This is a genomic window from Arminella tubonensis (genome assembly GCF_003240585.1).
GTDB lineage: Bacteria > Pseudomonadota > Alphaproteobacteria > Rhizobiales > Rhizobiaceae > Rhizobium > Rhizobium tubonense.
This window is the reverse complement of sequence record NZ_PCDP01000038.1, coordinates 114,035-171,207: the sequence shown is the minus strand read 5'-3', so window position 1 is coordinate 171,207 and position 57,173 is coordinate 114,035. Positions and strand designations below refer to the sequence as shown.

Below are 57,173 nucleotides of genomic sequence, written 5' to 3'. Positions count from 1 at the left end.
AGGAACAGCAGATATGCCCAGATGAGGAAGCCGGAGCTCAGGCCGAGGATGGCACCTCGCGCATTGGCCCGCCGCCAGATCAGCCCACCGAACAAAGCCGGCGCCATCTGCGCCACGGCTGCGAACGACAGAAGGCCGATCGAAGCAAGCCCGGTGGTGCTGTCGGTCGAGCGATAATAGCCGTAGCCGAGAAGCAGCACGCCGAAGATCGCCGTTCGCCTGATGTGCAGCAGCCGGTGGGCGAAGTCCTCGCGCTGGCCGCCATTGGCCATCAGCTTGCGCCGGAGGAAGATCGGCATGACGATATCGTTGGAAATCATGATGGAGAGAGCCACCGAGGCAACGATGACCATGGCGGTTGCGGCCGAAAAGCCGCCGATGAAACTGACCAGCGAAACCACCGGCATCTGGCCGGCAAGCGGCAGCGACAAGACGTAGAGGTCGGCATTGCCGCTGCCGCCGAAGGTCAATACCCCGCCGATCGCGACCGGGATGACGAAGATGTTGATCGCAATGAGATAAAGCGGAAACAGGATGCCGGCGAGCCTGAGTTCCTTGGCGCTGTGGTTCTCGACGACGGTGACATGAAACTGCCGCGGCAGCATGATGATTGCGAATGCGGAGAGCAGCGTCAGCGTGATCCACCGGCTGAGCGGCGTTTTATATTCGAGCGCCGACATGGCCATGCTGTTCTGCAGGGTCTTTGCCCAGAGATCGGCCGGCCCGTCGAACATGAACCAGATGACGCAGATGCCGACCGTCAGCAAAGCCAGCAGCTTGACGACGGACTCCATCGCGATCGCCAGGATCAGGCCGTCCTGATGCTCCGTCGCATCGGTGTGCCGCGTGCCGAACATGGTGGCAAAACAGGCAAGCACCACGGTGACGATCAGCGGCAGGTCGAGGAAATAGAGATTGCCCCTGCCGATGCCATAGTCGGAAGGATTGACCATTGCCGAGACGCTTGATGAAACCGCCTTCAGCTGCAGGGCGATATAGGGAATTGCGCCCACCAGCGAGATCAATGCTACAATCGTCGCGACGGTCGAGTTCTTGCCGTATCGGGCAGCGATGAAGTCGGCGACCGACGTCAGCTTCTCGGCTTTGGCAAGTTCGATGATCCGCCGCATGATCGGCATGCCGAGGGTAAAGACGAGGATCGGGCCGATGTAGATGCCGGTAAATTCCAGTCCTTTTTGCGAGGCCAGGCCGACGCCGCCGAAATAGGTCCAGGAGGTGCAGTAGATCGCAAGGCTCAGCGCATAGACGACGGGACGACCGAGTTCCGGCAATGTCCGGGCACGGCTCATGCGGTCGCCATAGCTTGCCACGGCGAAAAGCAGCAGCAGATAGCCGAAAGCCGAGGCGAATATGACCCATCCCGGAAGCATGCGTCCTCCCCGGGCGCTTCGCAGTTGTGATGCAAGCTTAGGTCAAATCGCAAGCGTTGAAAATGCAGGCGGGCCTTAGTCTTAAGTCACATCTTCTGGGGGAAGTGGCATAAACTGCACCGCAATGGGGCAATTGTCTATTGAACAACCGAGCTAAAGATGTAGCTAATGATTTCAAAGGCATGTTCAACCGTAGCGCAGGGAAGGGGACTAATCGATGCTCAATGAGTTCAAAGCGTTTATCGCTCGTGGCAACGTCATGGATCTGGCAGTCGGTGTGATCATCGGCGGCGCGTTCGGCGGCATTGTCAAATCTCTCGTCGACGATATCATCATGCCGGTCGTCGGAGCCGTCTTCGGCGGGTTCGATTTCTCCAACTATTTCATTCCGCTTTCGCACAACGTCAATGCGCCGTCGCTGGCTGCCGCCCGTGCACAGGGTGCGGTCTTCGCCTATGGCAGCTTCCTGACGGTCCTGATCAACTTCCTGATCCTTGCCTGGATCATTTTCCTGATGGTCAAGGGCGTGAATGTCCTGCGTGCCCAGGTCGAACGGCGTGAGGATGCAGCCGCCGAAGCAGCGCCTCCAGCGGAGGATGTAGCCCTGCTGACCGAAATCCGCGACCTGCTCGCCAGGCGGCCGCTGGCTTGATCCTCGCTCCCGGCGCGCCGGTCTCATAGGGAACGGAGCGCCATTCATCACTGAAATCGATCTGTTGCTCAGGCAAAGTCATGGGATTTGGCCCCAAAACTGCGGTATGCCCGACTGCAGTATGAAAGCTCGAACTGGAGACTTTGCGTGTCGATATTGAATAGCTTGAGCCCGCGCGCTTTGGCAGCACCTGAAAGCGGGATCGTCGAAGTCGTGAACTATGCCCGTGGCCGCGATGGGCTCCTGCCGCTTTGGGCCGGCGAAGGCGATTTGCCGACCCCCGATTTCATCAACCGGGCGGCGATGGCATCTCTTTCCGCCGGCGAGACGTTCTACACCTGGCAGCGCGGCATCCCGGAGCTTCGGCAAGCCCTCTCCAATTACTACGCCAGGCATTTCGGCGTATCGCTGCCGCTTGAGCATTTCTATGTCACGGGCTCCGGCATGCAGGCGATCCAGCTGGCTGTGCAGGCGATCACCTCGCCCGGCGACGAGATGATCTACCTGACGCCCGCCTGGCCCAATATATCAGCCGCTCTCGAAATATCGGGCGCCCGTTCCGTCGGCGTGCCATTGCGGTTCGAAAACAGCAAATGGGCTGTTGACCTTGAAAAACTGGAAGCGGCAATCACGCCGAAGACCAAGGGCATATTCGTCAACACGCCGTCGAACCCGACCGGGTGGACTGCTACACACAAGGACCTGACGGATATCCTCGCCGTCGCCCGCAAGCATGGCCTCTGGATCATGGCGGACGAGATATATGCGCTCTACTACTACGGCGGCAGCCGGGCGCCGTCCTTCCTCGATGTCAAGGAAGCCGATGACCGGATCATGTTCGTCAATTCCTTCTCCAAAAACTGGTCGATGACCGGCTGGCGCGTTGGCTGGATCGTCGCCCCGCCTGAAATCGGCCAGGTCATGGAAAACCTCGTCCAGTATTCCACGTCAGGCGTCGCGCAGTTCCTGCAGAAAGGCGCGGTTGCCGCCCTCGACGAAGGCGATGATTTCGTCCGGTCGAATATCGAGAAGGCAACGCTCTCCCGCGACATCCTCTGCGATGCGTTGATCGCCACCAACCGCGTCGAGACGCTGAAGCCGGACGGCGCCATCTACGCTTTCCTGAAGATCGACGGCATAACCGACAGCCGCCAGGCGGCGCTCGATATCGTCGACAAGACGGGGGTCGGCCTCGCGCCGGGCACGGCATTCGGTCCAGGCGGCGAGCTTTTCCTGCGCGCCTGCTTCCTGCGCAATCCGGTCCATGTCGCCGACGCCGCAGAGCGTCTCTGCGACTATATCCTCAAGCGCTGATTGCACTCCCCAGCTCCTGCGATACCCGAGCCCGGTTTTCCCCGCCGGGCTTTTTCATGCCTATAATCCAAAGTCGATAAACTTTGAACGAAAGGCGGAAGCCGCCCGTAACCATAGGATCAATCTTCCGCTTCTCAACGGCGCAAAAGGTGGGTTCATAATCAAATCTGAAAGAAAGCGAGCTCCATATGCTTCCCGCAGGACAACTCAGGGACGCGAACAAATGGCGGTATTGGTAACAGGCGGCGCCGGTTATATCGGTAGCCACATGGTCTGGACCTTGCTGGATGCCGGCGAGGATGTGGTTGTGGTCGACCGGCTTTCCAGCGGTTTCCGCTGGGCCGTGGCGCCCGCCGCTCGCTTCTATCTGGGCGATGCCGCCGATGAGGCGCTGCTTCAAAAGATTTTCACCGAGAACGACATCGAGGCCATCATCCATTTCGCCGGTTCGGCCGTGGTTCCCGTCTCGATAACCGATCCGCTTGCCTATTATGAAAACAACACGGGCAAGACCCGTTCGTTGATGAGCGCGGCGGTCAAGGCGCGCGTCCGTCACTTCGTCTTTTCATCGACCGCAGCGGTTTATGGCCCGCAAGCCTCTTCGGAACCCGTGTCGGAGACGGCACCGCTTCATCCCGAAACGCCCTATGGATATTCGAAGCTTATGTCGGAGCTCATGCTGCGCGATGCAGCTGCCGCCTACGACTTCCGTTATGTGGCGCTTCGTTATTTCAACGTTGCCGGCGCCGACGCGAAAGGCCGGACAGGCCAATCGACCGATGGCGCCACCCATCTGGTCAAGGTCGCCTGCGAGGCAGCGCTTGGCAAACGTCCCCAGGTGGATATCTACGGCACGGATTACCCGACACACGATGGTACGGGCGTGCGCGACTACATCCATGTCACCGACCTGACCGACGCTCATCTGAAAGCGCTGCATCGCCTGCGCGGCGGCGGCTCGTCGCTGGTCGCCAATTGCGGCTATGGCATGGGCTATTCCGTGCTCGATGTCCTGAACATGGTCACGCGCGTCCATGGCCATGCGTTCAAGATCCGCATGGCGCCGCGCCGTCCCGGGGATGCCGCAAGCGTCGTTGCAGATTCGAGCCTGGCGCGCAGGGAGCTGTCCTGGACGCCGAAATATAATTGCATGGAAACCATCGTGCGTTCGTCGCTCGACTGGGAAAACTATCTGGGCCAACGTTCTAACCTCGATCTCGAGAGCACGCGCAAGGCATTGGCGGCGAGCTTCTAGGTCGAAGCTACGTTCTCCATCGTATAAGTGAGGGCTCGGAGAGTAGAGAGTACCATTTATGAGATAATTCTAATTGGTCATATTAGAGATAACTGAAAATCAAGACTTCTGTGGTTTTTTCTTTGCAAACGGAAGGACGCCATGAAGAACTTACTTTCAGGAATGCGCCTGCAAAGAGACAACCCGAAATTCCTCGTGGCTCAGTACGATGCCCTGTCATCGCAAATCCCAATTCTCTACATCCTGCTGATAATCAATGCTCTGGCCGTTGCCATAACGCATATCCATGCAGCCCCGCTTTGGCTGGCGCTGTACATCCCCGTCTCACTCAGTGTCGTTTGCATCTTCCGAATTGCCTGGTGGCAGTTGAACGGCAAAGGGAAACTGAACGCCGATCAGGCATATCGGGTGATGTATCGAACGGTTTATGCGGCCGGCATATTGACCTTCTGCTTCGCGGGCTGGGCAACCGCCCTCTACCAGTACGGCAATGCCTACCAGCAAGGCCAGATCGCATATTTTCTCGTGGTCACCGGCATTTCCTGCATCTTTTGCCTGATGCACCTGCCGGCGGCTGCGATCGTGACGACGGCGACGACCTTTTCGACGATGGTGATCGTCTTCATGTTCTCCGGCAATCCGGTCTTCCAGGCGACAGCGACGAGCGTCATCTTCCTTGCCTACCCGTTCCTGAAGGTTATCCAGAGCTATTTCGAGAATTTCGCTGGCCTGGTCCGCTTGACGGAGGAACTCGGCGAACAGCGCGCCGAAGCCGAGCAGTTCAATCTCGTCAATAGCCGCAATGCGCTTCAGGACCAATTGACCGGCCTCGCCAACCGCCGCAGCTTCTTTCGCGAGCTGCAGCGCCAGGTGAGGGAGCGTCCGAACGAGCCGCCTGTTGTCGGTCTGGTCGATCTCGACGGCTTCAAGCCGGTCAACGACGTCTTCGGCCATTCCGCCGGTGATATGGTCTTGAAGGAGAGCGCCATCCGCTTCGTGGCGCTGATGGGGGGCGAAGGCATGGTGTCGCGCCTTGGCGGCGACGAGTTCGGCATCATCTTTCCCCACGGCATGAGCCCCAGCCGGATCAGCGACCTCGGCCAGGAGTTCTGCACTACCTTGCGGGAGCCCTACGAAATCCCCGGCGGTTCCATCCGCATCTCCGGCTCCTGCGGCATCGTTTGCCCGGAGGGCACCGGCCATTCCGCCGAGGAGCTCTATGAAAAGGCCGACTTCGCGCTCTACCAGGTCAAGAGCAAGCGCAATGGCAGCGTCGAGTTCTTCTCGCAGGACCACGAGGCCATCCTCAAGCAGCGCCATCTCATCGAGCTTGAATTGCAGGGCGACGACTTTGCCAACGAGCTATCGCTCGAATACCAGCCGGTGATCGATCTGGCGACCGGGCGTGTCGTCGGTTTCGAGGCGCTGGCCCGCTGGAACAGTGCCCGCTTCGGCCGCATCAGCCCTGATGCCTTCGTCCCGGCAGCCGAGCGCACGGCGATGATCGGCAAGATGACCCGAATTCTCTTTGCGCAGGCCCTTGAAGGGCTTGCCGCCATTCCGAAGCCGCTGCGGCTTTCGTTCAACCTCTCGGCCCGCGACATCTGCGACCACGAGACCTCGATGGCGCTGCTGTCGATGATCAATACATCCGGCATCGACCCGCGCCGCATCGAGTTCGAGATCACCGAAACGGCGCTGCTCTCGGATTTCGATACCGCTTACGAGGTGATCGGCCTGCTTCGCAATGCCGGTATCACCATCGCCCTCGACGATTTCGGGACAGGCTTTTCAAGCCTCAGCCACATCCACCGGCTGGAGTTCGACAAGATCAAGATCGATAAGAGCTTTGTCCTGCAGTTCGAAAAGGACATCCGTTGCATGAACATCACCCGGTCGGTCGCGAGCCTCTGCCACAACCTCGGGATCGATTCCGTCGCCGAAGGTGTCGAAACCGCCGAGATAGCCCATGCGCTTTATGCGTCCGGCGTCCGACTGGCGCAGGGATATCATTTCTCCCGGCCGCTCCCCCTGCGTCAGGCGATCAATTTCGCGCTCAAGAGCATGGGTGCCGAGAATGAGCGTGACGTCCTGCGGGCCTGAAAACGCCGATCATCGTCACCGTTTCGATCCTTCTGACCGCGCTCGCAATCTTATTGCTGTCGAGCGCTGGACAGACAGGCGAAAGGTGCCCATGTCCTTGATGTCGATGGATGTGGAGGGACCGAATGCAGACCGAAATCACGGACGAGGTCGTTGTCGGCCGCAGCGGATCGGCGGGCACCATTCGCCTCAATCGTGCGAAAGCGCTGAACAGCCTCACCTTGCCCATGGTCCGCGCAATCGCCAAGGCGCTGGAAGACTTCGCCGCTGATGCCGAAATCGCCAGCGTCGTCATCATGGGCGAGGGGGAACGGGGCTTCTGCGCCGGCGGCGATATTCGCGCCTTGTACCAGAGCGGCCGAAATGAAGGCGGCGACGCCACCGCATTCTGGCGCGAGGAGTTCCAGCTGAACCACGCGATCGCCCATTATTCGAAACCCTATGTCGCGCTGATGGACGGCATAACCATGGGCGGCGGCGTCGGGCTTTCGGCACATGGCAGCCACAGGGTCGTCACCGAGCGCACCCGGCTCGCCATGCCTGAAACCGGGATCGGCTATTTTCCAGATGTCGGTGCCACCTGGCTTCTGCCGCGCGCACCCGGCGAAACGGGAACCTGGATGGCCCTGACCGGTCTCGATGTCGGTGCGGCCGACGCGATCCATGCCAATCTGGCTGACCATTGCGTGTCGTCGGCAGAGCTTCCTGAACTAGTCGACGCGATAGGCAGGCTTCCACGCAGGGCCTCCGCCGCCGAGGTGAATGCGGTGATCGCCGCCATGGGACGGGAACCCGGGGAGGCACGTCTGGCCGCCCACGGCGAACTGATAGACCGCCTGTTCGCCCACGATAGCGTTGAGGAAATAGTAGACGCGCTCGCATCCGAGCAAGGGGATTTCCCTCAGACAACGCGAAGTCTCATCGCCACCCGCTCGCCGACCAGCCTCAAGCTGACGCTGAGGCTGCTGCGCGCCGGCCGCGATAGCGCCAGCCTTGCAGAATGCCTCGAACGGGAGCTTGGCGCCTGCCTGCAGATCCTCCACAATCCGGATTTCTACGAGGGTATTCGCGCCGCGGTGATCGACAAGGATCGCAATCCCGCGTGGTCGCCACCAAGCCTTGCAGGCGTCGATGATGCGATGATCGATCGCTTCTTCATTTCGGCGAAGCCGCCGCTCTTCGAAAAACACGATGAGAAGGAACAGCAACCATGACACGGATCGCATTCATCGGCCTTGGAAATATGGGTGGCCCCATGGCGGCCAACCTGGCGAAGGCCGGGCATACCGTCACCGGCTTCGACCTGTCGCACGACATGCTGAAGGCAGCCGAAGCGACCGGCGTCAAGCCGGCCAACGTGATGACGGAGGCGCTGGCCGACGCCGAGGTGGTGATCACCATGCTGCGCAAGGGCTCGCAGGTGCTGACCGTCTGGAACGACATCATCCGCTCCCCTGCCAAGGACACCTTGCTGATCGATTGCTCGACAATCGATGTCGACAGCGCCCGCAAGGCGCATGCCATGGCCAAGCAGGCAGGCTGTCTGTCGCTGGATGCACCTGTCTCAGGCGGCACCAAAGGCGCGGCGGCAGCAACGCTGACCTTCATGGTTGGCGGATCGGAAGAGGGGTTCGCCAGGGCCAAACCGCTGCTGGAAGCGATGGGAAAGACGATCGTCCATTGCGGCGACGGCGGCACCGGTCAGGCCGCGAAGATCTGCAACAACATGATCCTCGGTATCTCGATGATCGGCGTCTGCGAAGCTTTCGTGCTGGCGGAAAAACTGGGTCTTTCGCACCAGGCGCTCTTCGACGTGGCCTCGACGTCTTCGGGCCAGTGCTGGTCGATCAACAGCTATTGCCCGGTTCCCGGCCCCGTTCCGAGTTCGCCGGCCAATAATTCCTTCAAGCCCGGCTTTGCAGCCGACCTGATGCTGAAGGATCTCAACTTGTCGCAGGAGGCAAGCCTTTTGGTCGGCGCAACGACGCCGCTCGGCGCGGCGGCGGCCCAACTCTTCGGCATGTTCGAGAAGCAGGGCAATGGCGGCAGGGATTTCTCCGCCATCATCGAGATGTTCCGCCAGCGCACCTGAGAAACCGTCAGCGCCACATTCCGCGCATGCGGGCACCTACATCGACACGGACCTGCCGTGCCTGAGCCATTGCGGCGCTATCGGCGCGAACCTGCGGCCAGCCGCAGACTTCGAAGAACTGCAGCAGCGTTGCCGGGATAAAGCGGCTGCGCGATGCATAGACATGCCGGTCGCCCTGCGCGTTTTGTCCGTGCGTGAAGAAGCGCTGCGGCAGAACGAGGTCGAGGCTATCCTTGGCACGCGTCATCGCGACATAAAGCAGCCGCCGCTCCTCCTCGATCTCCGCGCTGGTGCCGACGCCGAGATCGGACGGGATGCATCCGTCGACGACGTTGAGCATGAACACCTTCGTCCATTCCTGGCCCTTGGCGGAATGGATGGTCGACAGAATGAGGTAGTCCTCGTCAAGCAGCGGCACGCCCGCCTGGTCGCTGGTAGCATCCGGTGGATCGAGCGTCAGTTCGGTCAGGAAGCGTTCGCGCGAGGGGTAGCCGCCGGCAATCTGCTCAAGCTGGATGAGATCGGCCTGCCGCATAGACGCGTCCTCATGCAGGCGGTCGAGATGCGGCTCGTACCAGCGGCGGACCAGGCCGATTTCCGCTGGCCAGCCGGCCTTGCCGGTCTGCAGCTCCTGCAGCGTCGCGACGAACGACGTCCAATCGTCGCCGGTGCGGGCAGGGGTCGGAATGTCGGTGAGAGCCCCGATAGGATTTGCCGTCTCGCTCATCTGGTCGAGAACGCGCTGCGCAGTCGAAGGGCCGACGCCCGGGAGCAACTGCATCAGCCGGAAGCCTGCAACGCGGTCGCGCGGGTTCTGGGCAAAGCGAAGGGCTGCGAGCATGTCCTTGACATGGGCGCTGTCGAGGAACTTCAGGCCGCCGAACTTGACGAACGGAATATTGCGCCGCGTCAGTTCGATCTCCAGCGGCCCGCTATGGCCCGAAGCGCGAAAGAGCACGGCCTGCTGTTTCAGCCGCGTACCGCCCTCGCGGTTTTCCAGCACCATGTCAGCGACATAGCGTGCCTGATCCGCCTCGTCCCGCACGGTCACCAGCCGCGGCCGCTCGGCCGATTGGCGTTCGGTGCGGAGGTTCTTGGTGAACCGCTCGGAGGCGAGGTCGATCACGGCGTTGGCCGCCGCCAGAATGGGTTGCGTCGAACGATAGTTGCGGTCGAGAGTGACGACATTGGCGGCGGGGCTGAACGATCCCGGAAAATCAAGGATGTTGCGCACAGTCGCCGCCCGGAACGAATAGATCGACTGCGCATCGTCGCCAACGACGGTCAGCCCGTGTCCGCCCGGCTTCAAAGCCATCAGGATCGACGATTGCAGCCTGTTGGTATCCTGATACTCGTCCACAAGCACATGGTCGAACCGCCCGCCGATATCGTCAGCGATCAGCGGTTCATGGACCATATGGGCCCAGTAGAGCAGCAGATCGTCGTAATCGAGCACGTTCTGAACCTGCTTGGCTTCGACATATGCAGCGAAAAGCTCCCGCAGCTGCTTCTCCCAGGCCGCACACCAGGGAAATGCGTCACGCAGGATTTGCTCCAGCGCCGTTTCCGAATTGACGACGCGGGAATAGATCGCAAGGCAGGTGCCCTTCGTCGGAAAGCGACTTTCGGTTTTCGAAAAACCAAGCTCATGGCGAACGAGGTTCATGAGGTCGGCGCTGTCCTCCCGGTCATGGATGGTGAAGGCGGGATCAAGGCCGATCTGTTCGGCATAGTCGCGCAACAGCCTCGCGCCGATACCGTGGAAGGTGCCGGTCCAGGCGAGCGCGTCGGTGATGATCCCGGCATTGGCGCCAAGCACCTGGGTGCAGATCCGCTCGACGCGACGCGCCATCTCGGAGGCCGCCCGGCGGGAAAAGGTCATGAGGAGAATGCGGCGCGGGTCGGCGCCCTTGACGATGAGGTGGGCGACGCGATGGGCAAGCGTATTGGTCTTGCCGGACCCTGCGCCGGCGATCACCAGCAGCGGCCCGGAAATATGGCTGCCCTCGATCTCGGTGCCATGCTCGACCGCCAGGCGCTGCTCCGGGTTGAGTTTCTCCAGATAACCGGCGTTCATCAGGTCTCCTGCATTGCCCCGGATACGGCCCCTGACATGTCGACGATACCCTCGATAAGGAATCAAAGCCTATTAGGCAGTGGGAATGTTCTGTAGATGTTCCGACTCGCCTCCGGGTGTCAAGTCGATCAAGCTGCTTTGACGCGCGCCCAAATGAGGCATGAGGGTTGCTGACGTCCGTTTACATAAAGCGTTGAACAAGTTAGCCTTGTCATGCGTTTTAACGTCTGCTTCGGAGGACGCATGAACGAGACGATCGCAACCGGACTACATCTGCCTGACGGGCCGGTAGGGATGGCTGACGGACGTATTGCGCTTACCGAAATGGAAGATGATCGCGGCTGCCTGACGATCATCGACGCCGGTATAAAACACCGTGAAATCTGCCGGCCCGGCGGCCGCCCTTCGGGGCTGGCGGTCGACGGCGACGGTTGTTTCTGGGTGGCCGGCGGACCCGAGAACTGCCTGGTAAGACTGTCGCCCAAGGGCCGGACGCTCCAGCTGATCGAGGGTACGGAAGACGGCCCGTTCGTCTTTCCGAACGATCTGGCCTTTGGCCCCGACGGCCTGCTCTACATGACGGATTCAGGCGTGGAGATTTCCAATCTCGTCGAAGGCGTCGGGATCCGTCCTGATTTTCTGAGCGCGCCGTATAACGGCCGCGTCTACCAGATCGACCCTCGGGAAGGCCGTGTGCTGCGTACGCTTGCAACAGGCTTGTTGCTGGCCAACGGTATCGCCTTCGACGCCGAGGGCCTGCTGTACTACAGCGAGACCCTGACGGGAAATGTCTATCGCCAGATCGTCGGCGGTCGGCAGGAAATCTTTGCGCACGTTCTTAAAACGCCGATGAAGGAGCAGCTGAAAGGTCCGGCGGGCATGGCCTTCGATCGCGACGGCACGCTCTATTGCACCGTCTACGGGCAGGGAGACGTCTGCCTGATCGATCGGAACGGTGCCAAGTCCGGGCACATTCCCACGAACGGGCTGTTGCCCGGGAACATTGCCTTCACGCTGGATGGAAAATACGCGCTCATCACCGAGCAGGAGCGGGGCGTGGTCGAGCGCATTCCGGCGCCGAAACCGGGCATGCCGCTACACATGCCGTCGATCTGAACCACCTGCGAGCGTGCCCGAATTGCCGGGCACGCTCCTTTTGCTTGACCATTATTCCGCGGCCGGAAGCTGCTTCTGCGCCGCAGCCTTGTCGGCCTCGGCCTGCTTCACTTCGTTCGTATGGCGGTGGCGGGTGCGCCAGTCGCCGAGGAACAGCAGGATAGGCGCCGCAATGAAGATCGACGAGGCGCCGGCGACAAGAATGCCGAAAACCATCGGGATCGCGAAGCTGGACACTGCGCTGCCGCCCCAGATCGCCATTGGCACCAGAGCGAGAAAGGCGGTGGCGTTGGTGTAGAGGCTTCGCGCCAGGGTTTCGTTGATCGACTTGTCGATGATCTCGCGCAGCGGCATCGACTTGTAGAGCCGCATGTTTTCACGCATGCGGTCGTAGACCACGACCTTGTCGTTGACCGAGTAGCCGACCAGCGTCAGGATGGCGGCGATAGCCGTCAGGTTGAAATCGAGGCCGGTGATCGCGAAAAATCCGATCGCCTTGGTGACGTCGAGTACCAGCGTGACGATGGCACCCACCGCAAACGGCCATTCGAACCGTGCCCAGATGTAGAACAGCATCGCCAGGCTGGCGATCACGACCGACAGAATACCAGCCCAGGCAAGCTCGCCGCTGACCTTCGGACCGATGACATCTGTACCTTCGATCGTGGCCGACGGATCGATCTTCCCGACTTCGGTCTTCAGCTTTTCGACAGCCGCGGTCTGTGCCGCTTCTCCGCCATCCTGCCGTTGAGCCCGGACGAGGATGGTGTTGTTGTCGCCGAACGACTGCAGACTGATTTCACCGAGGCCAAGCGTGTTCAGGCCCTCGCGGAATGTCGAAAGATTGGCCGGGTCCTTGGTCTTTACAGACATCTGGATGCCGCCACGGAAGTCGACGCCATAGTTCAGGCCGGGATAGATAAACAGTGCGATGGAGGCGATCGAAAGGAATGCCGAGACACTCACGCCGAAGAAGCGTGCCTTCATGAACTGGATGTGCCGGTCATAAGGGCTGAACCGGAACAGCGACTGAATGTTGATCACCTTCAGCTTGCGGCGGCGGGCGATGGCAATCATCACGACACGTACGAAAGCGACCGACGTGAACATCGAGATGATCAGGCCGAGGCCCATGGTCACGGCGAAGCCGCGAATAGGACCCGAGCCGAAATAGAACAGAATGGCTGCAGCGATCAGGGCCGTCATATTGCCGTCGATGATGGTCGAATATGCGCGGCGGAAGCCGTTATCGATAGCGGCGAAGGCACTCCTTCCCTTGCGGGTTTCCTCGCGAATACGCTCGTTGATGAGGACGTTCGCGTCGACAGCAAGACCGATGCCAAGAACGACACCGGCAATACCGGGCAGCGTCAGCGTTGCGCCAACGAGCGTCAGCGCCGAGAAGGTCAGAACCGTATGGATCAGCAGCGCCACATTCGCCAGGATGCCCCAGGCACCATAGAGAACGAAGATGAAGGCTGCGACGAGCGCAAAGCCGACAATGCCGGAATAGATGCCCATCCTGATGGCGTCGCTACCGAGATCGGCGCCGACGGTGCGTTCTTCGATGATGGTAAGCTTGGCAGGCAGGGCGCCGGCGCGCAGCAGGGCTGAAAGCGTGGTCGCGCTCTCCGCCGTGAAGTTGCCGGAAATCTGGCCGGAACCGCCGGTGATGGGTTCGCGGATGACAGGCGCGCTCAGCACCTTGTTGTCGAGGACGATGGCAAACGGCTTGCCGACGTTTTCGCGGGTGATCTCGGCAAAGCGATTGGCACCGGCGCTGTCGAAGCGGAAGGTAACCAGCGGCTCATGCGTGTTCGGATCGAAGCTGACGCGCGCGTCGGAAAGACGGTCGCCGGACAGTTCGACACGATCCTGGATCGGATAGCTGTTGCCCTTTTCGTCCTTCATGACGGTGACGCCCGGGCCGGGATTGGTGATATCGCCGCCCTCGGCGAGCATGTGAAACGACATCTTGGCTGTCGAACCGAGCAACTCGCGCAGTCGCGACGGATCCTGCGTACCCGGAAGCTGAACGAGAACACGGTTGCTGCCGATGCGCTGGATGGTCGGTTCGGCGACGCCCACCTGGTCGACGCGCTGGCGAATGACCTCGAGGCTCTGCTGGACCGCATTGTCGACGTTGGCCGCGATACCGGCTGGCGAGAAGGCGAGCGTGATCGTGCCGTTGTTCTGGTTGATCGCCAGGTCCGACTGCCCGGCGGTAATACCGGTGTTGATCGTGTTGGCGAGCGTCTTGAGCTCGGTGACCGCAGCGTCGGTCTGCGTCGGATCGGTCACGACAACGACGATCTGGTCCTTGTTCTGGACGATCGACTTGGTCAGGATGTTCTTGGCGCGCAGAACGCGACGGGCGTCCCCGACCAAGGATTGCAGCCGTTCGTGGGTAAGGTCGCCTTCGTCGACTTCCAGCACCAGGTGCGAGCCGCCGCGAAGGTCAAGGCCGAGAGAAACCTGGGAATGGGGAAGCCACGCCGGAATCCGTGCCAAGGTAGCCTGTGGCAGCATGTTCGGGAGGGCGACGAGGAAGCCAAGCACGATGATCACCGCATAGGTGAACACCAGCCATGGTGAGGTGCGCATATGTTTAATCCTTGAATATGCTTGTGCCAGCGGAAAAATCGCTGGCTTGCATGTCTGTCGTCATTTTGGAGATGCGCCGCTTGGCGCGTGATCGGGTCAGGCCGCGACGAGTGGTGGTCCACGAGCCAGATAGGGCCTGAACGAAACTGCCGTGGCAGGGGCTGCACCGGCAAGATCGCGCGGCTGCGATATCGGATTGAAGATCGAGAGCGACGGCGGCACTGGAGCCAGCGCTGCGTTGCCGTCATGCCAGCTGCCTTTTGCATCTGCATTTCGCTCGACCACAACGATGCCGCGCGCAGTATCGCGCAGGGATTGATAGAGCGGCTGGTTGCTCTTGCCGGCTGAAAAGCTGCTGGTCTCGGTATTGGCTATCGCGCCGAACCCGCCGCCCAGCGCAAGTCCGATATAGGCAAAGAAAGCGACGACCAGCGAGGCGATCATGCGCGGCATGGCGCGATGCGTCCTGTAGTCGGTTTCTTCGCTATCGGCAACGCCGGTTTCGAACGGATTCAAGGGTTGAAACGACCTTCATTCTTTCGCTGGTGCGGAGATTTTCGCCTCTCCTATCATACCAGCGGCCTCCTCGTCTTCATAGTCCGGCCTGTCATGATGCAGTTGCGCCAGCCGGTCAACCATCCCCAATGCAATTTCCCGCTCTCCCATGATCACGGTATCCGCGCCGTAGCGCAGTATTTCGTCGACTTCCGCATCGCTATGTGCCCGCGCCACGATCAGGATCGAGGGGTTGAGCTTGCGCGCCTGCTCGGCGACGGTGCAGGTCTCGAATGCGTTCGGAATTGCGATGACGAGGCTCTCCGCACCCCCGAGATTGGCAAAGGCCAACACCTCGGCCGAAGCCGCATTTCCGGAAATCGCCTCGACACCGAGAGTGCGAAGCTCCGCGATGCGCTTGTCCGAATCCTCGATGACAAGGAACGGCGTCCCAGCCTGCTTGAGACCTTCGACGACGATACTGCCGACACGACCGTAACCCACGATGACGGCATGACCGCTGAGCGACGTCGGCGCCGGCTCGTCCTTTCCAGCATCCGTCGCGACTGGGTTGGCACTCTCAGCCGCCTCCGGACCGTCCGCGTCTATTGCGGTCTCCTCCGCTTGAGGCACCCGGCTTTCCAGCACCCGCTTCAATCGGTCGCAGATGAAGAACACCAGCGGATTGAGGATGATAGAGATGATCGCGCCGGCAAGGATCAGGTCGCGCCCCTGTTCGGGCAGCAGCCCCAGCTCTACCCCGAGCGCTGCAAGAATGAAGGAGAATTCGCCGATCTGCGAAAGGCTGGCTGAAATGGTCAGCGCCGTGCCGATCGGCCTTCGGAAGGCGATGACGATGAGGAATGCTGCGGCCGACTTGCCGACGATGATGATGAACACGGTCGCCAGCACCAGCAGAGGCTGTTCGACGAGGATGGTCGGATTGAAAAGCATGCCGACCGAAACGAAGAACAACACGGCAAAGGCATCGCGCAGCGGCAGGCTTTCCTCGGCCGCCCGATGGCTGAGTTCACTTTCCGCGAGAACCATGCCGGCGAAGAACGCGCCAAGCGCTAGCGAAACGCCAAAGAGCTTTGCCGCGCCGAAAGCGACACCGAGCGCGATCGCCAGTACGCCGAGCCGGAACAGCTCGCGGGAACCCGTATGCGCCGTCCTGTGCAGGATCCACGGAATGACGCGCCGTCCAAAGACGAGCATCAGGCCGACGAAGAGCACGACCTTCAGCAGTGTCATCCCGATGATGCCACCGATGCCGAGGTTCAACCCAAGCAGACTGTTCAGCGCAGCAGACAGCGGCTCGACGGCGCCGTGTCCATCGCCCGTGACGCTTGCCGCAGCTGGAATGAGCACCAGTGCAAGGACCATCGCCAGATCCTCGACGATCAGCCAGCCGACCGCGATCCTGCCCCGTTCCGTTTCAACCAGCCGCCGCTCCTGGAGCGCCTTCAGGAGGACGACCGTCGAGGCCACCGATAGCGCCAGCCCGAAGACGAGGCTTCCGCCGAGCGGCCAGCCCAGCAGGGTGCCCATGCCCCAGCCGAGCAGGGTCGCAAAGCCGATCTGGACGATGGCGCCGGGAACGGCGATGCCGCGCACCGACAGCAGGTCTTTCAGCGAAAAATGCAGGCCGACGCCAAACATCAACAGGATGACGCCGATCTCGGCAAGTTCCGGCGCGAGGCTCTGGTCGGCGACGAAGCCGGGCGTATATGGGCCAGAAAGGATGCCGGCGATGAGATATCCGACCAGTGGCGGCATGCGCAGCCGATGGGCGATCGCCCCGAAGATGAATGCCAGCACGAGGCCCATGACGATGGTCGAGATCAGGGGCGTTTCATGCGGCATTGTTGTCTCCCGATGCTGGAAATCCTGCGAAGTTTATGACATATTTGACGTATATTGACCAATATGGGTGATATTTTCAGATGATTCAAGGCGAAAGAGCAATGATTTTAACGCCGGCACATTGCCGCGCGGCACGTGGTTTCCTCGACTGGACGCAATCGGATCTGGCCGATCGCGCCGGCGTTTCCCGCAGCACGATTCGCGACTACGAGGGTAGTAGGCATGATATCCATCGTGCGACGGAGGCACAATTGCGCCTTGCCTTCGAGGAAGGCGGCGTTGCATTCGTCGAGATTGCCGGGCTCGGGTGGGCAATTGCCCTGCGCGCAACGGCACAAGGCTGACCTGGCTGAATCTCAGGGCGTCGGCGCCAGGCAGCTCGGAGAAACGCGGTAGGCGTAAAGCGCCTTGTCCCTCATGTAGCCGAAATCCGGTTTCCACGTGCTGACAAGTTCCGCGGTGCCGCTTGCACAGTCGAACGGCGATGTCGCCACATAAAGCACGTCGGCCGTCGTCTCTGGGGGCAGCGAGAACATCTGCTCGTAATAGCTCTTGGGGAAGCCGCCGAAATTGCGGGCATAGACGTGGTAGGGCTTGCCCTTCAGCGTGTAGAACAGGTCCGCCAGGATATCCCTGTTGTCGGCAACGATGAGATCGGTATGCGCCTTGCTGGCCATATCGGCGATCTGGAGGCTGATCGCGCTCCGCCCGACATAGCGCTTCATCAGCAGATCGCCGTTCGGCAGCTTCAAATCGCCGGCAAAGACGGTGAGGATCGGCAGCAGGATCGCCGGAATGCCATTGATGATCAGCGAGGTGGTAAGCCCGCGCCTGGTATCCTTGAGCAGCCAGACAGCAAGAATTGTGCCGGCGGCAAACGCGGTGACCGCCCAGTTGGCATAGGCTTTTGCAAACAGCGCCTGCAGCGTGATCAAAAGCACGACTGGGATGGAGAGCCAGACAAGCAACTTTTCCTGCGGGCCGCTTTCCCCGCGGATCACGCGCCACGCCCCCCAGAGCATTGCGAAAAATACGATCGGGCCGACGACGCCGAACTGCGCGGCGACGAACTCCAGCCCGCCGAGCAGATGGAGAAGCACCCCATTGCCTTTGCCGGTTCCATCCCAGTGGGCGATGCTCTCGGTGTGGCGCACCGTCGCGATGTCGTGCGACAGGTTCCATAAGAGATTGGGCGCAACGACGATCGCGCCTGCAACGGCAGCGATGATCACGTCGCGCCACGCCACCCGTGCCGAGGGCAGGGTGATCATTGCGATCGCGACGCCGGGCAGCATGAAGAGCACGGAATATTTCGTCAGGAACGCCAGACCGAGGCTGACACCGAGAATGAGGGCCTCGACGACGGACGTCCGCTTGTTGAGGCCAAGGAAAGCCCATATCCCGATCGAGACGAACAGGATCTGGATGGTGTCGGTCGAGACCAGCACGGACGACAGCGAGACCGCCGGCAGCGTGACGAAGGTGACGCCGACCCAGGGCTCGATCTCGGGTCCAAGAAGGCGGCGCGACGCCCGCATCAGAACGAGAGCGGTTGCCATGTGAAAGAGAGGCGCCGAAAGCCGGATCCAGAATGTCTTGTCGGAGCCGGAAAGCGCGTTGAACAGCCGGATCACCCAGGCGATCATCGGCGGCTTGGAATAATATCCGAAATCGAGATTCTGCCCCCAGAACCAATACTGGGATTCATCGACGAAGAGATCCGTCGTGTTGAAATAAAGCATGACGACCCGCCAGAGCGTCACCGCAAGGATGATCAGCAGGGCAAGTCGAAGCGATAGAATTCTGTTGCTTGTTTCGATGGGGGCAAGGCTGGACATTGCTGCTCGATCTTGAGGCCGGTCGACGAATGGCCGCCTTCATATGGCACTATCGGGCCCAACGCCAGCCGCCGCCATCGCAGCGCACAACGATATGTGCGAGCAACCAGCCGGCTGCGGCCATAAGGCTTGTCACATGAGAATTTTGTGTCTGGCTGATTGCCGGAGACTAGAACACGCGCAGTGCGATCCGGTCCCGTGAAAATTCGATCCGGCTCAACAGTGCGATTGCAAACAGCGTCATGCTGGCAATGAGCGAAGCGCTCAAACCAAGAACAATCATTGCTCTTCCCTTATCGATATCGAAGTCGTGGTGGTTCTTCGACTACAACGCGAAACTTGCTCCTGACTTGCGTCTATTCGATTTGGCTAATTGTCTGCAAGCTAAATTTCATTTTAGTTCAAAAGCGAGGGGCAGCGGGCGCTTATTAACCTTCAAGCAACGAATTAACCATAAACATTGGGTTAGACGTCGGAATGGGAGAATGTCTTCCTCTTCCACCAGGCATGAAGCCGCCCCGCCGTACCCGGTTCCAATCCCGGATTTCATCTCAGTAAGCAGTTCCAGCACTGACTTCGGTGAATGAGCAGGCTTTTGCCTTCCGGTATTTGAAACCGGCGGCCAAGTGCAGCGTCTCGCTATCTCATTGTTAATGCTGGATTATCAGAATTTCGTCGGGCCGTTGCGCCTGGCACATTTCGGTGGGGACGGCTTTGGCGCAAGACCAGCCATCAGATCAGGCACAACGGGCGCAGGCAGGCAGCCTTCGCGACCGCTTGCGCTTTGCCGGTCTCGATGCCGAGCAGTGCGAGGCCGTGCGTCGCCATCGCCCGATGCTGCAGGCGCATCTGAAGGCCGGCCTCCGCGATCTTTTCCAGCGCTACCAGTCATTTCCCGATGCTTCCCGCAATTTTTCGACCGAACGCCAGGTAGAGCGTCTCCACGACCTGCAGTCTTCCCATTGGGACGTCCTGACTGACGCCCGCTTCGACAGCCTTTATGCCGAACGCGTCAAGGTTCTCTCCGATTCCGAAAGCAAGATGGGGCTCGATCCCCGCTGGCATATTGCCGGCCACGGCGTCATTCTCGAGCACCTGCTTTCGGGAATTGCCGAGGACATGGGCGTGCGTGCGCTGTTGCCGGGTTCGAAACGCCGTGCACGCGAACTGTCCGAACTGATGTCCGCGATCGTCCGGCTTGTCATGGTGGACGTCGAGATCGCCGTGTCGCTGCGCTTCAACGAGACCCGCATCAGCCATCAACGAGCGCTGGCGGATCAGCGCGCCGCCGATCAGGCCGAGGTCGTCGATATCTTCGGCGACGTCGTCCGCGCCCTTGGCGAGCGTGATCTGACTGTCCGCGTCAGCCCGGATGTACCTGCAGCCTATGCGGATCTGGCACAAACGCTGAATGCGGCGCTGGATGAGGTGCAAGGCGATTTCGTCTCGCTTTCCGGCCGGCTACAGGCCGCCGAAGCAACCACAGGCGCCATCGCCCGCGATAGCCGCACGCTGACCCAATCCTCCGCGAGTCACTCCCAGGAACTTCTCGGTGCGGCAAAGCTTCTGGCCAACCTTGCCGACCAGGTACGCGACAATGCGTCGAGCACGCGCTCTACGGAGCGAGCCGTATCTTCGACGCGCGTGGCTGCCGAGGCGAGCGGCCTTGTCGTCGGCCAGGCAATTGCCGCGATGTCCGACATCGAAACCTCGGCCGAGAAGATCGGCGAGATCATCGGCGTCATCGACGAGATTGCTTTCCAGACCAACCTTTTGGCGCTGAACGCCGGGATCGAAGCCGCTCGTGCCGGCGATAGCGGTCGCGGCTTTGCCGTCGTCGCGCAGGAAGTACGCGCACTTGCGCAGCGCTCCGCCGATGCCGCCCGCGAGATAAAGACATTGGTGTCGGGCACCAAGGCGCAGGTCGATGCCGGCGTCCAGATGGTCGGCCGGACGCAGGAGGCCATCGGCAACATCGTCCGGCAGGTCGGCGACATCAACGACGCAATATCAGGCATCGCAAATGCGACGGACGATCAGGCGGCTGGTCTCAATGCCGTCACATCGGAGGTCGGAAGTCTGGGCGAACGCGTAGCCGGCACGGGCGCACTTGCCCGCAGCACCGGCGAAGGCGCCGACACGCTGCAGACGGTCATCCTTGAACTGGGCCAGACGATCCGTGAATTCCGCATCGCCCGCGAGAAGCAATATGCCGATGCCGGCCGCGCGCCGCGCAGCACTGTTGCCGCCGCGCCTGAGCTTCGTGGAGATAGCTTCTCCCTGGTGTCATATGCCGAGGCGGAGGCCGACGATGCCTTCGACTTTCCGCGGCGTGCAGCAGGACTGGGAGGCCATCGGAATGTTTTTTGACAGCTTTGATTTGATGCGTATGCAGGCGGTGTGGCCTGAATTCAACCGACAGGAAACGATCTGATGGCAGGCAAGAAGGGCGAAAAGACAATCAGTCTGGCCGCAGTGCTGGACCTCAACGAAGCTTCGACGCTTCGCGGCAAATTGATGGGACTACGCGGCAGCAACGTCGTGGTCGACGCCTCGGGCGTCGAAAGGGTCGGGGCTCTATGCGTCCAGGTAATCATGGCCGCTGCCAAGACTTGGGATGAAGACAAGCTGTCCTTCACCTTTTCCAAGGTGTCGGATGCATTTCAGAAAACGATGCAGCTGATCGGTGTCAACATCGATCACCTGCTTGCCAAGGGGACCCGGCAATGAAGAAAAAAGTGCTCACCGTGGATGACTCCCGGACGATCAGGAACATGCTGCTCGTCACGCTCAACAATGCAGGCTTTGAGACCATCCAGGCCGAAGACGGCATCGAGGGTCTCGAGGTTCTCGAGGAAGCCAATCCCGACGTCATCGTCACCGACATCAACATGCCTCGTCTTGACGGCTTCGGCTTCATCGAGGGTGTTCGTCGCAACGACAAGTATCGTGCGATCCCGATCCTGGTGCTGACCACGGAAAGCGATGCCGAAAAGAAGAACCGTGCCCGCCAGGCCGGTGCCACGGGCTGGATCGTCAAGCCTTTCGACCCTGCAAAACTGATCGATGCCATCGAGCGCGTAACCGCTTAAACAGGATTTCTTCCTATGGATATGAACGAAATCAAAGAGATCTTTTTCCAGGAATGCGAGGAGCAACTCGCCGAACTGGAATCCGGTCTTCTGAAATTGAATGATGGCGACCGAGATTCGGAAACCGTCAATGCCGTCTTTCGTGCCGTTCATTCCATTAAGGGAGGAGCAGGGGCATTCGGTCTCGATGACCTGGTCGCCTTTGCCCATGTTTTCGAAACAACGCTCGACTGTGTTCGCTCCAACAAGCTGGAGCCGAACCAGGACGTGCTCAAGGTCATGCTGAAGGCGGCCGACGTGCTTGCCGATCTGACCAATGTCGCCCGCGACGGCGGCAGCGTCGACGATGCCAGGAGCCGAGGTCTCGTCAAGGAACTCGAGGCGCTCGCCAACGGTGTGCCCATCGCCTCGGCACCAGCGGAAGCAGTTGCTGCAAAGGTTGCTGCACCGGCGCCTGCGCCAGCCAAGGCAGTAGCGCCAGTAGCGGCGACCGACGACACCGGTTTCCAGCCCATCCCCTTCACCTTCGACGATTTCGACGGTCCGGACGATGTGGTCGCGCAGCTCCCGCAATTCGAAATCAGCTTCAAGCCGCGCGCCGATCTTTATTCCAAGGGCAACGATACCACCCTTCTGCTGCGCGACCTGTCGCGTCTTGGCGAGATGAGCATCCATTGCAATATGGACGCCCTGCCGTTGCTGCCCGAGATCGATGCCGAAGCCGCCTATTTCGAATGGACGATCTCCATCAAGACCGACAAGGGCGAAGATGCCATCCGCGCGGTCTTCGAATTTGCCGAATGGGATTGTGATCTCGAGATCAGGGCGGCCAGCGAGATTGCCGGCGTCGCAAATGTCGACGAAGAGCTGCCGATGGTTCCAGTCCCATTCGATCTCTCGGCTCTCGACGACGATATGGGTCTGGCGGAAGTCGAGGCAGAAGCGTCGCAGACCGATGCCGCAGCCGCCGTTGCCGCTGCCGAGACCGCAAGCAATGTCACGCAGCTGGCGTCAGCCGCTGCGCGCGCCGAGAAGAAGGAACCGGCAGGCGCTGCAGCTGCAGCCGCCAACGCCGCGGCCCAGAACAACGCCGCAGCCGGCCAGACTATTCGCGTCGATCTTGACCGCGTCGATCGCCTGATCAACCTCGTCGGCGAACTCGTCATCAACCAGGCGATGTTGTCGCAGAGCGTCATCGAGAACGACAACAACGGCACATCGTCGATCAACATGGGTCTCGAGGAGCTCCAGCAGCTCACCCGCGAGATCCAGGATAGCGTGATGGCGATCCGTGCGCAGCCGGTCAAGCCGGTCTTCCAGCGCATGTCGCGTATCGTCCGCGAAATCGCCGATATGACCGGCAAGTCGATCCGCCTCGTCACCGAGGGTGAAAATACCGAAGTCGACAAGACCGTCATCGACAAACTGGCGGAACCGCTGACCCATATGATCCGCAACGCCGTCGACCACGGCGTCGAGACCCCGGAAAAACGCGTCTCCCTCGGAAAGAACCCTGAAGGCACGGTCCGATTGACCGCGAAGCATCGCTCCGGACGCATCCTGATCGAGCTTGCCGACGACGGCGCCGGTATCAACCGCGAAAAGGTTCGCCAGAAGGCGATCGACAATGACCTGATCGCCGCCGATGCCAACCTGTCTGACGAGGAGATCGACAACCTCATCTTCCTGCCGGGCTTCTCGACGGCCGACAAGATCTCCGACATTTCCGGCCGGGGCGTCGGCATGGACGTCGTCAAGCGCTCCATCCAGGCGCTCGGCGGACGCATCAACATCACCTCGAAGCCGGGCCATGGCTCCGTCTTCACCATGAGCCTGCCGCTGACGCTCGCCGTCCTCGATGGCATGGTCGTGACAGTCGCCGGCCAGACCCTCGTCGTGCCGTTGACCGCGATCGTCGAAACGCTACAGCCCGAAGCCGCGGCGATCCACTCCTTCGGCGCCGACCATCGCCTGATCTCGATCCGCAATTCGTTCTGCCCGCTCGTCGATGTCGGTCGCATCTTGAATTTCCGCGCTACCCAGGCAAATCCGGTCGACGGCGTCGCACTTCTGGTGGAATCGGAAGGCGGCGGCCAGCGCGCCCTCATGGTCGATGCGATCCAGGGCCAGCGCCAGGTCGTCATCAAGAGCCTGGAAGCGAACTACACGCACGTCCCCGGCATCGCCGCAGCGACCATCCTCGGCGATGGCCGCGTCGCCCTTATTCTCGACGTCGACGCCGTCGTGGCTGCCTCCCGTGGGCAGTCGCTGAGGGCCGAAATGTCTTACGCAGCAGCGGGTTGAAGCCATGTCCTTTGCCGCCAAGAGCATGAACCAGGGTGATCGCGAACTGATCGCATTTCGGATCGGCGACCAGGAATTCTGCGTCGACGTCATGTCGGTTCGCGAAATTCGCGGCTGGACGCCGGCGACGCCGATGCCGCATGCGCCGTCCTATGTCCTGGGCGTCATCAATCTGCGCGGTGCCGTATTGTCGATCATGGATCTGTCGGCAAGGCTCGGAATGAAGCCTGCGGTGCCGACCGAGCGTCACGTCATCATCGTCACGCAGGTGAAGCGCAAGACGATCGGCCTTCTGGTCGATGCCGTGTCGGACATCCTGACGATCAACGACGACAATATTCAGCCACCACCGGAGGTTTCGTCGGATCTCGTCAAGCGCTATGCGCGCGGCATCCTCGCGATCGACCGTCGCATGGTGTGCCTGATCGAACTGGAAGCCTTGTTTCCCGACACCGAAAGTGAAGCCGCATGAGCTCGATGGGCGCTACAGAACTGCGGCAGTCCCCGGACGAGGTGCTCGCCAGCGGCGAATATCCGCTGCGCCGCCGCGACCTGACCGACATCGCTGCGATGATCTATTCCGATGCCGGCATTTCGCTCAATGAGACAAAGGCTTCGCTGGTCTATTCCCGGCTGTCGAAGCACATCCGAAATCTCGGCCTCTCGGGGTTCCACGAATATTGCTCGCTTGTCTCGTCGCCTGCAGGCGGCGCCGCACGGCGCGAGATGCTGTCGCACCTGACGACCAATTTCACGCGTTTCTTTCGCGAAAACCACCATTTCGAGCACCTGAAGACCGAAGTGTTGCCAGCCCTCCTTGCCCGCGCCAAGAGTGGCGGACGCGTTCGCATCTGGTCGGCCGCGTGCTCTGACGGCCAGGAACCCTATTCGATCGCGCTCACCGTGCTGTCGCTCATGCCGAACGCCGCGGACTACGATTTCCGGATCCTCGCGACCGACATCGACCCGAAGATCCTGACCCTGGCCCGGGCCGGCGCCTATGACGAGGCGGCTCTTGAGACCGTTTCTCCCGCCATGCGCAAGCAATGGTTCCAGGAGGTCGAGATCCAGGGCCGTCGCAAATTCCAGGTGGACGATCGGGTTAAGCGATTGATCACATTCAACGAATTGAACCTGATGGCGCAATGGCCTTTCAAGGGCACGTTCGACGTCATCTTCTGCCGGAATGTCGTGATCTATTTCGACGAACCGACGCAGGTGAAAATCTGGTCGCGATTTGCGGACTTGCTGCCGGAGGGCGGGCATCTCTATATCGGCCATTCCGAGCGGGTTTCGGGCGATGCCAAGAGCGTTCTCGACAACATCGGCATCACCACCTATCGCTACCTCGGTAAACACGCCGGGAGGAAAGCATGACCGCGCCGGCCCGTGTCCTTGTCGTCGACGACAGCCCCACCATGCGTAGCCTCATCACCGCGATCCTGAGTGCGGATCCCGATGTCAACGTCGTCGGCCAGGCCGGCGATGCGATGCAGGCACGCGCCGCGATCAAGGAACTCAATCCCGACGTCGTGACCCTCGATATCGAGATGCCGAATATGAACGGCCTCGAATTCCTCGAGAAGATCATGACGCTTCGGCCGATGCCGGTAATCATGGTGTCGACCTTGACGCATCGCGGCGCCGAAGCGACGCTGGCTGCTCTGGAAATCGGCGCCTTCGATTGCGTCGGAAAGCCGACGCCGGGCGAACCACGCCCCTTCGGCGATCTGGTTGAAAAGGTAAAGGCCGCCGCCCGTAGCCAGCGCCAGTACCAGCGCAAGCCTTCCGCCCCTGCTGCGTCACCGCCCTCGACGTCCGAATTCCGCGTCGGCCGCAAGATCGTCGCCATCGGTTCCTCGACAGGTGGCGTCGAAGCTCTGATCACTGTTCTGCAGAAATTTCCCGCCAACTGTCCGCCGACTGTCATCACCCAGCACATGCCACCGAGCTTCACCAAGAGCTTCGCCGAGCGCCTCAACCGGCTCTGCGCTCCGGTGGTCGAGGAAGCGACGGATGGGGCTCGGCTGGAGATCGGCAAGATATATCTCGCGCCGGGCGGGGAGCGTCATCTGCAGGTCGCCAATGCCGCAGCTCCTCACTGCCGTCTCCTCGATCGCGATCCGGTCAATGGACATCGTCCCTCCGTCGACGTGCTCTTTGATTCCGTCGCCGAACTCGCCGGCCGCAATGCCGTTGGCGCGATCTTGACCGGCATGGGTCGCGATGGAGCTGCCGGCCTGTTGAAAATGCGACACGCCGGTGCACGAACCATCGGACAGAACGAAAAAACCTGCGTCGTTTACGGAATGCCAAGGGTTGCATACGAACTTGGCGCAGTTGAGCAGCAGCTTCCGCTGACTGCTATCGGTGAAGAAATATTGAAAATGACAGCCGCGCGAAAGGAGAGTGAATAATGTCTCTAGCGGAGAAAATCAAAGTCTTGATCGTTGATGACCAGGTCACCAGTCGTCTGCTCTTGAGCGATGCTCTCACACAGCTCGGTTTCAAGCAGATCACCTCGGCCGGTGACGGGGAGCAGGGGATGAAGATCATGGAGCAGCAGCCCCATCATCTGGTGATCTCAGATTTCAACATGCCGAAGATGGACGGTATCGGTCTTCTCCAGGCCGTACGCACCAATCCGACGACAAAGAAGGCGGCCTTCATCATCCTGACCGCTCAGGGTGATAGGGCGCTGGTTCAAAGAGCGGCACAGCTCGGCGCCAACAACGTGCTAGCCAAGCCCTTCACCATCGAAAAGATGAAGGCGGCGATCGAGGCTGTCTTTGGAGCGTTGAAATGAACATCGAGACTGCAGCCAAGCGCGTACACATCATCCAAGGCGAGTATAAGGTTATCAGCGACCCGGTTGTCGTGTTGTCGACCATTCTCGGCTCGTGCGTGGCTGCCTGTCTGCGTGATCCGATTGCCGGCGTCGGCGGCATGAACCACTTTCTGCTTCCAGGCAATGCGACTTCCCCCACCACGGGTGGCGATGCCACGCGGTACGGCGTTCATTTGATGGAGTTGCTCATCAACGGATTGCTGAAGCAGGGCGCTCGCCGGGACAGGCTGGAGGCGAAGGTGTTCGGTGGCGCCAAGACGATTGCCATGTTTTCGAATGTCGGCGAACAGAATGCAGCGTTTGCCATGCAGTTCCTGAGGGACGAAGGCATCCCGGTCGTCGGGTCCAGCACCGGCGGCGAACACGGGCGGAAAGTCGAATTCTGGCCGATTTCGGGTCGCGCGCGGCAATATCCGCTGACCGGCGCCGAAACGCAGAAGACGGTGGCACTCGAGCAGCGTCCGGTCATTGCGCCGAAGCCTGTCGAAAATTCGATCGAATTCTTTTAGGAAGTGGGGACTACTGCGTGAACATTGCCTCGCACACGGAAGCATCGATGATAGAGGAAGCGCTTCCGGCCGTCCTTCTGCGCATCGTCTCGGAATTGCACGACGTCGCCTACCTCATCGAACGCATCGAGCCGCAATTGCTCGAGCTGGGCGGAACCAGCGTGCTCGACCATCCGGATTCGCTGAAGGTGATGCAAGGTATCGACCTTGCCGTTCAGAAGACGCGCGGCATCGCTGAGTTCATCGATACAATCACCGGCAGCATCCCCGCCGGCTGGATGGTCGATGTCGCGACCGCTCTCAGCCTCGTCAAACTTACAGAAATGCAGAAGGCACTCGGCGGCGGCGCCCTCCATGGCCATTCGCAGCCGTTGGCCAAGGCTGCCGGCGATTTTGATTTCTTCTGACGCTATTCGCGGCCAATCAATTCGCGCTGCATCTGAAATAAACGATTAACCCGGGCGTTATCGGCCGGGAGGAAACGCTCGCACAAGTTTCGGTTTCTATCTTTGCGATAGGGCACAAAGCCAATTTTGTCTTTGACGAATCGTGCGAGAACAGAATGAATCTGTTAAATCAATTAGTTCAAGTGTTTAAGAACATGCAGAATCTCGGGCGAACACGCCTGATGATGCTGGCAGGCGTTGGCGTCGTCTCGATGGCCCTGGTGCTCGGTGCAGCCCTTTACGTCAATAAACCCGCTCAGGAATCGCTCTACGTCGGTCTGGAAAAGGCCGATCTCAACCAGATCAGCATGGCCATGGCTGAGGCCAACATGCCTTTCCAGGTCGGAACCGACGGCACCAGCCTCACGGTTCCAGCCGGAACGACAGGCAAGGCCCGCCTTTTCCTCGCTGAGCGCGGCCTTCCGAACAGCACCAATGCCGGTTATGAGCTTTTCGACAATGTCGGTTCGCTCGGCCTCACTTCCTTCATGCAGGAGATCACCCGGGTTCGTGCCCTTGAAGGCGAAATCAGCCGGACGATCACGTCGATCAACGGCATAACGTCGGCACGTGTGCACATCGTCATGCCGGATGTGGGCAACTTCCGTAAAGCCGAACAGAAGCCGACCGCCTCGGTCATGATCCGGGCCGGCGCCGAAGCAGGACACAAGGCCGCGCAGTCTATCCGTCACCTCGTCGCCTCGGCTGTTCCCGGCCTCGAGGTCGACGACGTGACCATCCTCGATTCGACGGGCCAGCTGCTGGCCTCAGGCGACGACCCGACAAACAGCACCATCAATCGCAATCTCGGCATCGTCCAGAACGTCCAGAGCGACGTCGAGGCGAATATAGGCAAGGCACTGGCGCCCTTCCTTGGCGTCGACAATTTCCGCTCGAGCGTCACAGCGCAGCTCAACACCGACGCACAGCAGATCCAGCAGACGGTTTACGATCCCGAAAGCAAGGTGGAGCGCTCCGTCCGCACCACGAAAGAAGCCCAAAAGTCGCAGCAGAAGCAGTCGGATTCTGCGGCAACCGTGGAGCAGAACATCCCGCAGGCAGCACCGACATCAGGTGGTGCTGGTCCGCAGTCGAGCGATCAGACCGACAAGAAGGAAGAGCAGACCAACTACGAGATCAACAGCACGACGACTGCCACGACACGTAACAGCTACCGCCTCGAAAAGCTCTCGGTCGCGGTCGTCGTCAACAGGGGTCGCATCGCCAAGATGGTCGGCGAGCCGGCCGATCAGGCAAAGGTCGATGCCTATCTCGCCGAGATGCAGAAGATTGTCGCAAGTGCTGCCGGCATCGATACCAAGCGCGGCGACGTCATCACCGTCAACGCGATGGACTTCCTCGACAACCAGCTTCTCGAAGAAACGGCCGCCGGCCCCGGCGTCATGGACATGCTGAGCCGCAACATGGCCGGCATCATCAACTCGGCCGCCTTCGTAATCGTTGCCTTCCTGATCGTCTGGATGGGCTTCCGTCCGCTGATCCGCTCGATCGGTGGCGGTGCGGGTGCCTCTCTCGAGACCCTGCCCGAAGCGGCCGGCCTCGAGCTCCCGGATTTCGCGCCGGGCATCGGTGGCGCAGGTGGCGCGCTGATGGACGGCTTCGGTTCGGATTTCGGCTTCGACAGCACCGACGATCTGCTGACGATGGGCGAGGACGACGGCAACTTCAACCGCCGCGTCAAGGAAGGCCCCGAGCGTCGCCTCTCCCGCATGGTGGAGATGAGCGAAGAGCGCGCTGCGAAGATCCTGCGGAAATGGGCAATCGACGTCGCCGCTTAAGAAAGTGCCCTGTTTCCGCCGGAAACGCCTTGTTTCCGCCGGCCACCCGAAGGAATGGGGAAGCAGGCGCCACAGACAAAAGCCCTCGGAGCATCCTGCTTCGTGGGCTTTTTGCATATGCGGCAGGGCAGACGGCAGTAGCCTGCTAGGCGGCATCCCACGGCCTTCAAGCACCGATTGGATCGTCTCTAGCTTCCGCCCGACGACAGCGCTCTACTCATCGGAAAATGGCCGACAAGATTTGTATCTGAAGCTTAAATCCATTGCTGGGTGTGTAGAATCAACCTACACTCATCATACCTGTTGGAAATAAGCGGGAAGAGGCCGCGAATCAGCACGCATGGAATCCATCCCTCGTAAATCCCTAAAACTTGGAGATGGAAGTCTGCGGCGTATTGGATACGCTGTAAGTGATTCGCGGGAAGGCTGCTGCCGACCGGCTTGTGTTTTGGGCGTAGATTTAGTCCTGGCTGAGTAAGCTATTGTTGACGGCAGTCGCCTAACACCGGCAGGAAGTGTGAATGGACATACAGACGTTGCAGGCGGGTAGGAACGACAGGGACATGGCGGCACCGGTCGTCGTCGCGAAGATGATATCTCGCGACCAGCTTATAGCCCAGTTGACTGCCGCAACCGGTGCGCCGCATCTTCAATCCGGCCTCCGCGCCCTGACGGACTATGTAGGAGCCTCGCATTACCTTCTGGCACGATGCGATCTGATACAGGAAAGCGGCCTGGAGTTTGTCGTTGCCTCCGATTGGCCGTTCGATCTCGTCAGGCGCCTCGCCTCGGAATTGGTCGGCGCCTATGTTCGCACCACCGAGCTCGAAAAATGCCTGCAGTTGCTTCAGCCGAATTTTGCGCTGTTGCCCGATGACGTCGACCTGCCTGAGGGAGCCAGCCGGCAATATTGTTCGCTGACCTTCAATGTCGGGCGGACGCGGCTTTCGCTGATGCTGATCTTTAGGGATGGCTTTATTCTTTCACCGGAACGTCTGCGCGATGTCGGACTGCTTGCCGGCTACTATTCGAGTTTTACGCGCGCGGGCGAGAACCGTTCCGAACGCGATTTCGAACTCACCGATCGCGAACTGGAATGCTTGTTCTGGATCGCGGAAGGCAAGACGAGCGATGAAATTGCGATGATCCTTGGCATCTCCCGCAATACGATCAACAACTACATTACCAGTGTCATGCGCAAGACGGCGACAAAGACGCGTTCGGAAGCGATCGCCATGGCGGTCCGAAACAATCTTGTCTGAAGGGTTTTAGATGCGATATACACCGGACAGGACGGCCGCGGCGGGTGAGGTCAGACTGACCCGTCCCCATAGGATTTCCAGTCGTTCGGATCTTTTCCCCCGGCTTGTCTCGATGCAGAAATTGATCGACGCGCAGAATTTTGCCGTCTACCGCGTCACGGGTTCCGGTCTGCCGAGCAAGAATCGTCTGGTCTGCGAGCTGGAAAACTGGGGTGCCACCAATTCGGGTCTCGGCAAGAGCTTCTTGGACGCCTATGGCGAGTCCATGCTGGAGCACATCGAGAAGTCGCTGCTGCCCTTGATGTGGAACGGCCGCGAGGAGGACAGCACGGCTGAGACCCCCGACTTCGCACACTTTACGGTGCGCATGAGGCCGCAGCTGGTGCCGTTCGCCGGCGTTGCCTTCCCTGTGCGGCTGGGTGCTGTCGGCAATGGCTATGTTGTGTTCACCGCCAATTTCATTGATCTCGCCAGCGATATGATCATCGATCTGCATGGGCGCAGCTGTCAGATCATCATGGACCTTCTTTCGCTTGACGAACGCCGCTCGGCTGTCGCCGAGCAGCTGAGCGAGCGCGAGATCGCTTGCCTGCAACTGGCAGGCGACGGCAGGATCAGCGAGGAGATCGCTGAGAAGCTGCGGCTCTCCGTGCACACCGTCAACGCCTATCTCGGCACGGCGACGATCAAGTTGGATAGTGTCAATCGCATCCAGGCGATCGCCAAGGCTATCCGCCTTGGCTATATCAGCTAGACCAGAAGCATCGGACATCTGCGGATGCTGGAACGGGGAACGGGGGCTTACCCTGCCAGTGCCGTGGGCTGGTTCGTCGAGTAGCGGGCTGCCCGGAGGCTGCGCGCAAGCAGGGCGGTATTGTCATCCGGATCGGCCGACGCGTTATCAAACGCGATATGGTTGATCTCGATGCCGGCGTGGTGTTCGGCCAGCGCCAGCTTGGCATAGATCGTGATGCCCTGCGGCTTGATTTCGAGATCGATGCTGACCTCGGCAGGGCCGCCCCATTCGAGCGTGTAGTCGCCGCCGAGGCCAAAGTTGACCGTGCCGGGGAGAAAATAGAGCTCGGCCGCTGAGGCCACCAGGTCGGCCAAATTGCCGTAGCACTCGTACCGCAACAGCGAAATCAAATCGGCCGCATCGAGCAAACGGAGCTCGCTGGCCACCGGACTGATAGCTTCGGCGAGGATTTGTTCACGCTGGGCAGAGTAGGGGCATTTTTTCATTCGATTTATCGTACCCGTTTCTTATTCGACTGCGTTGCGTAGATCCGGTGGATCAGCTCGGCGACTGCCTTGTAAAATACCGACGGGATAACACTATCCACCGAGACTTGCGCAAACATGGAGCGCGCCAGCGGCGGATCTTCGAAAATCGGAATGTTGTTTTCCTCCGCAAGCTCGCGGATTCGCAGCGCAATCAGGTCCTGGCCCTTGGCAACGACGACGGGCGCGTCGTTTTCTTCGCGAACATAACGCAACGCTACGGCGAAATGGGTCGGGTTTGCAATCACCAGCGTCGCGCGCGAAACGTTCTTCATCATGCGCTGGCGGGCACGGTCGCGAGCGATCGAACGCTGGCGCGATTTGACGATCGGGTCACCCTGCGCCTGTTTGTACTCGTCCTTTATCTCCTGCTTGGTCATCTTCAGCTGGTCGAACCAGTGCTTCCGTGTCCAGAACAGATCGATGATCGCAACGACGGCAGTCGCCAGCAGAACCACCACCAGTATCTTCTTGATGATCGAAGCTAGCCGCACGAAAAGCGTCTGCGGATCGGAATACATCGAATCGATCGAGCTGAAGTATTCACTCCTGAGCACGAAGAACATGATGATGCCGACCACCACGATCTTCAACAGGGACTTGCCGAATTCGACGAGGCCGGGGACGCTGGCGATCCTTCCCCAGCCCTTCATCGGCGAGATACGGGAGAACTGCGGGCGAATTCTTTCCAGGACGGGCGTCGGAAGGTTCTGCGCGATCGAGGAGCTTATACCGAAGGCGAAGAACAGGACGACGGCAGGAAGGATCAGATTGCCGACCTCCCATCCGATCCGTACGAACAGCGAGATCGCGTCCGGGCCGGTCTCCAGCGACCACTGATCCGGCTTTTCGAACAGATCCCGCAGCACTTCCCCCATGCGCGCCATGCGTTCGGGCAGGAAGAAGACGATGTAGATGAAGGTGGCGAGCATCGAGGCAAACAGCGTCGCCTCGCGCGAGGAGGGAACGTTGCCCTTCTCGGCCGCCTCGTTCATTTTTTTGGCGGTAGGGTCTTCTGTTTTGCTGTCCTTGTCTTCGTCAGCCAAGTCCGCGATCCCTCACAAAAGGAAACAGGCCGCGCATCGCGCACGGCCTGATGATCGGCAAAGGGTAGACCCCCTGAAGGCAAGCCGCAACTCGGACGGGACAAGACCCCTAGGATTTCAACAGTCTTGGGTCACGCGGCCTGGGCTGCGGGGTCCTGTTCGCTTTCCTTGAGCTGTATCTGGCCCGATGTGGCGAGCCGAATGGCTTCCTGGGCGATGGCGCGGCGCGCGATCGCGATCTCGCGCGGGTTGATGCCTGTCGTGCCGGAGGACAGATCCGATTCGATCATGCGGCGCTGGCGCGGGCTGATGGAGGCAAGCACAGTCTCGCGCATCTCGACGGGCGAACCACGCAACGCCATCGTCAGGATGTCGGCCGAGATGTCGTTGAGGAGCAGTACGCGGCCGCGCTGCGGCATGAGCATCAGATCCTCGAAGAGGAAGATCTTCGGGCGAACCTTGTTGACCGATTCCTTGCTCAGCGATTCGAGCGAATTCAGCAAGGTATCGACCTGCGGCTTTTCCAGCTCGTTCATCAGTTCGGCAACCTTGGCGGAGCCATTCGAATTGCGTTCCGAGTCGATTTCGACAAGCAGCGACATGACGCGCTTTTCGATGATCTGCGCGGCCTTCGGGCTGACGTCCTTGAGGTTGACGGTGCGGTTCATGATATCGGCGCGTCGCGATTCGGGCAGTTCAAGCAACACTTTCGCGCCGAAGGAAGAAGGCATCATCGAAAGGATATAGGCGACGGTCTGCGGATGTTCGCGCAACAGGAAGCGACCGACGAACGCAGGTTCGGCCTCGCCGAGACGGTCCCAGATGGAGGTTTCGTACGCCTGGAACGCCGTGCGGCGGCCGAGCAGACTGTCGACTTCATCAGGCGTCAGCCCCTCCTCGAGGATGCTCTCGATCGCCTTGGCGTTGTCCATGAGACCGGCGCCTTCGGTAAAGAGATCCTCGAATTCGGCAACGAGCTGGGCAAGCTCGTCCGGCGGAATGGGACGGAGCGACTGCGCGGAGGTAATGATCAGCTGCAGCTCGTGCTGCGTGAAATATTTCAATAGCCGTCCTGCCACCGTCTTTCCCATGGCGAGAAGAACGGCGGCGGCTTTTTCAGCCTGAGACAACGGTTTCTCGGCTAGAGCGCCGCCGAAATCGTCAAAGTCCATCATGGTCTTCTCCGTCCCTCACATCGGGATTAGGCTTGTCGTGTGCTCAAAACTTCTATCAGCTTTACGCCGAAACGGGTGTCGTCGTTTTCAAGGACTGTTATTTCGCCGCGGGCGATACGGCGCCCGTTGACGGTAATTTCGACAGGCTCGCCGATTTTCTTATCGAGGGCAATGATTGCCCCTTCGGTAAGGTTCATCAAGCCCGAGACCTGCATGCGGCTGCTGCCGAGAACGATCTGGACGTCGATCGGAATGTCCATGATCATGTCGAGATTGGCGTTCAATGCGCTGCCGATCGGTGCTGCGCTTGCAAAAGAAGAGGCGCCGCCGAAGCTGTCCGGCTCAAAGGCGGACGGCTTGCCGATATCGTCGTCGAAATCGCCGAACGTCGAAAGGCTGGTGCTTTCCTCCATCGCTGCGCCGCCGAAATCGCCGGAGCCCAGATCATCCGAACCGAAGTCGCTGAGATCAGGCAGTTCGCCGGAGGCGTCCTGCTGAAGCACACCGCGAAGGCCGTCGATGGCCTCGTTCAATTCGGCTTCGTTCCCCGGAAGCTCCAGGGCGTCTTCGCTGTTCTTCTGTGTCTTCTTCGTAGCCATGAAATCACTATTCCAGTTGAAACTTGCCTCAAACTGCCGTTGTGGCGCCGAGCGCGAGAGAACCGACTAATTCATTAAATGTCTGAGCAGCTCGTCGTCGGAGTTGATGTTGTCCTTGACGCGAACCGTATAGTTCTCGCCGGAACGCCCGAACTCGCAGACATAGAGCTCCTTGCCATTGGCGCTGACCTCGACGTGGACGTCCTGGCTGTCCATGAAGGGGATGACGTCGCCGACGGCAAGTTTGGAAACGGTCGCCAGCGTCAGCGACTGCAGCTTGATCCGCGCATCGAGCGTCACCTGGGAACGACGCACCTGCTCGGAAAGCTGCTCCGACCACGCATCCGACTTCGTTGCCTGGATCTTGGCTCTGGGGGCTGAGATATCGGTCTTCAGAAGCACCTTTTGCGGCACGATCACCACGAATTCCGAACTTGCCATGCCGACGGTCATCGTCATTTTGACCGCAGCTGCGAACTCGTCGACATGGTCATCCGCATGCTTCGGTCGGCTTTCGATGTTGTGCGGAGCCCCAAGAAGCGGTTCGAAACCGCCCGAGGCGTTGACACCCGAACGAAGGACGTTGGCGAGCTTGTCGAAAACCATCACGGAGAGGTCGAGCTCGATGACCGAGAGGGGGCGCAAAACCGGCTGCTTAATCGTCTCAGGCAAAGCTCCGAGCAGATGCTCCATCAGCGTCAGCACGACACCGCTGCAGCAGGCCAGCACGAAGGTCGGCGACCAGTTTCGCAGCGAACCGTTGACGAGCGCGAAATTCTCGCCGAGATCGGCGATGATATCGTTCATCAGGCCCGCTTCACAGCCGATATAGGCAACTGATATGTCGAGGCCGGTTTCGGCCTTGATAACGTCGGGAAGAAATTCGCTGAAGATATGACCGAGGGCCGAGCAGCGTTTTGCCACCGTCGCCTGGTCGCCCAGGCCGCCGGTCAGTTTGGCGAGCAGGACGGGATCGATGTTCGGGACGGTATTCGTGGTCTGGTCGCTCATCGTCGTCACGCAGCCTTGTTCTCACCGCCGGGGTTCATCATTTCCTGCTCGACCGCATCGATCGAGGGACGTTCGTAAGCCGAGATGGTCTTGCGTCCGTATTCCAGCGCGACCTGGGGAACGGAGCCGTTCATGTAGGCGAGCAGCGTCTGCTTCACGATCACGTAGAGCCGGTGCTGCTTTGTGCGCACGACCTTGATCTGCGAACATAGCGGCGCGCAGACCGAATAGGAGAGCAGGATGCCGAGGAAGGTGCCGACCAGCGCCGAGCCGATCAGATGTCCGAGCACTTCCGGGCTGTCGTTGATGTGGCTCATGGCCTTGATGACGCCGAGAACGGCGGCAACGATACCGATCGCCGGGAAGCTGTCGCCCATGATGGTAATGGCGTGGAACGGCTTCATCTTGTCGTAGTGGATCGTATTGATTTCCTCGTCCATCAGCGCCTCGATCTCGTGTGAGCGGGCATTGCCGATGATGATCAGGCGCACGTAGTCGCAGATGAAGGACGTCAGTTCCTTGTTCTTCAACACAGTCGGCGCCGACTGGAAGATCGAGGACTCCTCGGGATTGTCGATATGCGCCTCGATCTCGTTGCGCGACTTGGTACGCAGGTCGCGCATCAGGGAATAGAGCACACCGAGAACGTCGAGGTAGTTGCGCTCCTTCGGAACTGAATGTTTGAAGGCCTCGACGAGCGCTTTGCCTGAGTCCTTCAGGACTTTCATCGGGTTGGCCATAATGAAGCCACCCATGCCGGCGCCTGCAATGATGACAAATTCGAAGGGTTGAAAAAGAGCGTCTACGTGCCCGCCCATGGCCATGAAGCTGCCAATGATGCAGCCGAAGGTCACAACTAATCCGATAATAATATTCATGGACGGTCCACACCTGAACGTTCGTTTCACCTAATGGAGTACGGCTTCTATCTTGCGTGAAGCTGTTCCGCGGCGCCCTCTCGAGCCCTTCTTCTCCTCTCTTCAAGTGTGTCAGCTTCGCGCAAGGAAATGAAGGCAATGTCCGCCCACGGGCATCCACGCCCGGCTAACGACATGAACGAGTTCGGCGACGGCGCCGTCTCTTTTTACGTTATTCTCCAATGTCCGGAGGGCGTTGCAATGCAGTCTGGTATCTATGTCTCCCTATCGTCGCAAATGGCCCTCGAACGGCGCCTGACGACGATTGCCGACAACATGGCAAACGTGAATACAACGGGTTTCCGTGGTACCGAGGTCAAATTCAACCAGGTTCTGAGCGACACCGATAACAAGCTGAGCGCCAAGGTCGCCTTCGTCTCCCAAGGCAACGACTATCTCTCTACCGACACTGGCGAACTCCAAAACACCGGCAGCCTGCTTGATTTCGCCGTGAAGGGTGACGCCTGGTTCGGGGTCAACACGCCGGCGGGCACGGTGCTGACCCGCGACGGCCGCTTCACGATGTCGGAAACCGGAGCGCTGGTCTCCGTGCGCGGATATCCCGTCCTCGACCCGGGCGGCGCGCCGATACAGCTTGATCCGAAAGGGGGCGAACCGACTGTCTCCACGAACGGCGTCATCATGCAGAATAACAAGCAAATGGGCACGATCGGCCTCTTCTCGGCAGATGTCGACAAGGGCTACCTGCGCTATGACAACAGCGGCATCCTTACAACCGACACGCCCCAGGCCGTAGTCGACAATTCCAAGATCAGCATCGCCCAGGGTTACCTTGAAAACTCCAACGTCAACGGCATGCGCGAAATGACCGAGCTGATCGAAGTCAGCCGGGCGTTCGATAATATCTCGACCCTGACGAACAACAGTGAAGGTTCCCTTGATGATGCGATCAAGACGCTCGGTAGCAAGTCTTGATGGACAAGCCGATGAACGCGGACTTTTTGCCTGACGGTGCCATATCCCCGAAGCTTGGCCAGTTGGCGAGCCTTGCCGGCCGATACGCCACGCCCGAGCATGCTGTCGCGCATGGCGGCCACGTCCGTACCATCGCTGCCGGCCACTACACCGTCGCTGGTCTTTCGAGGCATGTTCGCCTCGGCGAATTCGTCGCTCACCGATCCGCGACCGGCGTTCACCTCGGTGAGGTCGTCCGCGTCGAGCCGGAATTGGCCTTTGTCTGCCCGATCGAACCGGGTGAACCCATCGGCATCCACGATACGGTGATCCGCAAGGGCGCCTTCCGGATTGCACCGACAGAGGGATGGTGTGGCCGCACCGTCAATTCGCTGGGTGAGCCGATCGACAACCTCGGGCCGCTTCCGATCGGCAACGTCCGCCGCTCGATTTCAAACACGGCGCCGCCGTCGATGACGCGTCAGCGTGTCTCCACCGGCTTCAAGACTGGTGTTCGCGCCATCGATATCTTCTCGCCGCTCTGCCTTGGCCAGCGCCTCGGCATCTTCGCCGGCTCCGGCGTCGGCAAGTCGACGCTGCTGTCGATGCTGGCTCGGGCCGAAGCCTTCGACAAGGTCGTCATCGCGCTCGTCGGCGAACGCGGACGCGAGGTTCGTGAATTCATCGAGGATACGCTCGGGCCGCACATGCAGAAATCGGTCGCGGTCGTGGCGACCAGCGACGAAAGCCCGATGCTGCGGAAGATGGCGCCCCTGGCTGCGATCACCATTGCCGAGCATTTTCGCGACGCCGGCGACAACGTGCTTCTGATCGTCGACAGCGTGACGCGATTTGCCCATGCCATCCGCGAAGTTGCCACCGCCTCCGGCGAGCCGCCGATCGCGCGCGGCTATCCCGCGTCGGTCTTCACGGAGTTGCCGAGATTGCTGGAGCGGGCGGGGCCCGGTCCTGAAGGCACGGGCACCATCACGGCGATCATTTCGATCCTCGTCGACGGCGACAACCACAACGATCCGATCGCCGACTCGGTCCGCGGCATTCTCGACGGCCATATCGTGCTTCAGCGCAGCCTTGCGGAGGAGGGGCGTTATCCGCCGATCGATCCGCTGGCGTCGGTATCGCGTCTTGCCCGAAAGGCCTGGACGCCGGATCAGGAAAAGCTGGTTTCGCGACTGAAGTCGCTCGTCCATCGCTTCGAGGAGACACGCGACCTTCGGCTCATCGGCGGTTATCGGCAGGGCAGCGACCCCGATCTCGACATGGCGATCAAACAGGTCCCGATCATCTACGACATCCTGAAGCAATTGCCCGGTGAGCGCCCGACGGTCGACGCTTTCACCGACCTGGCGACGGCTCTGAAAAATGGCTCGGCGGCGCATCTGGCCGCAAGACAAAGAGGCTAGACGTGAACGTAACCGATGCAGACGAACCGGTAGCGCCGCTGAAGCAGTCGGGCAGGAGAAAGGCCGCGGTTGCCGACAAGGCGCTGAAGGCGACCGGCCTTGTGCTCGCCGGCATGTCTGCGTTTTTCCCATGGTACGTGTTTTTCAACCCGGACAAATTCGGCATTCACGTCAGTGAGAACGCGCGCACCCGCGATCTCCCCAATTGGCCGGCCCGCAATGTCTTCAGCGTCTCTCCGCTAGCCATGGTCAACAAGAACCCCGCTCCGCAGCCTGCCGAAGCTCCCGACCAGCTGACGACGGCGACGGTCAGCAATCTCGGCCGCATCGATCCCGACGGCCAGCCGGCCGAGGCGCAGCCATTCCCGGGGAAGAGTGCCTTCCACCTTCTCCACGTGGCAAATGGGCGGGCGCTGATCGAGGATATTTCCGGCATGTACGTCGTGCGCGTCGGGTCGGTGCTCCCCGACAACAGCCGTCTTGCAACGCTCGAGCAGCGCGACGGCAAGTGGGTCATCGTCACCTCGACAGGCGAAGTCTACAAACGCGATTGATCCGGCAGCGGAGCCAAGGCGATCAGCCTCCATCGCGTGCAGAACATTCATTGAAATCATTGCTTAATATCATTTTTCGCGCGTGATCCCGGCGAGCGTTCCGTCATTGCAGGCATGCCGTCGCGCATCCTTGATTGTTGCCCTGGCGCCATCGTCGCCAAAGCACTCGAAAGATCGAATTTCCCGTAAGTCCCACGCAAGATTACCCCCCTAGTGTCGGGACAGTAAGAACGGAGACTAGCCCATGCAACCGATCCAGCTTTTTGATTTGGCGTCACGTCAGGCCGAGTGGCTGTCGGTCCGTCAGGAAGTTGTTGCGGGCAACATCGCCAATGCCAATACGCCGAAGTTCCGTGCCAAGGATGTCACCCCTTTCCAGTCTGTTCTCGAGAGCCAGACCATCGGAATGGCGAAGACCAACCCGGCGCATTTTTCCGGCAGCGAGTTCAGCGGCACCGGCAATATCGGTGTCGAGGAAGCGCCGCTTGCCCAGGAAATCGGCGTGCAGGAATCGGGAAATACCGTCGGACTGGAACAGGAACTGACCAAGACCGGCGAAATTCAGCGTCAGTACAGCTTGAACACGGCGCTCGTCAGTTCCTTTCATCGCATGATGTTGATGACCGTAAAGACCTAAAGAAGTGAGCTCATGGACCCCTTATCCGCAGCTATGAAAGTTGCAGGCTCCGGCCTGGAAGCCCAATCGACCCGCTTGCGCGTCGTTTCTGAAAATATCGCCAACGCCCGCTCGACCGGCGATACGCCCGGCGCCGATCCCTACCGTCGCAAGACCGTGACCTTCGGCGCGGAAGTCGACCACGCCGAGGGCGTGACCACCGTCGGCGTCAAGAAGCTCGGTCAGGACACCGGAAAGTTCGTCGAGGAATACGACCCCGACAATCCGGCGGCCAACGAGAAGGGCTACGTCAAGATGCCGAACGTCAACGTCCTCGTCGAAATGGCGGACATGCGTGAAGCCAATCGCTCCTACGAAGCCAATCTTCAGACGATCAAGCAATCGCGCGATCTCATCTCCTCAACCATCGAGCTGTTGAAATCATGATCATCGACGCCATCAAGAATGTTGCTTCCCTTGCCATGACGCGTGGCCTCGGCAGCATCGCCACCGACGAGACCTCCGCGGCTTCGTCTGCCATCGCTTCGACACCGGGCACCTCGCCTGGTGCTGCGGGTGGCACCAGTTTCTCGTCCGTAATGACCAGCATGGCGGGCGACATGGTCAACAATCTGAAGCAGGCGGAAAGCGCCTCCTTTGCCGGCATGAAGGGGACAATGGGTACCCGTGAGGTTGTCGACGCCGTCATGCAGGCGGATCAATCGCTCCAGACCGCAATCGCCCTTCGTGACAAGGTCGTTTCGGCCTTCCTCGATATCACGAAGATGCAGATTTAGAACATTTTCCGAGAAAGCGGATACCGGTTTCTCGATAGAAAATGTGGCGAAACAAAAGGTTAGAGCCTTCGGTTTGATGGCATCAAACAGGAAATAGCTCCAACCAGATTTAAGGACGAAGATATGAGAGCGCTTGCCATCGCAGCGACGGGCATGGATGCCCAGCAGACCAATCTCGAAGTGATCGCGAACAATATCGCGAACATCAACACGACGGGTTACAAGCGCTCCCGCGCCGAATTCTCCGACCTTATGTACCAGACCGAGCGGGCCAAGGGCATTGCCAACCGGCCGAACCAGGCGGCGGTGCCGGAAGGTGCCAATATCGGTCTCGGCGTCCAGACGACGGCAGTTCGCAACCTTCATATCCAGGGCGAGCTGTCGCAGACCGGCAACGAGCTCGATGTGGCGCTTGTCGGCCGTGGCTGGTTCCAGATCCAGATGCCTGACGGCACGACTGCCTATACCCGCGCCGGCTCTTTCAACAAGAGCGCGACAGGCCAGATCGTCACGACCGACGGCAACGTCCTCGACCCGGCCGTCACCATCCCGACCAACGCCAGCAACATCACCATCAGCCAGACCGGCGAGATTGCGGCGACCATCGGCACCAACGCTACTCCGACCGTCCTCGGCCAGATACAGCTTGCCAACTTCGTCAACGAAGCCGGCCTGCAGCCGATGGGCAGCAACCTCTTCACCCAGACGTCCGCCTCGGGCGACCCGGTGATCAATACGCCCAATCTCGATGGCTTTGCCTACATCAAGCAGAATTACCTGGAATCCTCGAACGTCGACCCGGTGAAGGAAATCACCGAGCTGATCACGGCGCAGCGCGCCTACGAGATGAATTCCAAGGTGATCACCACGGCCGACGACATGGCGTCCGTGGTCAGCAAAAACCTCAAGTAACAATATAGGAAGGGCCGGACATGATGTTTCGCCGGGCAAGAAGCGTTGCAATCGCGTTCCTCGCCGTAGCAAGCCTGGCAGCCGGATTACTGCCGGCCATGCGCGCCTCGGCCGACGGCATGGGCTATGCCGTTGTTCCGACCGAGGTGATCTATCCCGGTGACGTCATCAGCAGCGGACAGCTTGAGCTGGTCGAAGTAACCAACCCCAACCTGGTCGGCGACTATGCCAAGGCAATCAAGGACGTGACCGGTCTGGTTTCGAAGCGCACGCTTCTGGCCGGCCGGACCATCTCGGTTTCCAGCCTCCGCGAACCTTTCGCCGTCACCCGCGGCGCCAACGTCCGCCTCGTCATGAATGTCGGCGCCATGACCATCACTGCTGCCGGAACGCCGCTCGATGACGGCGCGGTCGGCGACATGGTCCGCGCCCGAAACATGGATTCAGGCATCATCGTCAGCGGCACCGTCCTCGAAAACGGTACAATTCGTGTGGTAGCCAAATGAGACGGTTGCGTCAGCTCCTTGCAGTTCTCCTGGCATTGCCGGGCCTGGTCATCTCCGACCCGGCACTGGCAATGAATTCGCGTATCAAGGATATCGCCTCCCTCCAGGCCGGCCGTGACAACCAGCTTATCGGCTACGGCCTGATCGTCGGTCTCCAGGGCACCGGCGATGGCTTGCGCTCGTCGCCGTTCACCGAGCAATCGATGCGGGCGATGTTGCAGAACCTCGGAATTTCCACGCAAGGCGGCCAGTCCAGCGCCAAGAATACGGCCGCCGTCATGGTGACCACCAACCTGCCGCCATTCGCCAGCCCCGGCAGCCGCATCGACGTGACGGTAAGCTCGCTCGGCGATGCCACCTCGCTGCGCGGCGGCACGCTCATCATGACGTCTCTCAGCGGTGCCGACGGCCAGATCTATGCCGTCGCGCAAGGGTCGGTCATCGTTTCCGGTTTCCAGGCACAGGGCGCGGCTGCCACCGTGACGGAAGGCGTGACAACCGCCGGCCGCGTTCCGGGCGGCGCCATCATCGAACGCGAGCTCCCATCGCGCTTCAAGGACTCGGTCAATCTTGTCCTGCAGCTCAGAAACCCTGATTTCTCCACCTCCATCCGCATCGCCGATACGGTCAACGCCTACGCGACCTCGCGTTTCGGCGGACCGATCGCCGAGGCGAAGGATTCGCAGGAAGTCGCTATCGACAAGCCGAAGATGGCCGACCTTACGCGGCTGATGGCCGATCTCGAAAACCTGATCGTCCAGACGGACACGCCGGCAAAGGTGGTCATCAACGAGCGCACCGGAACGATCGTCATCGGCGCAGACGTCCGCGTATCGCCGGTCGCAGTCAGCTACGGCACCTTAACGGTGCAGGTCAGCGAAAATCCGCAGGTCGTGCAGCCGGAACCGTTCAGCAACGGCGAGACGGCCATCCAGGACCAGACCGACATCTCGGCGCAGAAGACCGGCGGCCGTGTGGCGGTACTCGAAGGGCCTGATCTGAAGACGCTGGTCTCCGGATTGAACAACATCGGCGTCAAGCCGGACGGCATCATCGCCATCCTGCAAGGGATCAAGTCGGCCGGCGCACTCCAGGCGGAGCTGGTTCTGCAATGAGAAGCATCGACGTGACTTCGAAAATGTTGGTTGCTTGCCGGGCACTTCTCTTGCCCGCGATCGCGGTCGTCATGCTCACCATCCCCGGCGCCTTCGCGCAGGAGGCGCCGAAACCGGCGAGCGACCCCGCCACCAGCCAGGATGAAATCCGCCAGTTCTGCACAAACATCGCCGACTCCGCCCGCGATCAGCGCTACCTCCTGCAGAAGCAGGAGCTGGAAAAGCTGCAGGGCGACGTCGACGCACGCATCGCAGTCATGGACAAGCGCAAGGCGGAATATGAGGACTGGCTCAAGCGTCGGAATGATTTTCTGCAGAAAGCCGACGCCAGTCTGGTCGATATCTACAAGAACATGAAGCCCGACGCCGCCGCTGCAAGCCTGAACGACGTCTCCATCGTAACGGCCGCCGCGATCATCATGAAGCTCTCGTCGCGCCAATCCGGCCTGATCCTCAGTGAGATGGATCCGGAGAAGGCGGCGAAGGTGACGAACATCATGGCGATGGCGCTGAATCCGAATACGTCGAAGTCGAAGGACCCCACATGAACAAGCGTCTCTCCGCCACGGTCGCGGCTGTCGTCTTCCTCGCGAGCTGCCAGTCGCAGGCGCTGAAGGAAATCGGCAGGGCGCCGGCGATGAGTCCCATCGGCAGCGGGCTGCAATATGCCCAGACGCCGCAGATGTCGCTTTACCCCAAGCGTCCGCACCAGGTCGCGCAGGGCTATTCGCTCTGGAGCGACAGCCAGGCGGCACTCTTCAAGGATTCGCGCGCCCTCAACGTCGGCGACATCCTGACCGTCAACATTTCGATCAACGACAAGGCGAACTGGGACAACGAGACCAACCGCAACCGAACCAACAAGAGCGATCTGAACTGGAACGGGACGGCGAAGATACTCGGATGGAGCCCGAGTTCGTCAGCCGACGTCACCTCGGGTTCCGATACCAGCACCGATGCCAAGGGCAAGATGCAGCGCTCGGAGCAGGTCACCCTGCTTGTCGCGGCAGTCGTCACCGGCATTCTTGAGAACGGCAACCTGATGATCAGCGGTTCGCAGGAAGTCCGGATGAACCAGGAGATCCGTATTCTCAACGTCGCGGGTATCGTTCGACCGCAGGATGTCACCGCCGAGAACACCATATCCTATGAAAAGATCGCAGAAGCGCGCATCTCCTACGGCGGCCGCGGTCGCCTGACGGAAATACAGCAGCCGCCACGCGGTCAGCAGGCGGTCGATCTTCTCTCGCCGCTGTAACGGCAGGGCGCATACGCGACGGGATTAAGAGGCGGGCAGGGAACATGGCAGAAGCAGAAGGCACGGCGGGCAAGAAGAAGTCGCCGCTGGTCATGACGATCGTGGGTCTGCTGATCTTGAGCGCCGTCGGCGGCGGCGGCGGCTGGATCCTCGGTTCGATGATCGCGCCGAAGATTGCATCCGCAAAGACGGAGCAGAAGGCCGAGGCCACCGCGGAGGCTGCAAAGCCGGAGGGAGGCAAGAAAGGCGAGGAGCCAGGATTGCCGCATCTCGCGACCGAAGCCAACGGCATCGTGCAGCTCGAGCCCATCACGTCGAACCTTGCCTACCCCTCGGAAAACTGGGTGAGGCTGGAGGTGGCGCTGATGTTCAAGGGGCCGCCGGATGCCAAACTGGCCGAGGATATCCACCAGGACATCCTCGCATACATCAGAACCGTTTCGCTCCAGCAGATCGAAGGTCCGCGCGGCTTTCAATATCTTAGGGATGACATCCAGGAACGTGTTGACCTGCGTTCCGAAGGCCGCGTATCGAAGGTTATGTTCAGAACCTTCGTGATCGAATGATTCGATTATTCATTCTTGCTGCCATCATCTTTGCGGTGCCTGAACTGGCGGCGGCTCAACAGCTGCCGAACGACCTTTTCACTGCGCCCCTGAACGGCTCCGCCGCCTCCTGGATCATTCGCACGTTCGGCCTGCTGACCATCCTCTCGGTCGCGCCCGGCATCCTGATGATGGTCACGAGCTTTCCGCGGTTCATCATCGCCTTCTCCATCCTGCGCTCGGGCATGGGCATCGCGACGACGCCGTCCAACATGATCCTGCTCAGCCTGTCGCTGTTCATGACGTTCTACGTCATGGCGCCCACCTTCGACAAAGCCTGGCTGGACGGCGCCCAGCCGCTGATGGCCAATCAGATCACCGAGACGGTGGCGATCCAGCGTATCGCCGAACCTTTCCGCACCTTCATGTCCGCCAATACGCGCGACAAGGATATCAAGCTGTTCGTCGACATCGCGCAGGAGCGCGGCCAGACGGTCACCGATGGCGACAAGATCGATTACCGCGTTCTCATTCCGGCCTTCATGATTTCTGAGATCCGCCGCGGCTTCGAGATCGGCTTTCTCGTCGTGTTGCCATTCCTGGTCATCGACCTCATCGTCTCGACCATCGTCATGGCCATGGGCATGATGATGCTTCCCCCGACCTCGATCTCCTTGCCGTTCAAGATCCTGTTCTTCGTGTTGATCGACGGCTGGAACCTTCTGGTTGGCAGCCTGGTCCGCTCATTCCACTGAAAGATCCGTCGACTTTGGCGGGACGCGAATAAAGGAGGCCGCCGGGAGGGTCCCGAGCGGCCTCATCTTATTCAGCAGCGATCGCGACGCCGTCAGGCTCGTCGGCCTGGAAGGGCGTTGTCCTGGCGGGGAGTGCCGGCACATCGATATGGTCTGGCTCGAGGCCGGCCTTGGCGCGCTCGACCATCATGGTATAGCCGGTCTCCAGATGGTGGCAGAACCGCTCTGCATCGAACAAGGGCTTGATGTAGCGGTTTTCGATCAATCGCTCCTTGAGGGCGGCAACGCGCTTCGGATCGTTGCAAAGCTCCACTGCCATGTCCTCGTAGCCCTGCAGATCGGGCGCCACCAGTTCCGGCACGCCGATCGCGTTCAACAGGCTCTCGCTGACGCGTGAGGCGAAATTCGTGCCCTTGACTGTCAGCAGCGGCAATCCGCCCCAGAGCTGCTCCGACGTCGTGGTATGGCCATTGACGGGGAAGGTGTCGAGACCGAGGTCGGCCAGCTGCTGACGGTCCATATGGAGCAGGTAGGGAATGCGCGTCGTGAAGATCACCCGCTTGCGGTTGATGCCACGCTCTTCGAAGCGCAGAGCCAGATGGTTCTCGGCGCGCGGACCGTTGCAGATCAGCCAGAGGACGCTGTTCTTCGTCCGCTTCAGGATATTGCACCAGATGTCGAGCATCTGCGACGTGATCTTGCGGTTGCCGTTGAACGACGCAAAGACGAATGCGTTTTCGGGCAGGCCGTGTTCGGCGCGGGTCGTCGGACGAGGTATCGGGCGATGCGTCGGATCGTTCGGCTGATAGGTCTCCGGAAGACGGCACAGCTTTTCGTGGAAATGCTGCCTGGAGTGGTCAGGCATCACGTAGTGGTCGCCGATCATGTAGTCGAGGTCGATATTGATGGTCGTGCCGGGAAAGCCGAGCCATGAGACCTGAATGGGGGCGGCCATGTGATTGAGGATGGTGACGCGCGTTTCCTTGGTGTGCCCCTTCAGATCGACGAGAATGTCGATCTTCCGGTCGCGGATCATCTGCGCCGCTTCCCGGTCGGACGTCCCGCGAATGTCGACCATGGTGCCCCAGGTCGAATAATCGAAATCAACGGCCTTCTGTGCTTCGACACGCGAATGGTCGAACAGGGTGATTTCGAATCTTTGCCTGTCGTGCAGTTCCAGAATGCGTTGCAGCAGCTTCATCGTCGCATGGTCGGGCCAGAAATCGGCGGACAGGTAGCCGATGCGGATCTTGTCGGACCAAGTGTGAGGAGCCTTCCGCCTCGCGGCGGCATGGCCGGCGGGAAGCGGCGAGGTGTCGTGGACCGCAAGCTTGTTCAGCGCCTCGTCGCCACACCAGTGCAGATGGAAGAACGGGTTGTCCAATCTGACGTAGTCGAGTTTGCCGGCCGCGGTTGCGGCAAGGATCGGCGCAGCGTGGACGTCGACGGAGGCGAGATCGGAAATCTCGCGGCAGAAGATCAGGTAAAGGGTCCGGAACGTGATATTCGCCGGATCCTTCTTGAAGAGGGTGGAGACGATGTGCCAGTTGCCCTCGTCGTTTAGGTCATCGGTCAGAAGCTTTGCTGCCATCAGCAGATGCTTGAGATGAGAGCCGTTCGCCAGGACCTTCTTCAGGCCGCCCAGCAGCTCCTTCTGCTGCCGCCTCAGAAAGATCGCGGCCAGGACGAACGCGACGTCGGGGTCCTTGAGCGCCAGCGGGAAGATCAGGTTGCCGATCGACACGACTTCCTTCTCGTTGCCATCGTCGTAGTGCAGCAGCATCGCTTCGCGAAGGTAGTCTTCCCGAATGGGCGACTGCCGCCCGGCAAGGCCATAGGCCTTCGCCGCGTCCGACCGGAAGCCGAGCTTCAGCAGCGTCTTGGCAAGCAGCGCATAAACCTTGGGCGACGTGTCGACGTCGATCACCGAGTTCAGCGTCTCAAGCGCACGGGTATAGTGGCCTTTTTGATAATACTTGGATGCCGTCGAAAAGGCGATTTTCGTATTCAAAAGCGAAAACTCCGAGCGAAATTACGGTTTATGTCCGGCCGGCGGCCAGCGTCGACCATCATGGATTCGACGGAAGACTAGCTGGCGTAGCTTGCCTGAAGCCGATGTCGCAGTGCCCACATTGAAACACCTTCACCGTGCGTTAATCACGTTGCGCGGTAGGCCTTTCGCCGCTCGCGTTCTTAAGATGTTGGCAAGCAATGGATGCGAGTTTGTGCGTGACATGACGGATTTGGTCCCCAACAGATTGGGACCGAGGCATGAAGCCGCTCCGTCATCGCCGGTATCTGAAGTCCGGTAATGTCCTCCTTTTTGTATCCAGTTCTCAGGGGACACACTTATGACAAGCATCAATACAAACAACTCCGCAATGGCAGCCCTCCAGACGCTGCGCGGCATCAACAACAACCTGAACTCCACGCAGAAGGCCGTTTCGACCGGTCTCCGCGTTTCTTCGGCTTCCGACAACGCTGCCTACTGGTCGATCGCAACAACCATGCGTTCTGACAATGGCGCCATGGGTGCCGTTTCCGACGCCCTCGGCCTCGGCGCTGCCAAGGTTGATACCGCTTCGACCGCAATGGACAGCGCGATCAGCATCGTCCAGTCGATCAAGGCAAAGCTCGTCACTGCCGAAGAAGGCAGCGTTGACAAGGGCGACGTCCAGGACGAAATCTCCCAGCTGCAGCAGCAGCTGTCGAGCGTTGCACAGTCCGCTTCGTTCAACGGTCAGAACTGGGTTGTTGCATCGTCCGGCGCTTCGGCATCGGTTGTATCTTCCTTCATCCGCAGCGCAACCGGCGGTGTTTCGGTTCAGAGCTCCAGCTACACGTTCAGCGACACTGCTACCGGCAACGTCCTGTTCGGCTCTGACTCGGTCGGCGTCATCACCACCAGCTCGGGCATCCTCGGCACGACGACCACGTTCGGTTCTTCGAGCTACTCGGTCTACAGCCTCGACATCACCAACATGACATCTGGCGGCATCGACACGGCGCTGACCATGGTTGAAAACGCGTTGACCGCAATGACCTCGGCTGGCTCTAAGCTCGGCTCGATGTCTTCGCGCATCGACCTGCAGACGACTTTCGTCTCTTCGCTGAGCGACTCGATCACGTCAGGTGTTGGCAAGCTCGTAGACGCCAACATGGAACAGGAATCCAGCAAGCTTTCCGCCCTGCAGACGCAGCAGCAGCTTGCCATCCAGTCCCTCTCGATCGCCAACTCCTCGTCGCAGAGCATCCTGTCGCTCTTCCGTTAAGCGCAGCGGTAGCGACAACGAAATTCGGCTGGGGCAACTCAGCCGCATTTCTAAACAAAGAGTTAAACCGCACCTGATTAAGGTGCGGTTTTTTTTATGTTATTAGGAATTTCGTTTAGATATTTTTTACCATCTTGATGTCTTATGAGCCCATCGAAACGGCGAGTTAACCTTAACAGTTTGGTTAGCAGGCATGAAGCTGACAGCCGTTCCCGGTGGCAATCCGGAATGTCCCTTTTAACACTGCCAAGGGGCAATGAAACAATATGACAAGCATTATCACGAACAATGCAGCAATGGCTGCTCTCCAGACGCTGCGCGGCATCAACAACAGCCTCGGGCAGACACAGAATGCTGTCTCGTCCGGCCTGCGCATTTCCACAGCTTCCGACAACGCCGCTTACTGGTCGATTGCAACAACCATGCGCGGCGACAACGGCGCCATGAGCGCTGTCTCCGACGCACTCGGCCTCGGCGCTGCCAAGGTTGATACCGCTTCGACCGCAATGGACAGCGCCATCAGCATCGTCCAGTCGATCAAGGCAAAGCTCGTCACTGCCGAAGAAGGCAGCGTTGACAAGGGCGACGTCCAGGACGAAATCACCCAGCTTCAGCAGCAGCTGTCGAGCGTTGCACAGTCCGCTTCGTTCTCCGGCCAGAACTGGATGGTTGCATCGTCCGGCGCGTCCGCATCGGTTGTATCTTCCTTCATCCGCAGCGCAACCGGCGGCGTATCGGTTCAGAGCACAAGCTACACGTTCAGCGACACTGCTACCGGCAACGTCCTGTTCGGCTCTGACTCGGTCGGCGTCATCACCACCAGCTCGGGCATCCTCGGCACGACGACCACCTTCGGTTCTTCGAGCTACTCGGTCTACAGCCTCGACATCAGCAACATGACATCTGGCGGCATCGACACGGCGCTGACCATGGTTGAAAACGCATTGACGGCAATGACCGCTGCCGGTTCGCAGCTCGGTTCGCTTTCTTCGCGCATCGATCTGCAGACGACCTTCGTCTCTTCGCTGAGCGATGCAATCACCTCAGGCGTCGGCAAGCTCGTTGATGCCAACATGGAACAGGAATCGAGCAAGCTTTCTGCCCTGCAGACGCAGCAGCAGCTGGCAGTTCAGTCCCTCTCGATCGCCAACTCCTCGTCGCAGAGCATCCTGTCGCTCTTCCGTTAAGCGCAGCAGCCATCAAACCATCGAAAAACAGAAACCGCGCTCCGAAAGGGCGCGGTTTTTTCATGCGATTGGCTTTTAGGACCGCGCGTTAACTATTGATTAATCATAATGTTGTCATCTGCCCCTAACGCAACGGTTGGTTAACTTCACCTAAGGGCCGGTTAACAGGCATGACGCTGATCACCGTTACCGGCCGTAAGACCGGAATGTCCCTGCTAAAATCACGCCATAAGGGGCAATTTTTCAATGACCAGCATTCTCACGAACAACGCGGCAATGGCAGCTCTCCAGACGTTGCGCGGCATCAATTCCGATCTCGGGCACACTCAGAACGCTGTTTCGTCGGGCCTGCGCATTTCGAAGGCTTCTGATAACGCTGCCTACTGGTCGATCGCGACCACCATGCGCTCCGACGGCGGCGCGATGAGCGCCGTTTCCGACGCCCTCGGGCTCGGCGCTGCCAAGGTTGATACCGCTTCGACCGCAATGGACAGCGCCATCAGCATCGTCCAGTCGATCAAGGCAAAGCTCGTCAGCGCCGAAGAGGGCAGTGTCGACAAGGGTGACGTCCAGGACGAAATCACCCAGCTGCAGCAGCAGCTGTCGAGCGTCGCGCAGTCCGCTTCGTTCTCCGGCCAGAACTGGATGGTCGCATCGTCAGGCGCTTCGGCATCGGTCGTGTCATCCTTCGTCCGCAGCGCCACCGGCGGTGTTTCGGTTCAGAGCACCAGCTACACGTTCAGCGACACTGCTACCGGTAACGTCCTGTTCGGCTCCAATTCGACCGGCGTCATCATTACCAGCTCGGGCATCCTCGGCACTGTCCAGACCCTGGCCAACAGCGCCACGAGCTTCTCGGTCTACAGCCTCGACATCACCAACATGACCTCTGGCGGCATCGACAGCGCGCTGAGCATGGTCGAAGGCGCACTGAAAGCCCTGACGGCTGCCGGATCGCAGCTCGGTTCGCTTTCCTCGCGCATCGACCTGCAGACGAACTTCGTCTCTTCGCTGAGCGACTCCATCAGCTCCGGCGTCGGCAAGCTCGTGGACGCCGACATGGAAGAGGAATCCAGCAAGCTTTCTGCCCTGCAGACGCAGCAGCAACTCGCGGTACAGTCCCTCTCGATCGCCAATAGCAGCGCTCAGAACATCCTTTCGCTCTTCAAGAACTAAGAGGGGTAGTCCTCAGGCCATTTGCAGGCCGCGCCGGCGACGGCGCGGCCTCATTTTTCTCGAGCCTTGACCGTGGCTTGCGTGCAATTCGGCGAGCGCCGATTAGAGCTTGCAGAGGTCGTTGTTGTTTTGTTAACTCTGCGTCGTAGCTGATTTGCTGCAAGCGACGGGCCGCGTTGGGAAACTTCCCACAGGCGGGCATGAGGCCGAAACGTCGTTGCCGGTTCTATCCGGCCTGCCACCCTCCACAAACATACGGGCTTTCGATGGGCACTTCGATAAACTCTGCCGCCTTGGGTGCGCTGACCGTGCTGCGCGGTGTGAACAAGGACCTTGAGAAGGCTCAGGAGCAATCCTCGTCGGCGCTTCGTGTCGAGACGGCGGCGGACGATCCGTCCTACTGGTCAATGGCGACGACGATGCGCGCCGACAGCAGCAGCCTCTCGACCATCGGCGACGCCATGGGTCTCGGCCAAAGCAAGGTCGACACCGCCTCCACCGCGATGGATAGCATCGTCAAGACGCTTTCGAGCATTCAGAATATCCTTGTCAGCGCCCAGGAAGCCGGCGCCGACAGGACAGCATTGAACCAGACGTTGCAGCAGCTTAAGGGCACGCTGCAGACGACGAGCCAGAGTGCATCCGTCGCCGGCGAGAACTGGCTGTACAATAGCGACCAGCAGCCGGACCTTACGAAATCCGTCATCAGCGGCTTTGCCCGTGGAACCGGCGGCCAGGTCTATCTCCAGTCGGTCAATTACGATGGCTCCCAGGCCTTGATGATCGACACCGCCGATCCGAGCCGCGGACTGCTGACCAAGAATATCGACGCCAACACGATCCAGTCGGATGGAACGTCCACTCCTCGCAACTACTATCTTCTGCCGGTGGGGACTGGTTCCGCCCAGACTGCAGGTACGGAAATTTCGCTCTCCAGCACCACCACCACGCAACAACTGTCCGATATGCAGGATGTCGTGGCCAAGCTGCTCGCATCCGCTACCTCTGCCGATTCGACAATGGGTGTCATGCAGTCGCGCCTCGACCAGCAATCGACCTTCATCTCGGATCTCACCGACAGTCTGAAGACGACCATCGGCAGCCTGGTCGATACCAATCAGGAAGAAATCTCTGCACGGATCACGGCACTGACGACGGCGCAGCAGATGGGCGTACAGTCGCTGTCGATTGCCAATACCATGGCAAGCAAGGTGCTCATCCTGCTCCAGGCCAATTGATCGCCAATCGCTCGCCCAACCGCTCGAATGTCTGCCGGCAAGGGTCGGCATCATTCATCCTCGCACAAGTTTGACCTCATACTTTCCAGTCCTAAGGCATGGACCTCTGCCGCTCGGCAGGCTTTGCCGAAGCCGCGTTGGCGGCCACAGGACGGAAACCGGAAGCGTGATGATCAACGTTTTGAGCATGAAAATCGAGGCAGCGGATCGAACCGATCGCGCGGATATGAGCCGTCCAGGAAATCTGACAGGCGGACGCAAAGCATGAGTCCTGCACTTTCGCGCTATTTGAAGGATTTTGGCGCCGAGAGACCGGCGCCCGCCACCTTTGATCCCACGCCGTCCTTCGAGAATCCGGGCGGCTTTGCTGATATGTACGAGGAGCCGGCTGTCGACATCGAAGCCGAGCGCCGTGAAGCCTATGCCGAAGGTCACGAGGCTGCCACGCGGGAACTTTCGCTGAGACATCAGGCCGAGATCGACGAGCGTGCATCGGCGCATTCCCTCGAACTCGACGCCCTTCGCGCCGAGTATGAAATCCAGGCCGCCGAGCACATTGCGTCGAGCCTTGGGAAAATCGCCGTGGCGCTCGGGCAGGCGGTCAGCGTCGAAACGTCAAATGCGCTGGCGCCCGTCATGACGGAGGTGTTGACGCAGAAGGCTGTCGCCGATCTCGCTGATCTGGTAACTGCCGCCATCCTCGAAGGTGTGGTCGGAACGATCACGGTCGATGGCCCCCGTCATCTCTTCGAAAGCCTTGCCGCCCATCTCGGCGAAAACAGCAGCATGCTTCGGCACGTCGAGGCGAAGGACGTCGATCTTTCCGTGACCATCGGTGACAGCGTTCTCGTGACGCGCATGTCCGCCTGGGCGGATAGCTTGAGGAAGATCCTGGCATGAGCGACAACGAGAACCATCACCACGGCAAGAATGAAATCATCATCATCAAGCGTCATGGCGGCGGCGATCACGAGGGCGGCCATGGCGGCGCCTGGAAGATCGCCTATGCCGACTTCATGACGGCGATGATGGCCTTCTTCCTGGTGATGTGGCTGGTGAATGCGGCAAACGAGGAGACGAAGGCCTCCGTCGCCTCCTATTTCAACCCCATCAAGCTCGCTGACGAGAAGCCATCCGAGAAAGGCTTGAAGAAGCCCGTCGACCAGGCTGACGGCGAAGAAAAGCACGATAAGTCGAAGCAGAAGGAAGAGCAGCAGACCAACGGTACGTCGGCAAAGACCGGCGAGGACCAGACGGCGACTGCGGGCGATCAGACCAATTATTCCGAGGCGGACTTCTTCGAGAATCCTTATTCGGTACTCGCCGAAATCGCTCAGGAAGTTGGGCAGCAGGCAAATGTCAGCGCCAAGGGAGACGGCGGCGCCAGCACCTCGGGGCCTGCGACCGGAGCCGACGGCGGCGAGGCCTATCGCGATCCTTTCGATCCTGACTTCTGGACCAAGCAGGTTCAGGTCTCCAGCGCGTCGAAAAAGAACGACAAGGAAGACTCAAAGAGCGAGACGGCGTCGAAGGGCGAGGTCGTGGCCATGGCTAAGGCCACCGCCTCCGATTCCGGGGAGATAACCGACAAGCCGCAGACGCCGGAGGATCAACCGACGGTGTCCGATCAGCAATCGCCGGAAAAGCCGCCGGTGCCGGGTCAGAAGAAGCAGGCCGGCAAGCAGCCGGCACCATCCGATCAGGCGAATCTGGGCGAGAAGTCTGGCGAGCAGAAGGCTGGGGATCAGAAGGCAGAGGCGGCGGATAAGAAATCCGCAGGCCCAACATCAGCGACCAAGGATCAGGAGAAGCAGGCCAAGGACTTGCAGCAGGCCATTACGCAGCAGATCAGCGGCGTTGCCGGTCAGCTCGCGGAGGGCCTTGTGGTCACGCCGTCGGAAGGCGGACTGCTGGTGACGATCTCCGACCAGGGCAACGATCCGATGTTCAACGTCGGTTCGGCGGTGCCCCGCAGGGAGATGGTGCTGGCGATGGAAAAGATCGGCAAAATCCTTGCAGACCGAAAGGGCGGGATCGTCATCCGCGGTCACACCGACGGGCGCCAGTTCAAGGGCGGCCAGAACGACAATTGGCGCCTCTCGCTCGACCGTGCCGAAAGCGCCTACTACATGCTCGTCCACGGCGGGCTGGACGAAAAACGGATATCGCAGGTGTCGGGTTTTGCCGATCGTCGGCTGAAATTGCCGGACGATCCGCTCAACGACGCAAACCGCCGTATAGAGATCCTCGTGCAGGGGACGCAAGGGTAGCTCATGGCGCGCGCAATGCATCGCTACAGCCTCATGCTCGCCTTGACCCTCGGCACGCTCGTGCCGGGGTCCGGTCGTACGGAAGATCAGCAGGATCTTCCGCCGTACAAGATGCTGCGCTCGCTGCAATTCGTCCAGGATTCGGTCGTGCTCGGGGACAACTCGGCTGCAGAAATGCAGCGATTTCTGCTGACCACGCTCGACGAGCGCTTGCGGTCCGCCGACAAATCCGTTTTTGACGACGTGCGGAACGTCGATGCCGTGCTGATCTATGCGATGAGCGGCGGCAATCCCGCGACCCTGGAATATCTGATGTCGCGCGACGTCGATGGTCATTTCGACAACCGCGTCGCCGACGTACTCCGCAAGTACCTGACCGGCAAAGGCCTGCTGGTCGTCAACACGATGGCAGACGCTGCCAAGGAATATCGCGACAAGAAGATCGGCCCCTATCTGTCGTTGGTAGCCGGCAATGTGATGAGCGCCAAGAACCCGAAAGCCGCCCTCCAGCTCTACGACTGGGCGAGGTTGATGGCGCCGGGAACGATCGTCGAGGAGGCAGCGCTGCGCCGTTCCATCGCGCTGGCAACCGAGGCAAAGATGGTTCCCGAAGGGCTCGGCTATTCGCAGCGCTACGTCAGGCGCTTTCTTCATTCGCCTTACGCAAGCCAGTTTGCCGATCTGTTCGTACAGCTGGCGGTCGACGAGAGTGCCGAGATGAAGCCACAGGACGTTGTCGACATCCTCTCCTTCATGGATGCGCCGCGGCAGCGCGAAGTCTACCTTCGCATCGCTCGGCGAGCCGCCGTCGCCGGCAAGAACGAGCTGGCAAGGATGGCGTCAGCCCGTGCGCAGGATATCACCAGCGACGACAGCGAGGCATTCAGCGCGCTGGCGAGCTTCTATGGCGGTGTAGCCAACGTCTCGACGCCGGATGTCGGCGTCGCCGTTCGGGATATCAATCTGGTTCCGGAGGGCGAGCTCAATGCACCGGACCGCGCCCTTCGCGATGCCGCCAAGATGATAGCAGAGCAGGTCCTGCGAGCGCCGGACCCGAAAAGCCTGACGCAAGCCACGTCGTCTAGTGTTCCCAATCAAGGTAATACTGAACACGATGCAGCCGCTGCCACCGAGGCGCCAGGAGACAAATCCTCCGGTTCGGCGAGTGTTGAGCCGGGAGCCGCCGCTGAGGTGGCGACCCAGGAGGGAGGGGGGCAGGACGCCGCTTCTTCATTCAATACATTCGTCACGACGAGCCGATCGAAGCTTGATGCCGTCGATGGCCTGTTGAAGCAGGAAGGTCACTGACCATGGTGGATATCGCTATTCAGAATGCGCCGTCTGGCCTCGATGCCCTGACGGCGTCGAGAAGCGGCCGCAGCGCCAACCAGGATGACAATGGCAAGGCGTTCTTGCTCGCTCTGTCAGGCTCCGGCGGCGGCGGGCGGCAGCCAGCGTCGAGCGCGGCAAAGGATGACGGCCAGACCGCCCCGCAATCGGATTCCGATGCCAATGCGGACACGGCCCCTTCCAGCGACCCG

At 60.2% G+C, this 57,173-nt stretch carries 55 protein-coding genes (2 of these 55 running past the window's edge); 42 read left to right on the top strand and 13 right to left on the bottom strand.

What is annotated here, in order from left to right; genetic code table 11:
* On the bottom strand, positions 1-1,391 hold the start of the coding sequence (locus CPY51_RS18255; protein ID WP_111161656.1) for a hybrid sensor histidine kinase/response regulator. The gene continues 2,116 nt to the left of window position 1, outside the view; 1,391 of the gene's 3,507 nt are visible here — the first part of the coding sequence; it begins with the start codon at positions 1,389-1,391; the stop codon falls past the left edge of the window.
* A 217-nt stretch (positions 1,392-1,608) separates the two neighbouring features.
* Here CPY51_RS18255 and mscL point away from each other — a divergent pair, with 217 nt between their 5' ends.
* The 6 genes from mscL (at position 1,609) to mmsB (ending at position 8,807) form a co-directional block, all read left to right on the top strand.
* On the top strand, positions 1,609-2,043 hold the full coding sequence (gene mscL / locus CPY51_RS18250; RefSeq protein WP_111161655.1) for a large conductance mechanosensitive channel protein MscL: 435 nt from the start codon (positions 1,609-1,611) through the stop codon (positions 2,041-2,043).
* A 147-nt stretch (positions 2,044-2,190) separates the two neighbouring features.
* Positions 2,191-3,357: a pyridoxal phosphate-dependent aminotransferase gene (locus tag CPY51_RS18245; protein WP_111161654.1), complete on the top strand. Its 1,167-nt coding sequence runs from the start codon at positions 2,191-2,193 to the stop codon at positions 3,355-3,357.
* Between the two features lie 223 nt (positions 3,358-3,580).
* Positions 3,581-4,612: a UDP-glucose 4-epimerase GalE gene (gene galE / locus CPY51_RS18240; RefSeq protein WP_111161653.1), complete on the top strand. Its 1,032-nt coding sequence runs from the start codon at positions 3,581-3,583 to the stop codon at positions 4,610-4,612.
* A 141-nt stretch (positions 4,613-4,753) separates the two neighbouring features.
* Positions 4,754-6,715: a putative bifunctional diguanylate cyclase/phosphodiesterase gene (locus CPY51_RS18235; protein ID WP_111161652.1), complete on the top strand. Its 1,962-nt coding sequence runs from the start codon at positions 4,754-4,756 to the stop codon at positions 6,713-6,715.
* A 125-nt stretch (positions 6,716-6,840) separates the two neighbouring features.
* Positions 6,841-7,929: an enoyl-CoA hydratase/isomerase family protein gene (locus CPY51_RS18230; protein WP_111161651.1), complete on the top strand. Its 1,089-nt coding sequence runs from the start codon at positions 6,841-6,843 to the stop codon at positions 7,927-7,929.
* A complete protein-coding gene (gene mmsB / locus CPY51_RS18225; RefSeq protein WP_111161650.1) occupies positions 7,926-8,807 on the top strand; it encodes a 3-hydroxyisobutyrate dehydrogenase in 882 nt (293 codons plus the stop codon). The genes CPY51_RS18230 and mmsB overlap by 4 nt, the downstream gene beginning before the upstream one ends.
* Positions 8,808-8,814: 7 nt before the next feature.
* Here mmsB and CPY51_RS18220 read toward each other — a convergent pair whose 3' ends face one another.
* Complete coding sequence (locus CPY51_RS18220) at positions 8,815-10,884, bottom strand: ATP-dependent helicase (RefSeq protein ID WP_111161649.1); 2,070 nt, start codon at positions 10,882-10,884, stop codon at positions 8,815-8,817.
* A 243-nt stretch (positions 10,885-11,127) separates the two neighbouring features.
* On the opposite strand from CPY51_RS18220, the gene CPY51_RS18215 reads away from it, so the two are divergent.
* Entirely contained in the window at positions 11,128-12,000 is an 873-nt protein-coding gene (locus tag CPY51_RS18215) for an SMP-30/gluconolactonase/LRE family protein (RefSeq protein ID WP_111161648.1), read from the top strand.
* 51 nt (positions 12,001-12,051) lie between these two features.
* Here the strand turns inward: CPY51_RS18215 and secD are convergent, their stop codons facing one another.
* The 3 genes from secD to ybaL all read right to left on the bottom strand — a co-directional run bounded on the left by secD (position 12,052) and on the right by ybaL (position 16,965).
* The gene (gene secD / locus CPY51_RS18210; protein ID WP_111161647.1) at positions 12,052-14,604 is read right to left on the bottom strand and encodes a protein translocase subunit SecD; all 2,553 of its coding nucleotides are present in this window, start codon (positions 14,602-14,604) and stop codon (positions 12,052-12,054) included.
* Positions 14,605-14,700: 96 nt separating this feature from the next.
* On the bottom strand, positions 14,701-15,120 hold the full coding sequence (locus CPY51_RS18205; RefSeq protein ID WP_111161646.1) for a hypothetical protein: 420 nt from the start codon (positions 15,118-15,120) through the stop codon (positions 14,701-14,703).
* A gap of 15 nt (positions 15,121-15,135) precedes the next feature.
* Positions 15,136-16,965, bottom strand: coding sequence for a YbaL family putative K(+) efflux transporter (gene ybaL / locus CPY51_RS18200; RefSeq protein WP_111161645.1), 1,830 nt, complete (start codon positions 16,963-16,965; stop codon positions 15,136-15,138).
* A gap of 80 nt (positions 16,966-17,045) precedes the next feature.
* Between ybaL and CPY51_RS18195 the strand changes: the two genes are divergently transcribed.
* Positions 17,046-17,309: a helix-turn-helix transcriptional regulator gene (locus CPY51_RS18195; RefSeq protein WP_111161644.1), complete on the top strand. Its 264-nt coding sequence runs from the start codon at positions 17,046-17,048 to the stop codon at positions 17,307-17,309.
* A 12-nt stretch (positions 17,310-17,321) separates the two neighbouring features.
* Here CPY51_RS18195 and CPY51_RS18190 read toward each other — a convergent pair whose 3' ends face one another.
* Positions 17,322-18,803: an ArnT family glycosyltransferase gene (locus CPY51_RS18190; RefSeq protein ID WP_111161643.1), complete on the bottom strand. Its 1,482-nt coding sequence runs from the start codon at positions 18,801-18,803 to the stop codon at positions 17,322-17,324.
* Positions 18,804-19,517: 714 nt separating this feature from the next.
* On the opposite strand from CPY51_RS18190, the gene CPY51_RS18185 reads away from it, so the two are divergent.
* The 13 genes from CPY51_RS18185 to visR all read left to right on the top strand — a co-directional run bounded on the left by CPY51_RS18185 (position 19,518) and on the right by visR (position 31,817).
* Positions 19,518-21,173, top strand: a complete 1,656-nt coding sequence (locus CPY51_RS18185) for a globin-coupled sensor protein (protein WP_111161932.1) — start codon at positions 19,518-19,520, stop codon at positions 21,171-21,173.
* Between the two features lie 63 nt (positions 21,174-21,236).
* Complete coding sequence (locus tag CPY51_RS18180; RefSeq protein ID WP_111161642.1) at positions 21,237-21,533, top strand: STAS domain-containing protein; 297 nt, start codon at positions 21,237-21,239, stop codon at positions 21,531-21,533.
* Positions 21,530-21,895 (top strand): chemotaxis response regulator CheY1, encoded by a 366-nt coding sequence (cheY1, locus tag CPY51_RS18175; protein WP_007695696.1) that lies wholly within the window; start codon positions 21,530-21,532, stop codon positions 21,893-21,895. The genes CPY51_RS18180 and cheY1 overlap by 4 nt, the downstream gene beginning before the upstream one ends.
* A gap of 15 nt (positions 21,896-21,910) precedes the next feature.
* Positions 21,911-24,199, top strand: a complete 2,289-nt coding sequence (locus CPY51_RS18170; RefSeq protein ID WP_111161641.1) for a chemotaxis protein CheA — start codon at positions 21,911-21,913, stop codon at positions 24,197-24,199.
* 4 nt (positions 24,200-24,203) lie between these two features.
* On the top strand, positions 24,204-24,671 hold the full coding sequence (locus tag CPY51_RS18165) for a chemotaxis protein CheW (protein WP_111161640.1): 468 nt from the start codon (positions 24,204-24,206) through the stop codon (positions 24,669-24,671).
* Complete coding sequence (gene cheR / locus CPY51_RS18160; protein ID WP_111161639.1) at positions 24,668-25,576, top strand: protein-glutamate O-methyltransferase CheR; 909 nt, start codon at positions 24,668-24,670, stop codon at positions 25,574-25,576. Before CPY51_RS18165 ends, cheR begins: the two co-directional genes overlap by 4 nt.
* Complete coding sequence (gene cheB, locus CPY51_RS18155) at positions 25,573-26,616, top strand: protein-glutamate O-methylesterase CheB (protein WP_111161638.1); 1,044 nt, start codon at positions 25,573-25,575, stop codon at positions 26,614-26,616. The genes cheR and cheB overlap by 4 nt, the downstream gene beginning before the upstream one ends.
* Positions 26,616-27,005 (top strand): response regulator, encoded by a 390-nt coding sequence (locus CPY51_RS18150; RefSeq protein ID WP_111161637.1) that lies wholly within the window; start codon positions 26,616-26,618, stop codon positions 27,003-27,005. Before cheB ends, CPY51_RS18150 begins: the two co-directional genes overlap by 1 nt.
* The gene (gene cheD / locus CPY51_RS18145) at positions 27,002-27,556 is read left to right on the top strand and encodes a chemoreceptor glutamine deamidase CheD (RefSeq protein ID WP_111161636.1); all 555 of its coding nucleotides are present in this window, start codon (positions 27,002-27,004) and stop codon (positions 27,554-27,556) included. Before CPY51_RS18150 ends, cheD begins: the two co-directional genes overlap by 4 nt.
* Positions 27,557-27,573: 17 nt before the next feature.
* Positions 27,574-27,963, top strand: a complete 390-nt coding sequence (gene cheT, locus CPY51_RS18140) for a chemotaxis protein CheT (RefSeq protein WP_420820716.1) — start codon at positions 27,574-27,576, stop codon at positions 27,961-27,963.
* A 155-nt stretch (positions 27,964-28,118) separates the two neighbouring features.
* Complete coding sequence (gene fliF, locus CPY51_RS18135) at positions 28,119-29,801, top strand: flagellar basal-body MS-ring/collar protein FliF (RefSeq protein ID WP_111161635.1); 1,683 nt, start codon at positions 28,119-28,121, stop codon at positions 29,799-29,801.
* 521 nt (positions 29,802-30,322) lie between these two features.
* Positions 30,323-31,063: a transcriptional regulator VisN gene (gene visN / locus CPY51_RS18130; protein ID WP_111161634.1), complete on the top strand. Its 741-nt coding sequence runs from the start codon at positions 30,323-30,325 to the stop codon at positions 31,061-31,063.
* Positions 31,064-31,073: 10 nt separating this feature from the next.
* Positions 31,074-31,817, top strand: a complete 744-nt coding sequence (visR, locus tag CPY51_RS18125; protein ID WP_111161633.1) for a transcriptional regulator VisR — start codon at positions 31,074-31,076, stop codon at positions 31,815-31,817.
* 47 nt (positions 31,818-31,864) lie between these two features.
* On the opposite strand, the gene CPY51_RS18120 is transcribed toward visR, so the two are convergent.
* From CPY51_RS18120 to motA, 6 genes are all read right to left on the bottom strand, one after another.
* Positions 31,865-32,305, bottom strand: coding sequence for a hypothetical protein (locus tag CPY51_RS18120; RefSeq protein WP_111161632.1), 441 nt, complete (start codon positions 32,303-32,305; stop codon positions 31,865-31,867).
* A gap of 5 nt (positions 32,306-32,310) precedes the next feature.
* Entirely contained in the window at positions 32,311-33,390 is a 1,080-nt protein-coding gene (gene flhB / locus CPY51_RS18115; protein ID WP_111161631.1) for a flagellar biosynthesis protein FlhB, read from the bottom strand.
* 131 nt (positions 33,391-33,521) lie between these two features.
* Entirely contained in the window at positions 33,522-34,565 is a 1,044-nt protein-coding gene (gene fliG, locus CPY51_RS18110; protein WP_111161630.1) for a flagellar motor switch protein FliG, read from the bottom strand.
* 26 nt (positions 34,566-34,591) lie between these two features.
* Positions 34,592-35,164, bottom strand: coding sequence for a flagellar motor switch protein FliN (gene fliN, locus CPY51_RS18105; protein WP_111161629.1), 573 nt, complete (start codon positions 35,162-35,164; stop codon positions 34,592-34,594).
* A 66-nt stretch (positions 35,165-35,230) separates the two neighbouring features.
* Positions 35,231-36,175 (bottom strand): FliM/FliN family flagellar motor switch protein, encoded by a 945-nt coding sequence (locus CPY51_RS18100; protein WP_111161930.1) that lies wholly within the window; start codon positions 36,173-36,175, stop codon positions 35,231-35,233.
* Positions 36,176-36,180: 5 nt separating this feature from the next.
* Entirely contained in the window at positions 36,181-37,053 is an 873-nt protein-coding gene (gene motA, locus CPY51_RS18095; RefSeq protein ID WP_111161628.1) for a flagellar motor stator protein MotA, read from the bottom strand.
* Between the two features lie 240 nt (positions 37,054-37,293).
* Between motA and flgF the strand changes: the two genes are divergently transcribed.
* From flgF to fliP, 13 genes are all read left to right on the top strand, one after another.
* Positions 37,294-38,028 carry a flagellar basal-body rod protein FlgF gene (gene flgF, locus CPY51_RS18090; protein WP_111161929.1) on the top strand — a complete coding sequence of 245 codons (735 nt, stop codon included), beginning with the start codon at positions 37,294-37,296 and terminating at the stop codon, positions 38,026-38,028.
* An 11-nt stretch (positions 38,029-38,039) separates the two neighbouring features.
* Positions 38,040-39,431, top strand: coding sequence for a flagellar protein export ATPase FliI (gene fliI, locus CPY51_RS18085; RefSeq protein ID WP_111161928.1), 1,392 nt, complete (start codon positions 38,040-38,042; stop codon positions 39,429-39,431).
* 2 nt (positions 39,432-39,433) lie between these two features.
* Positions 39,434-39,985 (top strand): flagellar protein, encoded by a 552-nt coding sequence (locus tag CPY51_RS18080; RefSeq protein ID WP_111161627.1) that lies wholly within the window; start codon positions 39,434-39,436, stop codon positions 39,983-39,985.
* 244 nt (positions 39,986-40,229) lie between these two features.
* Positions 40,230-40,622, top strand: coding sequence for a flagellar basal body rod protein FlgB (gene flgB, locus CPY51_RS18075; RefSeq protein ID WP_111161626.1), 393 nt, complete (start codon positions 40,230-40,232; stop codon positions 40,620-40,622).
* Between the two features lie 12 nt (positions 40,623-40,634).
* On the top strand, positions 40,635-41,048 hold the full coding sequence (gene flgC, locus CPY51_RS18070) for a flagellar basal body rod protein FlgC (RefSeq protein WP_111161625.1): 414 nt from the start codon (positions 40,635-40,637) through the stop codon (positions 41,046-41,048).
* Complete coding sequence (fliE, locus tag CPY51_RS18065; RefSeq protein ID WP_111161927.1) at positions 41,048-41,398, top strand: flagellar hook-basal body complex protein FliE; 351 nt, start codon at positions 41,048-41,050, stop codon at positions 41,396-41,398. Before flgC ends, fliE begins: the two co-directional genes overlap by 1 nt.
* A gap of 123 nt (positions 41,399-41,521) precedes the next feature.
* Positions 41,522-42,310 (top strand): flagellar basal-body rod protein FlgG, encoded by a 789-nt coding sequence (gene flgG / locus CPY51_RS18060; RefSeq protein ID WP_111161624.1) that lies wholly within the window; start codon positions 41,522-41,524, stop codon positions 42,308-42,310.
* 20 nt (positions 42,311-42,330) lie between these two features.
* Entirely contained in the window at positions 42,331-42,816 is a 486-nt protein-coding gene (gene flgA, locus CPY51_RS18055) for a flagellar basal body P-ring formation chaperone FlgA (protein WP_111161623.1), read from the top strand.
* Complete coding sequence (locus CPY51_RS18050; protein WP_111161622.1) at positions 42,813-43,931, top strand: flagellar basal body P-ring protein FlgI; 1,119 nt, start codon at positions 42,813-42,815, stop codon at positions 43,929-43,931. Before flgA ends, CPY51_RS18050 begins: the two co-directional genes overlap by 4 nt.
* Positions 43,928-44,479, top strand: coding sequence for a MotE family protein (locus CPY51_RS18045; protein ID WP_111161621.1), 552 nt, complete (start codon positions 43,928-43,930; stop codon positions 44,477-44,479). The genes CPY51_RS18050 and CPY51_RS18045 overlap by 4 nt, the downstream gene beginning before the upstream one ends.
* Positions 44,476-45,189 carry a flagellar basal body L-ring protein FlgH gene (flgH, locus tag CPY51_RS18040; RefSeq protein WP_111161620.1) on the top strand — a complete coding sequence of 238 codons (714 nt, stop codon included), beginning with the start codon at positions 44,476-44,478 and terminating at the stop codon, positions 45,187-45,189. Before CPY51_RS18045 ends, flgH begins: the two co-directional genes overlap by 4 nt.
* A gap of 44 nt (positions 45,190-45,233) precedes the next feature.
* The gene (locus CPY51_RS18035; protein ID WP_111161619.1) at positions 45,234-45,755 is read left to right on the top strand and encodes a flagellar basal body-associated FliL family protein; all 522 of its coding nucleotides are present in this window, start codon (positions 45,234-45,236) and stop codon (positions 45,753-45,755) included.
* Positions 45,752-46,489, top strand: a complete 738-nt coding sequence (gene fliP / locus CPY51_RS18030; RefSeq protein ID WP_111161618.1) for a flagellar type III secretion system pore protein FliP — start codon at positions 45,752-45,754, stop codon at positions 46,487-46,489. The genes CPY51_RS18035 and fliP overlap by 4 nt, the downstream gene beginning before the upstream one ends.
* 67 nt (positions 46,490-46,556) lie before the next feature.
* Here the strand turns inward: fliP and CPY51_RS18025 are convergent, their stop codons facing one another.
* Entirely contained in the window at positions 46,557-48,500 is a 1,944-nt protein-coding gene (locus CPY51_RS18025) for an O-linked N-acetylglucosamine transferase, SPINDLY family protein (protein ID WP_111161617.1), read from the bottom strand.
* A 340-nt stretch (positions 48,501-48,840) separates the two neighbouring features.
* On the opposite strand from CPY51_RS18025, the gene CPY51_RS18020 reads away from it, so the two are divergent.
* The 8 genes from CPY51_RS18020 to fliK form a co-directional block, all read left to right on the top strand.
* Positions 48,841-49,761 carry a flagellin N-terminal helical domain-containing protein gene (locus CPY51_RS18020; protein WP_111161616.1) on the top strand — a complete coding sequence of 307 codons (921 nt, stop codon included), beginning with the start codon at positions 48,841-48,843 and terminating at the stop codon, positions 49,759-49,761.
* Between the two features lie 266 nt (positions 49,762-50,027).
* Complete coding sequence (locus tag CPY51_RS18015) at positions 50,028-50,948, top strand: flagellin N-terminal helical domain-containing protein (RefSeq protein ID WP_111161615.1); 921 nt, start codon at positions 50,028-50,030, stop codon at positions 50,946-50,948.
* A 246-nt stretch (positions 50,949-51,194) separates the two neighbouring features.
* Positions 51,195-52,124, top strand: a complete 930-nt coding sequence (locus CPY51_RS18010; protein ID WP_111161614.1) for a flagellin N-terminal helical domain-containing protein — start codon at positions 51,195-51,197, stop codon at positions 52,122-52,124.
* 266 nt (positions 52,125-52,390) lie between these two features.
* Positions 52,391-53,362, top strand: a complete 972-nt coding sequence (locus tag CPY51_RS18005) for a flagellin N-terminal helical domain-containing protein (protein WP_111161613.1) — start codon at positions 52,391-52,393, stop codon at positions 53,360-53,362.
* Between the two features lie 264 nt (positions 53,363-53,626).
* Positions 53,627-54,262 (top strand): hypothetical protein, encoded by a 636-nt coding sequence (locus tag CPY51_RS18000; RefSeq protein WP_111161612.1) that lies wholly within the window; start codon positions 53,627-53,629, stop codon positions 54,260-54,262.
* A complete protein-coding gene (locus tag CPY51_RS17995; RefSeq protein WP_111161611.1) occupies positions 54,259-55,632 on the top strand; it encodes a MotB family protein in 1,374 nt (457 codons plus the stop codon). The genes CPY51_RS18000 and CPY51_RS17995 overlap by 4 nt, the downstream gene beginning before the upstream one ends.
* 3 nt (positions 55,633-55,635) lie before the next feature.
* The gene (gene motC / locus CPY51_RS17990) at positions 55,636-56,940 is read left to right on the top strand and encodes a chemotaxis protein MotC (protein WP_111161610.1); all 1,305 of its coding nucleotides are present in this window, start codon (positions 55,636-55,638) and stop codon (positions 56,938-56,940) included.
* Between the two features lie 2 nt (positions 56,941-56,942).
* Positions 56,943-57,173, top strand: the start of a protein-coding gene (fliK, locus tag CPY51_RS17985; protein WP_111161609.1) for a flagellar hook-length control protein FliK. The gene runs 1,353 nt beyond the window's last position; 231 of the gene's 1,584 nt are visible here — the first part of the coding sequence; it begins with the start codon at positions 56,943-56,945; its stop codon lies beyond the right edge, outside the window.

Excerpts from the sequence above, each read along its gene's own strand:
- mscL (WP_111161655.1), top strand. The coding sequence starts at position 1,609 with ATGCTCAATGAGTTCAAAGCGTTTATCGCTCGTGGCAACGTCATGGAT.
- galE (WP_111161653.1), top strand. The coding sequence starts at position 3,581 with ATGGCGGTATTGGTAACAGGCGGCGCCGGTTATATCGGTAGCCACATG.
- CPY51_RS18235 (WP_111161652.1), top strand. The coding sequence starts at position 4,754 with ATGAAGAACTTACTTTCAGGAATGCGCCTGCAAAGAGACAACCCGAAA.
- CPY51_RS18230 (WP_111161651.1), top strand. The coding sequence starts at position 6,841 with ATGCAGACCGAAATCACGGACGAGGTCGTTGTCGGCCGCAGCGGATCG.
- mmsB (WP_111161650.1), top strand. The coding sequence starts at position 7,926 with ATGACACGGATCGCATTCATCGGCCTTGGAAATATGGGTGGCCCCATG.
- CPY51_RS18220 (WP_111161649.1), bottom strand. The coding sequence starts at position 10,884 with ATGAACGCCGGTTATCTGGAGAAACTCAACCCGGAGCAGCGCCTGGCG.
- CPY51_RS18215 (WP_111161648.1), top strand. The coding sequence starts at position 11,128 with ATGAACGAGACGATCGCAACCGGACTACATCTGCCTGACGGGCCGGTA.
- secD (WP_111161647.1), bottom strand. The coding sequence starts at position 14,604 with ATGCGCACCTCACCATGGCTGGTGTTCACCTATGCGGTGATCATCGTG.
- ybaL (WP_111161645.1), bottom strand. The coding sequence starts at position 16,965 with ATGCCGCATGAAACGCCCCTGATCTCGACCATCGTCATGGGCCTCGTG.
- CPY51_RS18195 (WP_111161644.1), top strand. The coding sequence starts at position 17,046 with ATGATTCAAGGCGAAAGAGCAATGATTTTAACGCCGGCACATTGCCGC.
- CPY51_RS18190 (WP_111161643.1), bottom strand. The coding sequence starts at position 18,803 with ATGTCCAGCCTTGCCCCCATCGAAACAAGCAACAGAATTCTATCGCTT.
- CPY51_RS18180 (WP_111161642.1), top strand. The coding sequence starts at position 21,237 with ATGGCAGGCAAGAAGGGCGAAAAGACAATCAGTCTGGCCGCAGTGCTG.
- cheY1 (WP_007695696.1), top strand. The coding sequence starts at position 21,530 with ATGAAGAAAAAAGTGCTCACCGTGGATGACTCCCGGACGATCAGGAAC.
- CPY51_RS18170 (WP_111161641.1), top strand. The coding sequence starts at position 21,911 with ATGGATATGAACGAAATCAAAGAGATCTTTTTCCAGGAATGCGAGGAG.
- CPY51_RS18165 (WP_111161640.1), top strand. The coding sequence starts at position 24,204 with ATGTCCTTTGCCGCCAAGAGCATGAACCAGGGTGATCGCGAACTGATC.
- cheR (WP_111161639.1), top strand. The coding sequence starts at position 24,668 with ATGAGCTCGATGGGCGCTACAGAACTGCGGCAGTCCCCGGACGAGGTG.
- cheB (WP_111161638.1), top strand. The coding sequence starts at position 25,573 with ATGACCGCGCCGGCCCGTGTCCTTGTCGTCGACGACAGCCCCACCATG.
- CPY51_RS18150 (WP_111161637.1), top strand. The coding sequence starts at position 26,616 with ATGTCTCTAGCGGAGAAAATCAAAGTCTTGATCGTTGATGACCAGGTC.
- cheD (WP_111161636.1), top strand. The coding sequence starts at position 27,002 with ATGAACATCGAGACTGCAGCCAAGCGCGTACACATCATCCAAGGCGAG.
- fliF (WP_111161635.1), top strand. The coding sequence starts at position 28,119 with ATGAATCTGTTAAATCAATTAGTTCAAGTGTTTAAGAACATGCAGAAT.
- visN (WP_111161634.1), top strand. The coding sequence starts at position 30,323 with ATGGACATACAGACGTTGCAGGCGGGTAGGAACGACAGGGACATGGCG.
- visR (WP_111161633.1), top strand. The coding sequence starts at position 31,074 with ATGCGATATACACCGGACAGGACGGCCGCGGCGGGTGAGGTCAGACTG.
- CPY51_RS18120 (WP_111161632.1), bottom strand. The coding sequence starts at position 32,305 with ATGAAAAAATGCCCCTACTCTGCCCAGCGTGAACAAATCCTCGCCGAA.
- fliG (WP_111161630.1), bottom strand. The coding sequence starts at position 34,565 with ATGATGGACTTTGACGATTTCGGCGGCGCTCTAGCCGAGAAACCGTTG.
- fliN (WP_111161629.1), bottom strand. The coding sequence starts at position 35,164 with ATGGCTACGAAGAAGACACAGAAGAACAGCGAAGACGCCCTGGAGCTT.
- CPY51_RS18100 (WP_111161930.1), bottom strand. The coding sequence starts at position 36,175 with ATGAGCGACCAGACCACGAATACCGTCCCGAACATCGATCCCGTCCTG.
- motA (WP_111161628.1), bottom strand. The coding sequence starts at position 37,053 with ATGAATATTATTATCGGATTAGTTGTGACCTTCGGCTGCATCATTGGC.
- flgF (WP_111161929.1), top strand. The coding sequence starts at position 37,294 with ATGCAGTCTGGTATCTATGTCTCCCTATCGTCGCAAATGGCCCTCGAA.
- fliI (WP_111161928.1), top strand. The coding sequence starts at position 38,040 with ATGAACGCGGACTTTTTGCCTGACGGTGCCATATCCCCGAAGCTTGGC.
- flgB (WP_111161626.1), top strand. The coding sequence starts at position 40,230 with ATGCAACCGATCCAGCTTTTTGATTTGGCGTCACGTCAGGCCGAGTGG.
- flgC (WP_111161625.1), top strand. The coding sequence starts at position 40,635 with ATGGACCCCTTATCCGCAGCTATGAAAGTTGCAGGCTCCGGCCTGGAA.
- flgG (WP_111161624.1), top strand. The coding sequence starts at position 41,522 with ATGAGAGCGCTTGCCATCGCAGCGACGGGCATGGATGCCCAGCAGACC.
- flgA (WP_111161623.1), top strand. The coding sequence starts at position 42,331 with ATGATGTTTCGCCGGGCAAGAAGCGTTGCAATCGCGTTCCTCGCCGTA.
- CPY51_RS18050 (WP_111161622.1), top strand. The coding sequence starts at position 42,813 with ATGAGACGGTTGCGTCAGCTCCTTGCAGTTCTCCTGGCATTGCCGGGC.
- CPY51_RS18045 (WP_111161621.1), top strand. The coding sequence starts at position 43,928 with ATGAGAAGCATCGACGTGACTTCGAAAATGTTGGTTGCTTGCCGGGCA.
- flgH (WP_111161620.1), top strand. The coding sequence starts at position 44,476 with ATGAACAAGCGTCTCTCCGCCACGGTCGCGGCTGTCGTCTTCCTCGCG.
- CPY51_RS18035 (WP_111161619.1), top strand. The coding sequence starts at position 45,234 with ATGGCAGAAGCAGAAGGCACGGCGGGCAAGAAGAAGTCGCCGCTGGTC.
- fliP (WP_111161618.1), top strand. The coding sequence starts at position 45,752 with ATGATTCGATTATTCATTCTTGCTGCCATCATCTTTGCGGTGCCTGAA.
- CPY51_RS18020 (WP_111161616.1), top strand. The coding sequence starts at position 48,841 with ATGACAAGCATCAATACAAACAACTCCGCAATGGCAGCCCTCCAGACG.
- CPY51_RS18015 (WP_111161615.1), top strand. The coding sequence starts at position 50,028 with ATGACAAGCATTATCACGAACAATGCAGCAATGGCTGCTCTCCAGACG.
- CPY51_RS18010 (WP_111161614.1), top strand. The coding sequence starts at position 51,195 with ATGACCAGCATTCTCACGAACAACGCGGCAATGGCAGCTCTCCAGACG.
- CPY51_RS18005 (WP_111161613.1), top strand. The coding sequence starts at position 52,391 with ATGGGCACTTCGATAAACTCTGCCGCCTTGGGTGCGCTGACCGTGCTG.
- CPY51_RS18000 (WP_111161612.1), top strand. The coding sequence starts at position 53,627 with ATGAGTCCTGCACTTTCGCGCTATTTGAAGGATTTTGGCGCCGAGAGA.
- CPY51_RS17995 (WP_111161611.1), top strand. The coding sequence starts at position 54,259 with ATGAGCGACAACGAGAACCATCACCACGGCAAGAATGAAATCATCATC.
- motC (WP_111161610.1), top strand. The coding sequence starts at position 55,636 with ATGGCGCGCGCAATGCATCGCTACAGCCTCATGCTCGCCTTGACCCTC.